At 40.4% G+C, this 44,477-nt stretch carries 42 protein-coding genes and 1 riboswitch; of the genes, 7 read left to right on the top strand and 35 right to left on the bottom strand.

Annotated features, from left to right (window positions below; all coding sequences use genetic code 11):
- The 13 genes from RWS39_RS04360 to nox all read right to left on the bottom strand — a co-directional run.
- Positions 1-270, bottom strand: a 270-nt coding sequence (locus tag RWS39_RS04360) for an ATP cone domain-containing protein (RefSeq protein ID WP_314480888.1), incomplete at its 3' end; no start/stop codon positions are given.
- 121 nt (positions 271-391) lie between these two features.
- Positions 392-1,903, bottom strand: a complete 1,512-nt coding sequence (locus tag RWS39_RS04365) for a heme transporter CcmD (RefSeq protein ID WP_390896039.1) — start codon at positions 1,901-1,903, stop codon at positions 392-394.
- A gap of 516 nt (positions 1,904-2,419) precedes the next feature.
- Complete coding sequence (locus tag RWS39_RS04370; RefSeq protein WP_314480893.1) at positions 2,420-3,685, bottom strand: nucleobase:cation symporter-2 family protein; 1,266 nt, start codon at positions 3,683-3,685, stop codon at positions 2,420-2,422.
- Between the two features lies 1 nt (position 3,686).
- Positions 3,687-4,268: a xanthine phosphoribosyltransferase gene (locus RWS39_RS04375; RefSeq protein WP_125372975.1), complete on the bottom strand. Its 582-nt coding sequence runs from the start codon at positions 4,266-4,268 to the stop codon at positions 3,687-3,689.
- A gap of 101 nt (positions 4,269-4,369) precedes the next feature.
- Positions 4,370-4,467: riboswitch (purine riboswitch) on the bottom strand.
- Entirely contained in the window at positions 4,462-5,445 is a 984-nt protein-coding gene (gene guaC, locus RWS39_RS04380; protein ID WP_314480896.1) for a GMP reductase, read from the bottom strand. Its footprint overlaps the riboswitch before it by 6 nt.
- A 170-nt stretch (positions 5,446-5,615) precedes the next feature.
- A complete protein-coding gene (locus RWS39_RS04385) occupies positions 5,616-5,801 on the bottom strand; it encodes a twin-arginine translocase TatA/TatE family subunit (RefSeq protein WP_314480899.1) in 186 nt (61 codons plus the stop codon).
- Positions 5,801-6,508, bottom strand: a complete 708-nt coding sequence (tatC, locus tag RWS39_RS04390) for a twin-arginine translocase subunit TatC (RefSeq protein ID WP_314480902.1) — start codon at positions 6,506-6,508, stop codon at positions 5,801-5,803. Before tatC ends, RWS39_RS04385 begins: the two co-directional genes overlap by 1 nt.
- A complete protein-coding gene (locus RWS39_RS04395) occupies positions 6,501-8,198 on the bottom strand; it encodes an FTR1 family iron permease (RefSeq protein WP_314480904.1) in 1,698 nt (565 codons plus the stop codon). Before RWS39_RS04395 ends, tatC begins: the two co-directional genes overlap by 8 nt.
- Positions 8,176-9,384 (bottom strand): iron uptake transporter deferrochelatase/peroxidase subunit, encoded by a 1,209-nt coding sequence (gene efeB / locus RWS39_RS04400; protein WP_314480907.1) that lies wholly within the window; start codon positions 9,382-9,384, stop codon positions 8,176-8,178. The genes RWS39_RS04395 and efeB overlap by 23 nt, the downstream gene beginning before the upstream one ends.
- Positions 9,385-9,388: 4 nt before the next feature.
- The gene (efeO, locus tag RWS39_RS04405; protein ID WP_268731858.1) at positions 9,389-10,261 is read right to left on the bottom strand and encodes an iron uptake system protein EfeO; all 873 of its coding nucleotides are present in this window, start codon (positions 10,259-10,261) and stop codon (positions 9,389-9,391) included.
- Positions 10,262-10,387: 126 nt separating this feature from the next.
- The gene (locus RWS39_RS04410) at positions 10,388-11,941 is read right to left on the bottom strand and encodes a ClC family H(+)/Cl(-) exchange transporter (protein WP_390896040.1); all 1,554 of its coding nucleotides are present in this window, start codon (positions 11,939-11,941) and stop codon (positions 10,388-10,390) included.
- A 182-nt stretch (positions 11,942-12,123) separates the two neighbouring features.
- Positions 12,124-12,942 carry a PrsW family intramembrane metalloprotease gene (locus RWS39_RS04415; RefSeq protein ID WP_314480916.1) on the bottom strand — a complete coding sequence of 273 codons (819 nt, stop codon included), beginning with the start codon at positions 12,940-12,942 and terminating at the stop codon, positions 12,124-12,126.
- 203 nt (positions 12,943-13,145) lie between these two features.
- A complete protein-coding gene (nox, locus tag RWS39_RS04420) occupies positions 13,146-14,525 on the bottom strand; it encodes a H2O-forming NADH oxidase (protein WP_000036764.1) in 1,380 nt (459 codons plus the stop codon).
- Between the two features lie 230 nt (positions 14,526-14,755).
- Between nox and RWS39_RS04425 the strand changes: the two genes are divergently transcribed.
- Genes RWS39_RS04425 through RWS39_RS04435 form a run of 3 tightly spaced genes read left to right on the top strand, consistent with a single transcriptional unit; the run spans position 14,756 to position 17,568 of the window.
- On the top strand, positions 14,756-15,685 hold the full coding sequence (locus RWS39_RS04425) for an FAD:protein FMN transferase (protein ID WP_314480979.1): 930 nt from the start codon (positions 14,756-14,758) through the stop codon (positions 15,683-15,685).
- Positions 15,686-15,704: 19 nt separating this feature from the next.
- Positions 15,705-16,313: an NADPH-dependent FMN reductase gene (locus tag RWS39_RS04430; RefSeq protein WP_148886670.1), complete on the top strand. Its 609-nt coding sequence runs from the start codon at positions 15,705-15,707 to the stop codon at positions 16,311-16,313.
- A gap of 22 nt (positions 16,314-16,335) precedes the next feature.
- Positions 16,336-17,568, top strand: a complete 1,233-nt coding sequence (locus RWS39_RS04435) for an NAD(P)H-dependent oxidoreductase (protein ID WP_314480925.1) — start codon at positions 16,336-16,338, stop codon at positions 17,566-17,568.
- A gap of 49 nt (positions 17,569-17,617) precedes the next feature.
- On the opposite strand, the gene sdbB is transcribed toward RWS39_RS04435, so the two are convergent.
- The 12 genes from sdbB to brnQ all read right to left on the bottom strand — a co-directional run bounded on the left by sdbB (position 17,618) and on the right by brnQ (position 30,532).
- Entirely contained in the window at positions 17,618-18,169 is a 552-nt protein-coding gene (gene sdbB / locus RWS39_RS04440; protein ID WP_125381703.1) for a thiol-disulfide oxidoreductase-associated lipoprotein SdbB, read from the bottom strand.
- 12 nt (positions 18,170-18,181) lie between these two features.
- On the bottom strand, positions 18,182-18,889 hold the full coding sequence (ccdA2, locus tag RWS39_RS04445; RefSeq protein WP_314480927.1) for a thiol-disulfide oxidoreductase-associated membrane protein CcdA2: 708 nt from the start codon (positions 18,887-18,889) through the stop codon (positions 18,182-18,184).
- Between the two features lie 197 nt (positions 18,890-19,086).
- A complete protein-coding gene (locus RWS39_RS04450) occupies positions 19,087-20,781 on the bottom strand; it encodes a cache domain-containing sensor histidine kinase (protein WP_314480929.1) in 1,695 nt (564 codons plus the stop codon).
- On the bottom strand, positions 20,778-21,512 hold the full coding sequence (locus tag RWS39_RS04455; protein WP_314480932.1) for a response regulator transcription factor: 735 nt from the start codon (positions 21,510-21,512) through the stop codon (positions 20,778-20,780). The genes RWS39_RS04450 and RWS39_RS04455 overlap by 4 nt, the downstream gene beginning before the upstream one ends.
- A 59-nt stretch (positions 21,513-21,571) precedes the next feature.
- Complete coding sequence (gene msrB, locus RWS39_RS04460; protein ID WP_314480935.1) at positions 21,572-22,690, bottom strand: peptide-methionine (R)-S-oxide reductase MsrB; 1,119 nt, start codon at positions 22,688-22,690, stop codon at positions 21,572-21,574.
- 15 nt (positions 22,691-22,705) lie between these two features.
- The gene (locus RWS39_RS04465) at positions 22,706-23,269 is read right to left on the bottom strand and encodes a redoxin family protein (protein ID WP_314480936.1); all 564 of its coding nucleotides are present in this window, start codon (positions 23,267-23,269) and stop codon (positions 22,706-22,708) included.
- 68 nt (positions 23,270-23,337) lie between these two features.
- Positions 23,338-23,658 (bottom strand): hypothetical protein, encoded by a 321-nt coding sequence (locus RWS39_RS04470; RefSeq protein ID WP_314044313.1) that lies wholly within the window; start codon positions 23,656-23,658, stop codon positions 23,338-23,340.
- Between the two features lie 27 nt (positions 23,659-23,685).
- Positions 23,686-24,396 carry a thiol-disulfide oxidoreductase-associated membrane protein CcdA2 gene (ccdA2, locus tag RWS39_RS04475; protein WP_314044314.1) on the bottom strand — a complete coding sequence of 237 codons (711 nt, stop codon included), beginning with the start codon at positions 24,394-24,396 and terminating at the stop codon, positions 23,686-23,688.
- Positions 24,397-24,538: 142 nt separating this feature from the next.
- Positions 24,539-25,573: a HAMP domain-containing sensor histidine kinase gene (locus tag RWS39_RS04480; RefSeq protein WP_314480939.1), complete on the bottom strand. Its 1,035-nt coding sequence runs from the start codon at positions 25,571-25,573 to the stop codon at positions 24,539-24,541.
- Positions 25,570-26,268 (bottom strand): response regulator transcription factor, encoded by a 699-nt coding sequence (locus tag RWS39_RS04485; protein ID WP_314480941.1) that lies wholly within the window; start codon positions 26,266-26,268, stop codon positions 25,570-25,572. The genes RWS39_RS04480 and RWS39_RS04485 overlap by 4 nt, the downstream gene beginning before the upstream one ends.
- An 80-nt stretch (positions 26,269-26,348) precedes the next feature.
- Positions 26,349-28,955 (bottom strand): SSURE domain-containing protein, encoded by a 2,607-nt coding sequence (locus RWS39_RS04490; RefSeq protein WP_314480951.1) that lies wholly within the window; start codon positions 28,953-28,955, stop codon positions 26,349-26,351.
- 245 nt (positions 28,956-29,200) lie between these two features.
- Positions 29,201-30,532, bottom strand: a complete 1,332-nt coding sequence (gene brnQ / locus RWS39_RS04495; RefSeq protein ID WP_314480954.1) for a branched-chain amino acid transport system II carrier protein — start codon at positions 30,530-30,532, stop codon at positions 29,201-29,203.
- A 230-nt stretch (positions 30,533-30,762) separates the two neighbouring features.
- Between brnQ and RWS39_RS04500 the strand changes: the two genes are divergently transcribed.
- A complete protein-coding gene (locus RWS39_RS04500; RefSeq protein WP_314480957.1) occupies positions 30,763-31,776 on the top strand; it encodes a YdcF family protein in 1,014 nt (337 codons plus the stop codon).
- Positions 31,777-31,831: 55 nt separating this feature from the next.
- The gene (locus tag RWS39_RS04505; RefSeq protein WP_314480960.1) at positions 31,832-32,515 is read left to right on the top strand and encodes a B3/B4 domain-containing protein; all 684 of its coding nucleotides are present in this window, start codon (positions 31,832-31,834) and stop codon (positions 32,513-32,515) included.
- 89 nt (positions 32,516-32,604) lie between these two features.
- On the opposite strand, the gene RWS39_RS04510 is transcribed toward RWS39_RS04505, so the two are convergent.
- From RWS39_RS04510 to RWS39_RS04540, 7 genes are all read right to left on the bottom strand, one after another.
- Positions 32,605-34,377: an ABC transporter ATP-binding protein gene (locus RWS39_RS04510; RefSeq protein WP_314480963.1), complete on the bottom strand. Its 1,773-nt coding sequence runs from the start codon at positions 34,375-34,377 to the stop codon at positions 32,605-32,607.
- Between the two features lie 9 nt (positions 34,378-34,386).
- A complete protein-coding gene (locus tag RWS39_RS04515) occupies positions 34,387-36,123 on the bottom strand; it encodes an ABC transporter ATP-binding protein (protein WP_314480966.1) in 1,737 nt (578 codons plus the stop codon).
- A 318-nt stretch (positions 36,124-36,441) separates the two neighbouring features.
- Entirely contained in the window at positions 36,442-37,623 is a 1,182-nt protein-coding gene (locus RWS39_RS04520) for a tyrosine-type recombinase/integrase (protein WP_125381691.1), read from the bottom strand.
- Positions 37,624-37,636: 13 nt separating this feature from the next.
- Complete coding sequence (locus RWS39_RS04525) at positions 37,637-37,873, bottom strand: DUF3173 family protein (RefSeq protein ID WP_125382010.1); 237 nt, start codon at positions 37,871-37,873, stop codon at positions 37,637-37,639.
- A gap of 53 nt (positions 37,874-37,926) precedes the next feature.
- Entirely contained in the window at positions 37,927-38,778 is an 852-nt protein-coding gene (locus RWS39_RS04530) for a rolling circle replication-associated protein (protein ID WP_125381688.1), read from the bottom strand.
- A gap of 136 nt (positions 38,779-38,914) precedes the next feature.
- Positions 38,915-39,964, bottom strand: a complete 1,050-nt coding sequence (locus tag RWS39_RS04535) for an FtsK/SpoIIIE domain-containing protein (protein ID WP_260471414.1) — start codon at positions 39,962-39,964, stop codon at positions 38,915-38,917.
- Between the two features lie 236 nt (positions 39,965-40,200).
- Entirely contained in the window at positions 40,201-40,548 is a 348-nt protein-coding gene (locus tag RWS39_RS04540; RefSeq protein WP_125381684.1) for a hypothetical protein, read from the bottom strand.
- A 189-nt stretch (positions 40,549-40,737) separates the two neighbouring features.
- Here RWS39_RS04540 and RWS39_RS04545 point away from each other — a divergent pair, with 189 nt between their 5' ends.
- Positions 40,738-42,276 carry a helix-turn-helix domain-containing protein gene (locus RWS39_RS04545; protein ID WP_005589773.1) on the top strand — a complete coding sequence of 513 codons (1,539 nt, stop codon included), beginning with the start codon at positions 40,738-40,740 and terminating at the stop codon, positions 42,274-42,276.
- 90 nt (positions 42,277-42,366) lie between these two features.
- Here the strand turns inward: RWS39_RS04545 and RWS39_RS04550 are convergent, their stop codons facing one another.
- On the bottom strand, positions 42,367-42,717 hold the full coding sequence (locus tag RWS39_RS04550; protein WP_125381682.1) for a hypothetical protein: 351 nt from the start codon (positions 42,715-42,717) through the stop codon (positions 42,367-42,369).
- A 20-nt stretch (positions 42,718-42,737) separates the two neighbouring features.
- Entirely contained in the window at positions 42,738-43,772 is a 1,035-nt protein-coding gene (locus RWS39_RS04555) for a hypothetical protein (protein ID WP_005589771.1), read from the bottom strand.
- A gap of 114 nt (positions 43,773-43,886) precedes the next feature.
- Here RWS39_RS04555 and RWS39_RS04560 point away from each other — a divergent pair, with 114 nt between their 5' ends.
- The gene (locus RWS39_RS04560; protein ID WP_005589770.1) at positions 43,887-44,096 is read left to right on the top strand and encodes a helix-turn-helix domain-containing protein; all 210 of its coding nucleotides are present in this window, start codon (positions 43,887-43,889) and stop codon (positions 44,094-44,096) included.
- Between the two features lie 220 nt (positions 44,097-44,316).
- Here RWS39_RS04560 and RWS39_RS04565 read toward each other — a convergent pair.
- Positions 44,317-44,477: ribosomal protein bL12 (locus tag RWS39_RS04565; RefSeq protein ID WP_314480984.1), on the bottom strand; the 161-nt coding region annotated here is incomplete at its 5' end.

Below are 44,477 nucleotides of genomic sequence, written 5' to 3' on the forward strand. Positions count from 1 at the left end.
TTCCTTGGCATTCAAAAGCTCATGCTCAACGATGTTCTGAATCTCATAGATTTTGGCATACTTAGCGAAGCGACTGCTGATTTCTGCCACAACACGGTCTGTGATGGTTTCGAGCTTAGCTTCCAGCATGGGCGTCATAGGACCAAGGTCCTGAGCCGCTCGTACCATAGCCTTATAGATCTTAGTCACATCAAAAGCTACTCTACGGCCGTCTCGCTTCTCAACGTAGATGGTGGGCGCTGTATCAAATTTTGCTTCTCTTAAAATCATCACAAACACTTCCTCTTCTCAATTAATCATCTACCAAACATTATATCACTCCAAAATAAAAAATCAATATGTTGTGGTAAAATTGTTATTTTTTTATTTTACACACAACATATTGATTTGATCACTTGATTTGATAAAGCTTGAAGTGATTGAGTTTTAGGTTCACTTCTTCATAATCTTGAGAAATTTTCTTTTTCACATCCGAAAAGAGTTTCACATCTTTATTGACTAAGATAAACTTTGGACTCGCTTCGTTTAAAGCATTACGCAAGAGAATGCGATTTTCCTCCGTTCCTGTATGAAGCGACGGACTCAGTAGAGAAACAGCGGATAAACGCTGCGCTTTTTTATAGAGGCTCGCTGTATTGTCCCAAGCATAAATGCTATCCTTGCTAGTGCTGTTTTCACGGACATATTGGGCAGCCAGATTTCTCTCTGCTGAAACTCCATTGGATAGAATATACTCATTTACAAACGGATAAACTACGAGATAGAGCATCGCAAGCAAAGGTAGAAAGAGTTGCTTACCCAAGTAACGATTCCAGCTAGATGTCTTGGTAGGCTTGCGGTGGCGTCTTTCATGTCCATCCCTATCTCCACCTGTATCCAGCCACAAGGCCAGTAATAACAAAGCAAAAGGCAGAGTTGTCAACAATTGATAAGCGCCCTTCTCTGGCAGGCCCAGAACACCAACAAAGCTGATAGGAAGACCTAGCAAACCAATAAAGCGCATGCCACGCGCGGCAGTTGGTTCTTCTTTGAAAGCAAAAGCCGTCATCAACGCTGTCGCAAAACCTAATCCTAGGAAAAGTAAGCCATAATAGAGCAAATGATCTAATATATAGTTGCCATTAAGACGAAAAGCCTCTAGAACATAAGTCACTTGGCTAATCGCCACACCAAAGGAACCATTCAAAACCGTATAGTAGCCCAGTGGATAAAAGACCAAAGAAAAACCTAATAGAACTGCTAGCAATTGATAAAAACCACGCGCTTTTCGCTTATCAGCGATATTGTACAAGAGCAAGAATAGCGTCGTCAATGAGTAAAAAAGCAGACTAAAAGCTGGCTCGATTAGAAAAGCCAAGGCTCCAACCATTCCAAAACGAATAAAAGACTCATCGCGGACACGCCCTTGTAAGTATTTCACGAGATGGTACAGACTCCGAAAGATAAATGGAAGAGCAAAAATAATAGAATAAGTTCCACCAAATCCCAGTGTCAGTACAAACAAATAGAACAGGATTGTAATCTGGCGAGCTAGACCACTTCTAACCGTTATTTGTGAAATTGTCTGGAAGAGATATATTCCTGCCAAGATCAAAGCCACTACTTGGAAAAGTAAAAACAATAGCTGACCCAAAAACAAATTCCCCAACCAGCTCAGCAAATAGTAGAGGAGACCGCTTGTTCCATAAATATTTGCATAGGCAACCTCTCCCTGAGTCAAGGCCCAGCCAGCATATAGATTTTGCGATTGCAAATTGGTGGCTAAGTTGGTTAGTAGAGGATTGATGACACTGGTCAAACTGACTAAGACGCTCCAAAAAAATAGTTGTAAGGAGGGAACTGGCTCGATTATTTTCTCTAATCGCCGTCTCTCACTCGTATTTTGCCAGGTTTCTGCGGACATAGATACTAAAATTTCCACGTTTTCCTGCTGATTTCTTTCATTCATAAAAGTTCTCCTTGATTTCCATACTCTATAGTATATCAAAAAGCACTCTTTCTGTCAGCCTTATCTTGGCTCCCTTTCTTTTTCTGGCTCTTCTTTGCCAAGCACTCCAAATCGCGAAATCTCAGGTAAATTGGCCGCTTTTCTGGACAAGGAAGCCGATAAATTATTTTTGCTATTTCCATCTATAATCCTCCTTTGATTCTCTATCTCCTATTTACTATTCGTAAAATAAAGGCACTAATCACAAGAAAGCAGGATGTATAGCTAATGTCTCAGCAAAAGACAGAAAAAAGAGGCTGGGACAAAAGTCCTAGCCTCTCAATTGTCTTTGGATTGTCGAGCAAGACGCAGTGGTTGAATGGGCTCTACTACGCTGATTTCATCAGCTTTTACAGCCCTACTCAACTGTGCGGAGGTGGGACGACGAAATCGAATTCTAACGAATTACCGATTTCTGTCCCACTCTCTTTCTTATTTATTTTTGCGATTTAAGATCGCGTTTAGGACAATGGCAATCAGACTGGCCATGACAATTCCGTTTGAGAAGAACATCTGAAGGCTGGTCGGTAGGCTGTTGAAAAGGCTGCTACCATTGAGTCCGACACCTGCTGAGATAGAAATAGCTGCAATGAGGAAATTATGTTCACTGTGCTCAAAGTCAACACGCGCTAAGATTTGCATCCCCTGCACGGACACAAAACCAAACATGACCAGCATGGCACCACCAAGGACTGGACTTGGAATAATCTGAGCCAAGGCTCCGAATTTTGGCAGAAGACCGAGAAGAATCAAGAAACCAGCCGCATAGTAAATCGGCAACCGCGTCTTGATACCAGATAATTTGACCAAGCCAACATTTTGAGAAAACCCTGTGTAAGGGAAGGTATTGAAGACACCACCCAGCAGCACCGCAAGTCCTTCTGCTCGGTAACCATTTCGCAAGCGGGTGCTGTCAATTTTATCTTTGGTAATGTCAGAAAGAGCTAAGTATACACCCGTTGACTCCACTAGAGAAACCGTTGCGATGATACACATCATCACGATAGAAGAAAATTCAAACTTCGGTGTTCCGAAATAGAAAGGGGTTGGCACATGGACCAGCGGAGCCTGTGCGACCGGCGTTAAATCTACCAAGCCCATGGCTCCAGCAATGCCCGTTCCGACAATCAAACCAATCAAAATAGAGATGGATTTGATAAAACCTTTGGTAAAAATGTTAATCAAAAGAATTATCAATACCGTCACAGCTGCTAGAATCAGACTTTGGGCGGTAGGCTTATCTACATTATTTCCCATATTGCCAATGGCCACTGGAATCAAGGTCAACCCAATGGTCGTAATGACCGAACCAGTAACAACTGAAGGAAATAGATTAGCGATTTTTGAGAAAATCCCAGCGATCAGAACAACATAAATCCCTGATACAATCAAGGCACCAAACATAGCGCCACTACCATGGCTCTGCCCAATGATAATCAGAGGAGCAACGGATTGAAAGGCCACGCCCAGCACGACTGGCAGACCGATACCAAAATATTTATTTAACTGGAGTTGCAAGAGAGTGGCAACACCACACATAAAAATATCAGTAGAAATCAGATAAGTCAACTGCTCAGCCGAATATCCCAAAGCCCCAGCAATCATAATTGGAACCAGAATGGATCCGGAATACATAGCCAACAAATGCTGCAAACCTAAAATGGCTGCCTGTGAATGTTTTTCTTCATTATAATTCATCTTATAGATCTGCCTCTCTAAATACAACTTTTCCATTTTCAAATCTGTCAATTCGAGCCAAAGAAAGAACTGTTTGTCCTTGAGCCTCTAGCAAGCTTCGACCATCTTGGAAGGATTTCTCAATCACAATTCCAACGGCTGCCACCTCAGCGCCTGCTTCTTCAATGATTTTAATCAAGCCCTTGGCTGCCTGACCATTTGCCAAAAAATCATCAACGACCAGGACCTTGTCACTTGACTCCAAAAACTTGCCAGCGATGGAGACAGTCGAAGTGACCTGCTTGGTAAAGGAATATACTTCCGCCGTTAAAATCCCTTCAGTCATAGTGATGTTCTTAGACTTTTTAGCAAAAATCATTGGAACACCCAAAGCTTCTGCCGTGTAGACAGCCGGTACAATCCCTGAAGCCTCAATCGTCACAACTTTTGTAATGCCTGCATTCCTGAAATGCTCAGCAAATACTTGCCCGATTTCTTTCATAAGCGAAAAATCGACCTGATGAGTCAGGAAAGAGTCAACTTTGAGAATATTTTCTCCTAAAACGTTGCCATCCCTCAAAATTCTTTCTTCTAATGTTTTCATGTATCTCCTCTTAACATATCTTGGTTCAATGATGAAAGGACCTGCCACGATAAGCAAGTCCTTTCTTTTAATGACAAATAGCCTGACACTGAAAGTACCAGAAAGTCATTAGACTCACTTATTGTTAGATGTTTGGCATCTTGTAGAGACCTTGCCCCAATCATTAGCAAGATAAATAAGTTATTCTATTTCATTAATGAGCATCGCCATTCCAGATGGAATTTTTAACGATGACATAATCCACACGAGTCAAGCTATGCAAATCACGACCGCCAGCATAGGAAATGGAGCTCTGCAAATCCTGCTCCATTTCAGTTAATGTATCTTGCAAGTGTCCCTTGGCCGGCAGCAAAATCTTCTTGCCTTCGACATTTTTATAAGCACCTTTTTGATACTCGGAGGCAGAACCATAGTATTCTTTAAACTTATCGCCGTCTACCTCGATGGTTTCACCTGGGCTTTCAATGTGGCCTGCAAAGAGCGAACCAATCATGACCATGCTGGCTCCAAAGCGGATCGATTTGGCAATATCACCATGCGTCCGAATCCCTCCATCCGCGATAATAGGCTTGCGGGCAACCTTTGAACACCAACGAAGAGCAGACAATTGCCAGCCGCCTGTACCAAAACCTGTCTTGACTTTGGTAATACAAACCTTGCCTGGGCCAATGCCGACTTTGGTCGCATCTGCGCCAGCATTTTCCAGCTCCCGCACAGCTTCTGGAGTTCCAACATTTCCAGCAATGACAAAGGTCTCTGGTAGTTCTTTCTTGATGTGCTGAATCATTCGAATCACGCTGTCTGAGTGCCCATGCGCAATATCAATGGTAATGTATTCAGGTGCATCACCTTTAAGGCTACTAACGAAGTCATACTCATAGTCTTTCACACCGACGGAGATCGATGCAATCAGGCCTTGCTCATGCATTCGCTTGACGAATGGTTTGCGCCCTTCCTCATCGAAACGGTGCATAATGTAGAAATAGCCTCCTCGAGCAAGCTCCTCAGCGACAGATTCGTCAATAATCGTCTGCATATTGGACGGAACGACTGGCATCCGAAACGTATGTTTACCAAATTTCACGCTAGTGTCAGCCTCTGAACGACTTTTCACAATACATTTCGCTGGAATTAGTTGAATATCTTCATAGTCAAAAACCTGAAAATCATTGAGCATGGAAAACTCCTTATCAATACTTAAAAATGACCTACCTATGCTCTTCAGCATCGCTACATCTATCCAGACGTTTCCAGGAAAAGTATATCACAAGGTACAGTTTTTGTAAAATATTTCAAGTGTATTATTGATAAAGTTCGGAAATTGAGAAAAACACGGTCGCCCGTGTTTTATTCTTTCTTATCTTTTTCTGAGTTGGAGTCCTCTGCTCCTCCATTGACTGCCTTTTTAAACTCTGAAAACATTTTTCCAATCGACTGCCCTAGCTCTGGCAGACGTTTTGGTCCAAAAATCAGTAAGGCACCTAGGACGATAACGATAAGCCCTGGTAGCCCGATGTCTTTTAAAATTCCCATTACGATGTTCTCCTTTTCTCAATCATTTTACTCAGTAGGATACTGACTTCATACAGCAAAATCAGCGGCACTGTCATTGACAAGTCGCTGATGAAATCAGCCGGCGTCAAGATTACTGCTAATACTAATAAAACGAAATAGGCATAGCGTCTATATTTTATCAAAAATTGCGGTTTGAGCAAACCGATTGATGTCAGAAAGGCCACAATGACAGGCAATTCAAACAAGCAAGCAATCGGAATGGTCGTGTGAAACAGAAAGGACAGGTAGTTCTGCGCTGTCATCTGAACGGCAAACAATCCATCACCTAAAGAAAGTAAAACTTGCAAAATAGCAGGACTGACAAAGTAAAAACCAAAGGCTAAGCCCAAGATAAAGCTGAAAAATGTAGCTGGTATGTAAGCAAAAATCGCCTTTGCTTCACTATTTCTAAGAGCAGGTCGGATAAATTCCCAAATCTGATAGACCATAAAAGGGAGCGTCAGTGAGAAAGCCACAAGACTAGCCAGGCTAATATAAATCCAAAGTATGTCGTCTGGTCCCAATACAATCAGCTTCTGCTCAAAGGAAGCGGTCAGCCATTTGTAAATATCCGCTGCAAAAAGCAGACTGGCCAGAAAAATCAAAGCGAACCAGATTAAAACAGCTATAAAACGCCATCTAAATTCCGTCAAATGCTCAACTATTGTCTGTTCCTTACTAGGCATCTGCTCGCTCCTTTTGCCGATTTCTAAAGGTCACATAAAGGACAACGACAAGAAAAATTGCTTGACTTAGTACTACTTCTAAGCTCGGATAAATTCCCAACCAATCAATGGTTGGAAGATGAGACAGCAAGTGACTAGGAAAAATGGCTGTTAACTGCAGGGCATGAATGCTGACACCTAACATCTTAAAGGCCAAGGCATAAATCAGCCAAGTCAGACCAAAGAAAATCCGATGAGGCCGAATCAAACTGCTGGCCTTGGTCATTAGAATTGCGAGCAAGACTAAAACCAAAATAGCAAGTCCCAGTCCTAAAAAGAAATCTAAAGCAGTAATGCGCGGTAAAATTCCTGCGTAGAACAAGATGGTTTCTGCTCCTTCACGGAAAACAGCGAGAAAGCTCAGGGCAAACATGGAAATAAAACTACCACTGGCTGTCACTGCCTGCATCTGACTTTCCATGAAGTCATTCCACTTCTTGACAGAGGACTTGCTGTGGAGCCAAATACCGACCAAAATCATCATGACAACCGCAAAAATCCCCACTGCCCCCTCAATGATTTCACGATTAGAGCCAGAGGCAACGGCTGGAAAAAGAGTTTGCAGCAAAATAGCAATGACCGCACTGGCTAGTACACCCAAACCAGCACCAGTATAAACCCATTTGAGGCCTTTTTTCATCTTGGAGGTCTTAAGCGTCGTGACAAGTGCCATCACAATCAAGAGAGCCTCAACGCCCTCGCGCAACAAAATCAGCATGGCATCAAAGAAAGTATAAGACCCGCTGGTGTCAATCTGTTCTAGCTCACTGATTAAGGACGTGAGCTGGTCTTGATACTCCTTATCCTTGCCCTTCACCATGATGACAGGTGATTGGCTCTCTACTTTGGTATAGAGGGAAGGATTTTTCGTGCTGACATCTCCTTCAACACTTGGCCAAATCGTGATAAATTTCTTCATCGCAGCCTTGCCCTGCTTTTCGTCCCCTTTTTGGAAAGCAAGCAGAGCCTTTTTCAGCAGACCAATACCATCTGCCAGCGTAAGATTTTCACTGCTAGCTGTTGCTTCTTCTCCCTTGACAAAGCTATCAATCGCTGCTCTCAGGTCATCATAGGAAGTTTGAATGGCTTCAAAATCCGTTGGCTCTGTCTCGATGGCACTCCGTAAAAAGGAAATGGCCGTCTCCACCTTACCATAATGAGCCGTGCTATGATCTCGCACCACTCCTTCATTGGCAGTCCAAGTCGAATTCATTTTTTTATAGGCTTCACGAATCTTTTCAAGATCCTTGCTCTCAATCGCTGCCTGAAGAGCTTGAAACTTTGATTCCAGTTTATTGACTAACTTGGTTTTTTCCGCCTCAAGATCAACGGGATTCTGCTCCTTTTCAAAAGCTAAAAGAGCAGCTGAAACCTTAGTCAGCTTGTCCTCTGTTACATCGCCTGAGATAGTCAATGCCTTGCTGACTTCTTTCCCTGCAGCTGAGTCATGGTTGCTTAAAGCCGCAAATTCAGTCTGGATTTCTTCCAGTAATTCTTTGGCACTAGCTTGATCGCCTTTTTGAACGGCGGTGCTAGCATCCGTAATCTTGATAAAGAGACTGCTATAAGAATCTTCAGCTGATACAGGCTGAGCTAGGAGCAAGAGCGCCAAAAGTAAAAACAAGATCTTATTCAAATAATTTCTGACCAAGATATTCTCCTTTTTTGACACCGCCGAAACAAGCAAACAAGCCACTGCCTACATGGGTGACATATTCATTCATCTTATCCTGTGCTCCAAGATTGGTCTGCACCTTGATAAAGCTATCGGGATCCTTTTGGAAAGAGATAAAAAGGAGACCTGTATCAAATTGACCGGTTGTTTCATCGATCCCATCCGAATAAGAATAGGAACGACGATAGAGAGGCTTGTCGACTTCTTTGGCCAGCCGTACATGTGCATCAACTGGAAGCAAGTCCAAGTCTACCTCGTCAAATTCATTCTTCTTACCAAAGGGCGCTCCGCTCTCCTTATAACGACCAAAGGTATTTTCCTGCTCTTGCAAATTGGTCCGATCCCAAGTCTCAAGAAACATCTGGATTCGGCGGACAGCCATATAAGAGCCACCCTTCATCCAGTCCTTGCTGTCACACCAAACTACCTTGTCAAAATCTTTCTCCTTGGTGACATTGGCCGTGCCATCTTTAAACCCGAATAGATTTCGGGGAGTAGACATACGATCGCCAATGGCAGCAAAGCCAGCCTGACTCCATTTCATGGTGACAGCATTTCGTGCTTTACGAACCAGATTGCGAACGGCATGAAAAGCCACCTGCTCGTCATCTGCGCAAGCTTGAATGACAATATCACCGCCAGTATATTTCTCTTTTAGTTGTTCCTTGGGGAAAGGAGGCAAGTCGCGAAATTCCTTGGGCTTTTTATTCTCCAAGCCCATTTTTTTCAGGAAAGAGGCAGAAACGCCAAAAGTCAAGGTCAGTCGATAAGGGTTGAGGCCGACCGTTTCTCCAGTATCCGTAGGTGGCAAGAGGGCATTAGAGCCATCTTTTTTGACTAGCTCTCCATTGACCAACTTTTCACTGTAAACTGTCCAGTCCTTGAACATCTGGATAATGGTCTCTTTATCCGTCGTATGCAAGTCCAGAATGACAAAATAGATATTCTTCTGCATAGCTGTCGTGATGCCTGCTTGATGCTCACCGTAAAAACTGATTTCTTCCTCACCGTCAGCTAATTTTTTGTCTTCCTTCGCTTGATTAGCGAAAAAAGCAGATGCACTGGAGACACCCAGTGCTAAGCCTGCGCCTCCAATCCCTGCTTTTTTAAGAAATTCCCGACGATCCATTTTTTTATTAAACCATTTTTCGTCCTTGGTCATGTTCTTACTTCCCATCTAGGATGATACCCATTTGAGAGAGAGGCTCGCCCAGTTTTGTGACAGCTTCTCCTAGCTCTTTGGTATCTTCCTTGCTCAATTCGGTATAAAGTTTATAATTCTTAGAATCCGTCATGTGCTTGTCTAGCAAACTATTAACATTCTTGAATTCAGTTTCTATACTTTTTACCAGTTTTTCATTTTTCTTCTCAATCAAAGGTTTAAAGAGTTCGAAAATCTTTTCTGCCCCTTGGATATTGGCACGGAAGTCATACAAATCCGTATGGGAGAAGATTTCTTCTTCACCGGTAATCTTGCTGGTCGCCACTTCGTTAAGGAGGTCAACTGCACCAGTCAGCATAATGTCTGGTGTAACCTCAACAGTTGCGATTTTAGCCTTTAATTCTTTGATGTCATTGACCAACTGGTCTGCATATTTCTCTGTACCAGTCGTTGTATTACTTTCCCACAGAATTTTTTCAATCCGGTGGAAGCCTGACCAGCCTTCTTCGGTCTTATTTTCATCCACATAGTCAGCTAAGCGGAAGTCAATTTTCACATCAGACTCTCCGAAACTTTCGGCAATCGGCTCTGAACGCTCGTAGCTCATGCGAATTAGCGGATACATTTTCTTGGCTTCATCAAGCTTTCCTTCTTTGAGCGTATCTCTGAATTTCTCCGTATCCGTCAATAATTGATCAATTTCTTTCTGTACAAAAGCTTTATACTCTGCTGTTGCCTTATCCAAAGCTTTCTGGTCAGAGGCCGATAGACTTGTTTTAGCTTCCGAACTGCTGGCACTTGTATTCGATTTTTGATTAGCAGCACAGCCAGTCAGTAAAATAGCTGTTGACAATAAGACAATTCCAAGTTTTTTCATCTTGACTCCTTTATTTTCCCTAAAAGGGGCGAATTCATATAAATTATAACAATTTATTTCTCATATTTCAATAAATTGTCAGATAATTATAATGAAACTTTCCTTTCTGAGTATAAAATGAGCATTTCAAAGCAAGATATCCTTAATTTTGCCAATTTCTGACTTCTTAACGACTACATAAATCATATCTCCTAGGTAGAGACGACTGGCTCCGTTGACCGTCTGAGTCTTGCCCTTATGGATATTCATCGTGATTAAAACACCATGCGGTAGCTCCAACTCATGCACCTGCCGACCTGCGATCTTTTCTGAAACAGGAATTTCAATCAAGGTTGTCTCTCCGTCATCTTCAATCCGATCTGGCAGCATTTTTTCAAGCATGGCTTCATAGACAGGCGCTCCCTTCAGCAGATCCATAGCAATATAAGCCATCAGAGTGACCAAGCCCAGTGGCATGAGGTTTCGAATATCTCCCACCATCTCCGTGACGAGAATCATAGCTGTTAGCGGAGCTTTGGAAATAGCACCAAAATACCCACTCATTCCCAAGATGATAAAGATTGGAAATTGTTCCTGCGTGATAAAGCCAGCCTCCACACAAAGGGCTCCAATTGCTGCGCCTAGTAAAGAACCCAAAGCCAGAATGGGCAGAAAAATACCACCAGGAAGTCCGCTGCCATAACTAATCATGCTCCATACAAAACGGAGTATGAAAAAGAAAATCAAGCTTCCAACTGTGTAATGAGCACTCGTCAAAGACAAAATCAGCTGGTTCCCACCGCCCAGTAAATGAGGCAGAAAATAGCCAATCGGAATGATTAAAACAAAGGCAAAAATCGGATAATAGTTTTTCGGTAGCCTAAATATTTTTCCCAGGGTTTCATAGACCAGATGAATATTAAGGACCGCTTTTTCATAGAGAAAGCCAGCCAATCCTAAAAACAGGCCCATCAAGATATAGATCCAGTACTGATTCAGCCCCATGAAAGGAATATTATCCGGCATATCCAGAACGGGAGTCAGGCCAAATATAGACAGCGAAATAAAATTTGCCACTAAACTTGCGGCCAAGGTTGAAACCCAAAAGAAGCGGGAAAAATGATGGTACACTTCCTCAACAACAAAGAGCAAACCTGCAATTGGCGCATTAAAAGCCGCAGCCAAGCCCGCAGCTGCACCACTAGCAATCAAGGTCCGCTCCTCTACCGGACTCAAGTTCAACCACTTAGATATGCCTTTTCCACTCATCGCTCCTAGCTGAATACTCGGTCCCTCACGTCCCAGCATCAAGCCACTGGAAATCGCTAAAATACCAACTAAGAATTTTTTCCAGAGAATGCTCCACCAAGAAAGTGACATCAAGCCTTTCAACTCGGCCTCAACTTGTGGAATCCCTGAACCCTTTATATCCTTGTCTGTAGCTACCAATCTAGCATTTACAAAGACAATAAAAGCATACAAGAAAAGCAAGGCTACTAGCCAAAACCACTCACTCCTGCCCCTCACATAAGCCGCCTGAATCAAGTGAAAACTTTTCTCAATCAAAAAACGAAATGCTCCCACTACTAGTCCAGCAAAAATGCCTACCAGAATCCCCCTGAACACTTGGGAAATAATAGAGCTGGATATAAAATTAAATTCTTTTTTCGTATCAGAAATTTGTTCTTTTTGTTTAATCATCATTTCTCTCCCAAAGTCCTTATAGCAACATTTTAGCACAAAATATAGGCCAGAAACAAGGCGATAGCCATGAACATTTTACTTTTGAATGTAAAACTTTTAATATCAACTTTTTCAGATGTAAAAGAATGCCCAAAATGCAGTTTGGACATCAAAAAAACGACCTTGAGGTCGTTTCGCATTTAGATTGACAACTCTTCCTGATCAATCTTGCCAGCTGTTCGATAAGCTTGGTAGAAAATGAAGACAGCCACAGCAGTCATGATGGGAACGATAACTGGGATATCCGTTTCAATAGAAGTCAATGGAGAGTTCCAGAAGAAGTGGAGAACAAAAGCTGACAAGAAATAAAATAGTCCAGCTTTAAAGTAGGCCTTTTGCGTCTTGGCAAATCGGAACATCAGGGCTAGGCCGGTAGTGGTCAAAGCAGTGTAGAGCCAGTGAGAAGCTACCCCACCAGTGATACGGCCTAAGATACCAGAGATAGTGAAGGAAAATCCTTCAGGAAGGTCGGAAAGGATATAAGAAAAGTCCTCACTAATCTGAAAACCTATGCCAGCTGTAATTCCCAATAGTAAAAAGCCTTTAAGTTTTTTGACTGGCACTAGATAGACAGCGAAAGCAACTGCCAAAAGCTTAAGCGGCTCTTCAACCAGCGGAGCTGCGAAGGCATTCTCCAGATAACTAATCACTGTATTTGGAAAGCTCGTAATAACCCACTCGTGGATATAAGTATTGGCTAAGCCAGACGTCCATCCAGAAATGAATAGCCCACCTAGCAGAGCAATCCCAAGGCTAAGTGCAGGCGTCTGCCATTTTTTACCCAAGCTGCGAATCAAAAGCAGAGCTGGGATGATATAGAGCAGGGCCAAAAGGGCTGACAGTCCGACAATTCCATAACCAGTACCTGACATACTGCCAGTAGTATAAGCTTGCGTCTCGTATTCCATGCCAATCGCGCTTAGAAGGAGAAAAGTGAAAAGAACAATATTTTTCTTCATATAACAACTTTCTAAAATTTTATTTTCATCTTAGTATAACAAAAAAATCTAAAATAGAACTAATTTTAAGACTCATTATAATGATTATTAATTATTGTACTAGTCGATAAACTTATAATATATATGCCTTGTTCTGTATTGTATTGGCCATTAAACTCGATAAAACAAGCAACAAAAAAGTCCCTCATCGGGACTTTCATTGATTATTTTTCAGCTGTAAGTGCAGCCATAGTGATGTAGTTGTATGGTTTGTTAAAGTGTGGCAAGAAGAAGAGATCTGTCAAGGCCAACTTGTCAATTGTTACATGCTCTTGGATAGCAAGTGAGAACATGTGGATTCCCATGCTAATTGCAGAGTCACGAGACACCATTTGCGCACCAAGGATTTCGCGGCTGTCTTTGTCAAAGACAATCTTGATGGCAACTTCGTGGTTGTCATGTTTGATAAATTCTGGTTTTTGAAGATCGTTAAATCCAGTTTCAGTTGCATTATAGCCAGCAGCTTTGGCTTTTTCAAGAGTCAAACCAGTTGAAACCATGTGAAGACCGTAGATAGAGATACCATTTGATCCTTGCACACCGATTCCTTCCAACTCATGACCACAAGCGTTGTAAGCACCCACGATACCAGTACGTACAGCGTTTGATGCAAGAGCGATGTAGCTTGTGTCTTTACGAGCATTGTCATAAACAGTCGCACAGTCACCAACAGCGTATACACCTGGGATAGACGTTTCTTGTTTCTTGTCTACAAGGAAGGCACCGTTGCGGAAGAGCTCGATCTTACCGTCAGCAAGCGCTGTGTTTGGACGGAAACCAACTGCAAGAACAACCATGTCCACATCAAATGTTTCTTTGTCTGTTACCAAGCGTTCAACTTTACCATCACCTTGGATTGCTTTAACTGTTTGACCAAGAGCCAAGCGGATGTTGTGGTCTTCCAAGTTCTTCGCCATCATTTGAGTGAAGTCTTTGTCGTAGTAGCCGTTCAAAACAGTATCTACGATGTCAACAAGCACCACTTCTTTTCCAAGACGCTCGAAGGCTTCGGCAAGTTCTACACCGATGTAACCACCACCAACAACGGCAATGCGTTCAAGGTGTTTGCTCTTGTCCTCAAGTTTTTCAATAACTTCTTCAGCATTTTGGTACAATTTAACGAATTGGACATTTTCAAGAGTCGCTTTAAATTCGCGGTTACCCTTAACGATTTCAACGCCTTCAATTGGAGGCAAGATTGGAGTTGAACCAGTTGCAAAGATCAATTTATCATAAGACTCTTTGTGTTCTTTTCCTTCCACTTCTGCAGTCACAACTTTGTTATCGTAGTCAATTGAAAGAACTGGTGAGTTCATGTAAACTTTAGCACCTTTTGCTTCCAATTTTTCTTTATCAGAGTAGAAGAGACCTTCTGGGCCATCAATTTGTTCCCCGATCCAAAGAGCCATTCCACAACCAAGGAATGAAATATTTGAGTTTTGGTCAAATACTACGATTTCATTCTCATGACCAAAGTTATCCAACATCGTATTAATACAAGCTGTACCAGCGTGGTTAGCACCAACTACAACGATTTTACTCATAGAATAATCCACCTTTAAATTTAATTTACCAAACTAGTATACCATGTATCTGTTAGCGTTTACAAGATATATGCTCAGAATTATTTTAAAATTTGGCAAATAACTTTGATTTTAGACAAAAAATTTCAATTTTTCTGAAAATATTATATATTTACAATTGTGAAAACGGTATCTTTCTGGTATACTAATAGAGAAGATTAAGAAATTTAATAGGGAAGGTTGTGATAAAAGTGGATCTTAACTCTAGATCCATCCATTTAATGGGATCGACTATCACTATTTCGATTCTCCATGAAAAGGCCGACAGTCTTTTAGACCAGGTATTTTCTCTCCTAAGATTGTATGAAAAGCGCTTTAGTGCGAATGATGACAGCTCTGAGCTCATGCAAATCAATCACGCCGCTGGTATACATCCCGTTTGTGTCCATCCTGATTTGTTTGAGTTGATTGAGTTGGGAAAAAAGCATAGTCTCGCTCCAGACAGTCATCTCAATATTACCTTGGGTCCCTTGGTCCAAACTTGGCGGATAGGCTTTGCGGATGCGAAAGTTCCCAGTCCCAAAGAAATCAAGCAAGCGCTGGCATTCACTGACCCTGAGTGTATCGAGTTAGATACAGCTGCCTCCAGTGTTTTTTTGACAATGGAAGGCATGAAAATCGACTTAGGCGCCCTTGCCAAAGGCTATATCGCAGATAAAATCGCTGCGTTCTTACAGGGACAAGGTGTTACTTCTGCCCTCATCAATCTTGGTGGAAATATCTTAACCATTGGTCTAAATGAAAAAAATAATCGTTGCTGGCGCATTGGCATTCAAAATCCAAGTCTGCCACGGGGAAACAACCTAGCTCTTCTGTCCATTCAGGATCAGTCTGTCGTGACCTCAGGGATATATGAAAGAAAACTGCAAGTTGACGGCAGGGTCTATCATCATATTTTTGACCGCACCACAGGTTATCCGATCGACAATCAGCTAGCTAGTCTCACGATTGTTTCATCAAAATCAGTCGATGGTGAAATATGGACGACCCGTTTATTCGGGGAGAGCCCTACTTCCATCTTAGAGAAAGTCGAGCAAGAAAATGGAATCGAAGCCTTCGTTATTACAGAAAATCATCAAATTTTTTATTCATCTGGTCTCAGCCCAGAAATCTTATCCTAAATCCAGAAAGGAACCTACTATGTTAAAATTTATCGGTCTAGTTGGTACAAACTCAAAGAAATCAACCAACCGCCAACTCCTTCAGTACATGCAAAAGCATTTCGCTGATAAAGCAGAAATCGAGTTGGTTGAAATCAAAGATATTCCTATTTTCAACAAACCATCTGATATGCAAGTTCCAGAGATCGTTAAAGAAATCGCTGCGAAAATCGAAGCTGCTGATGGTGTTATCATCGGAACGCCTGAATATGACCACTCTATTCCTGCTGTACTTATGAGTGCCTTGGCTTGGTTGTCTTACGGTATCTATCCATTACTTGGTAAACCAGTGATGATTACAGGTGCCTCTTATGGAACTCTAGGGTCATCTCGCGCCCAACTACAACTCCGTCAAATTTTGGATTCGCCAGAACTCAAGGCTTCTGTTATGCCAGGTTCTGAATTCCTACTTTCTCACTCACTTCAAGCCTTTGATAAAAATGGTGACTTGATTGACCTCGAAACCATTCAAAAATTAGACGCTCTTTTTGATGACTTCCGTTTGTTTGTTAAAATTACAGAAAAGTTATCAAGTGCCCAAGCACTTCTTCATCAAGAAGCTGAAAACTTTGACTGGGAAAAATTGTAAGAACTAGAAGGGAAAGAATCACATGAAATTTGTTGGACTTGTCGGCTCAAATGCAGACCAATCATACAACCGTAAATTACTAGAATTTATCAGAAAACAATTTAAACTGAAATTTGAATTAGAAGTTTTGGAAATTGATGAAGTTCCACTCTTTAATCAAGATGAAAAATGGGACGAATCCTTCCAACTGCGCCTTTTGTACAACCGCATCACGCGTGCTGATGGTGTCATCATTGCTACTCCTGAGCACAACCACACCATTACAGCAGCTCTCAAAAGCGTCCTTGAATGGCTCTCTTATGAAGTTCACCCATTTGAAAGCAAGCCTGTCATGATTGTGGGAGCTTCCTACTACGACCAAGGAACGTCTCGTGCCCAAGTACATTTGCGTAAGATCTTAGATGCTCCAGGTGTCAATGCTTATACTTTACCAGGAAATGAATTCCTTCTTGGTAAAGCAAAAGAAGCTTTTGATAATGAAGGCAACATCACAAACGAAGGAACTGTTAAATTCCTTGAATCTTGCTTAGATAACTTTGTTAAATATGTTGAGGTAGTCTCAAAATTGAAAAAACCTAAACCAATTGCTCCTGAAGACTTAGATGTCACGAACCCAATCGCAACTACCATCACAGAAGTTGACCCTGACGATCCAGAATGGGTAGAAAAAGCTGCAAACGCTGTCGGTGCTGTTTCTGGCGATACTTATGTCAAACTTGACCATGGTATCTTGACAGTTAACCAAATCGACATGTTCTTAAAAGCTATGCCGTTCGAGTTGACTTATGCCGATGATAACAACCAGTTCCTTTACTATAACAACGTTCATCAAGATCCAGACACTATGTTTGCTAAACGTGTACCATCCCAATCAGGTGGCCGTCTCTCAACTCTACACAACTCTCTTCCTGCTGCTCGCATGAAGAACGTGGAATGGGTAGTTGGTGTTCTTCGTAACGGTGATCAAGAGTACGTTCGTACAATCGTGCCTGGCTCACCAGCAGGTGTTATCAATACCCACAACTACCAAGCAATGTACTATCCTGATGGATCTTACGCTGGTATCAACGAAATCGTCTTCAACTTCCAACCTTGGCTAGATTGGTATCTAAAAACAACTGGTCAACGCTTGGTTGGAGGAAGTGGTCCTTTTGCTCCCGCAGCTGCAACAGCCGATGCTACTTCTGGTGCTTCAGATACTGGCGGTGGTCACGGTGGTGGAGATGCCGATGCCACTTCTGGCGCTAGTGCCTAATCGAAACAAAATGAAAAGAATGGATTTTCACATCCATTCTTTTTTTATTTTATTTCATTTCCTTAAAGGCCTTTTCTGCTTCTTCGTTGCTGATTGCTCCAAATTGAATCTTCCCAATTTTTCCTTGGCTATCAATGAGGATTTCGGTTGGAATACTGCGAACCTGATAGGCTTGGAAAATTGCACCAGACGTGTCAAATAGAACGGGCACATCCTTATATCCTTGTTCTTGATACCATTTTGGGAAGTCCTCAACAGACTTCTCTCCTTGGAGACCCGGTGCTACAATAGACAATATTTCAAAATCACGATCTTTTTTACCAGCTAATTCGACCAATTCTGGCATGCTTCGCTTACAAGGTCCGCACCAAGAAGCCCAGAACTTCAGATAGACTTTTTTTCCACGGTAATCAGAAAGCTTGACAGTTTTTCCATCCATCGACTGAAGAGTGAAGTCCGGTGCCTCCTGGCCAACTGCAACCTGCGATTGGACACTTGTACTGGACTGGCTTTGACTATCCATCCCCTTTTCATCAGATGAACAAGCTGATAGTGTCAGAAAAGCTATCGAAGCAACAACTAGCGAAAGAATTTTTTTCATCTTTTTCTCCTTTTATCCAAAAATTCCTGATAAAGCATTTAACTGCCCGAGCATGAGAAGGATTCCCATAAAAATGATTAAGGCTCCTCCAATTTTTTTCATTAACCCCATATAGGGTTTGATTCTTGAAAAATAGCGCATAACGAAGCTAGAAGCTAGTGCTAAGATGAGAAATGGCAAGGCCATTCCCAACGTATATACCAATGTTAGAAGTGCTCCCTGGATAGCTCCATTTCCTCCAGAGGCAGCTAGAGCCAGAACCGAACTAAGGACAGGTCCGATGCAAGGTGTCCAACCAAAACTGAAACTAATACCAAGCAAAAAGGCTGACAGAAAATCATTCCGACGACTGTTTTTCTTAAATTCCATATTTTTCTGGAATTGTAACTGCCTGATATTAATCAGCTCCATCTGGTGAATTCCTAGCAAAATGATGATGATCCCCATCAGATAACGGAATTTCTCATCGTAAATCACTCCACCTAGGAATCCTGCACCAAAGCCTAATAGGAAGAAAACCAAGGAAATTCCAGCAATGAAGCAAAGGGTCTTGATTAGACCAGTCCAAGCGATCTTTCTACCTAAAAACTTGACTTCTCTAGGCTCTTCTTCATCCAGCAATATCCCTATGTAAACTGGTAACAAGGGAAAGATACAGGGTGAGAAAAACGAGAGAACTCCAGCCAAAAAGACCGAAACAAAAAATAAACTAGACTCCATCCCAACCTCCTTTAAGATGTGTTTGTCAATATTATTATAACAAACGATTTAAATTTTTCCACATTTTGCTACACTATCCTCATTCTTGTATAATTTATCGGAGAAGCCGTCTATAAAAACACTATTTTGCTCCTAAACAGTAAAAAAGCCGGAAATTTTCTGGCTTTAATATTGAAAGGTTAGCGAACTTATGCATCTTAATCTAGTGGCAAATAAAGGCTAATCTGGGTAAATTTATCCGATTCGGACTGGATTTCCATATGGTAGTCGTCTCCGAACTGCAATCTTAAGCGTTGATCGACATTTTTCAGACCGACACCACCTAAGCGAGGGAGAGTCTTGTCCACTGAATTTTGGAGATCAAAGCCGCGGCCGTTATCATAGATAGACAGTATCAGTTGCCCCTCTTCTGCTGCCGCAGTCACGCGAATCATGCCTTGTCGGTCAATTTCCTTGATGCCATGGTAGATGGCATTTTCAACCAAAGGCTGAAGTACTAGCTTGGGCAGTTTATAATCAGCTATAGATCCATCCTCTTCAATCTCATATTGGAGCTTGTCACCATAGCGCTGTTTCTGGATAAAGAGATACTGACGAACGTGATCAATCTCATCTCTAAGAGAAATCTGTTCGTGCCCTTGATTAAGCGCCAAGCGGAAATACTGAGCGAGTGACTTTGTTACCTCAACAACACGCTTGCTGTCATTAAACTCAGCCATCCAGACAATCGTATCCAAGGTATTATAAAGGAAATGGGGGTTGATTTGAGCTGAGAGAGCTCGGAGCTCATAGCGACGGACATTTTGTTCTTCAGTCTTGACAGCTTCCATTAGTTGTTCAATTTGGTCCAGCATTTTATTAAACTGCTGAGCCAAGTCAATCAACTCTGGAGAACCCTTTGCTTCTGCCCGAAGGTTTGAGTCACCTGCCCCAATCTTCAGAATGACAGCTTGCAGATTCTGCAGAGGCTTAATCCACAAACGCAGGACAAACCAAATACCAGTCAAGCACAGCAGGAGTGCTAAAATGCCCATTCCTATAAAAGAATAAAGCATCTGTGACTGAAGCATCTGTAATTGCTCTAATGAAGCGACGCCAATTAAAGTCCAGTCGCTGTCCGCGATATCAATCTGGTAGACAAAAGCCTGTTTCTGGTCTGCATAACCATCCTTGACCGAGATATAGGGCTGCATAGCTTTCATTTCCTGACTGGATGAATAAACACTTTTCTTGGGATGATAGACAAATTCATGCTGGCTATTGACAATAAAGCTAAAGCCTTTCTTCCCTAACTGAAGCCGATCCAAATAGGCTTTGAGACTCTTATAACCGATATCCAGACGCAAAACCCCGAGATTCTGTCCTGCTTCATCCACTACTTCCTGAGTGACGGAAACAACCCACTTCTCCTTCTCAGATGATAGAGACTCTTTGAGAGCAGGAGTCAAGACAGGCATGGCTTTGGTATGAACAGCTTCCTGATACCATTTTTCATTCATCATATCAGAGGATGTCTGCATGCTGATTTGAGAATCTGTCGAGACCACGCGCCCGTCCTTGGTAACCAATACTGCCGACACCAAATCTGGATCTGTCTCAATGATGGTTTTCATCAAAACCTGTACTGAGGTTTCGCTGCTTTCTTGATTCTGAGCAAACTTACGAATCGTTTCTTCCTTGCTCAGTGTGGAGGTGGTCTGTTTTAATTTTTGCAAATAGGAAGTAATGAACTGCCCGCTTTGCTCCATGCTATTGCGCGTCGTCCGCTCTGTCAGCTGTCGAATAGTCTGCGAGCTAGTCTGATAGTAGAGACTCCCAACAAATCCCAAGAGTAAAAGGACCAGTAGAAAAATATAGACAATCAACTGGATAAGAAGCGGATAGCGTTTCATTTCTCCTCTCCTTTTTTAAACTGCCGAGGTGTCAGCCCGACCACCTGCTTGAAGCGCTGAGAAAAATAGTTCATATCTTCAAAACCAACCTGCTCTGCTATTTCATAAATCTTCAAATCTGTAGTCAGGAGTAAGAGCTTTGCTTTTTTCATCCGCTCTTGGATCAGATAATCTTGAAAGGGCAAGCCTAGTTCTTTTTTGATAAGAACGCTAAGATAGGACGGACTAAACCCCAATTGGAAAGCTAAACTTTTCAGACTTAATTCTGAATCAGCTAGACGCGCATGAATAGCCTCTTCCAACTCAGAATGTTGGCCTTGATCGACCAAGTTTTGAATCTGGGCTTTTTTGCGTTCCTTATCAAGCTTGGTCTGCACCTTGGCCAACATTTCCTCAACATCATCCTTGGAAAAAGGTTTTAACAGATAGTCATCTGCACCTAGCTTAATGGCCGACCGAGCATAGTCAAAGTCATCATATCCCGTCAGAAAAACGATATGACACCTAGGAGACTGCTCTCTGACTAGCTTGGCCAGTTCGAGGCCGTTCATCTGTGGCATATTGATATCGGTCAGCAGAATGTCAGCAGGATTTTCCTGAAATTTCTGCCAAGCTTCTCTTCCATTTTCAGCCTGGGCAATAACTTGCATACCAAACTGTTCATAGTCTACCAAGGACGCAATCCCCTGTCTTACCAGATACTCATCCTCTACAATCATAATTGAATACACAAGATTCAACTCCTTATTTTTACTGGATTTATTATAGCAAATTTTCAATCAAAATGCTCTTAAACATAATCCAAAAGATAACCGTAGCCCTTCTCCTCCATCTCAGCTTTTGGAATGAACTTGATTGACAAACTATTAATACAATAGCGCAAGCCACCCTTGTCCTTAGGGCCGTCAGTGAAAACATGACCCAGATGCGAATTTCCAACTCGGCTACGAACTTCTGTCCGTGTCATATTGAAACTCTTGTCTTCTTTGTAAGTCGCAACATCAGGACTGATAGGACGTGTGAAACTCGGCCAACCGCAGCCTGAGTCAAACTTATCCTTTGATGAAAAGAGAGGTTCGCCTGTCACCACATCCACGTAGATACCAGCATCGAACTTATCCCAATAGCGGTTAGAAAAGGCGCGCTCTGTGTCATTCTTTTGCGTAACTGCGTATTCTTCTGGAGAAAGCTTGGCCTTAATATCCTCGTCGCTAGGCTTAGGATAGCGATTAGCTTCGATTACAGGATAAGCAGCTTGATTAACATCGATATGGCAATACCCATTAGGATTCTTTTTTAGGTAATCCTGATGATAATCTTCTGCCTTGATAAAGTTTTTCAGAGCTTCTTTTTCGACAGCCAAAGGCTTATCATATTTCTTAGCAACCTCATCAAAGACCTGATTTATAGTCTCAAGATCCGCTTCGTCCTTATAATAGACGCCTGTCCGATACTGGGTGCCCTGATCATTTCCCTGCTTATTTTTGGAAGTTGGATCAATAATGCGGAAATAATGTAGTAAGATTTCTTTGAGAGATATCTTTTTAACGTTATAGGTAATTTTTACCGTCTCTGCATGACCAGTCTGAGAAACTAGCTCATACTTGGTCGTGTCGCTCTTACCATTTGCATAGCCAGATACTGCATCCAGTACACCTGGCACGCGAGAAAAGTACTCCTCTACTCCCCAGAAACAGCCGCCAGCCAGATAAATCTCCCGCTTGTCCTCTTCCTTGACATCTTCTTTCTTCTGTTTAGTCACTTCTGTCTTGCTCATAGAGGCTTTCTTGATTTGCTCAATATTGGCCTGAGATGGGTTAATAGACATGGAGCCCTTGATTAAGAAAAATAGACCAAAACAGGCAAGCAAGCCAACCAAAACCAGAAAAATCTTCCATTTGCCTTCCATGCTCATTACTCCTTTCTACTTGATTTCCTTTAGTGTTTTCTCAATATCTTCCTTACTCATGTAGCCCACATGAGTTTTAGCAAGTGAGCCATCACTATTGATAAAGAGAGCAGATGGGTAGGATCGAATACCGTATTCTTTCAGTAATTCTCCCTTAGTATCCATAAGAACTGGCATGTTCTTGTAATCCAAAGACTTGTACCATTCCTTGAAATCATCAGCAGACTTTTCTCCGTTAAAAGTCGGAGATACTACCGACAGGACAACATAATCTTTTCCTGATTGCTCCTTAGCCAAATCATTGGTATCTCCAAGTGTGGATAGACAGATAGAGCACCAAGAAGCCCAAAACTTTAGATAGACTTTCTTGCCTTTGAAATCAGATAGCTTGTAGGTCTTGCCGTCCACTCCTTGCAGACTAAAATCCTTGGCCATCTTTGTAGCTTGATTTGAATCTGCCTTACTAGTCATGGAACTTTTATCATTTTTAGAAGCTTCCGAATTCATTTGCTGATTTGAGCAAGCTCCCAATAAGCCGACACAAAGCAGACTGGCAGTCAAAATCGATAGTTTCTTCATCGTTTTCTTTCCTTTCAAAATGAGGAGAAAGCCGACAAAACTGACGACTTCCACCCTTATTGATAACTTTATTTTTCAGATGACATTTCAGATGAATCTTTCATCTCATCCTTCATGCTTGAGTCGCTTGATTTCATATCATCTTTCATGTCAGACTTGCTGTCGGACATCATAGAAGAGTCCTTCATGTCATCCTTTTTCATCTTATCATCAGACATGCTAGAGTCTTTCATATCCTCCTTCTTCATGTCGTCTTTTTTCATATCCTCTTTCTTCATCATACTGCTATCATCCATCTTTTTCATGTCTGAATTTGACTTTTGACTGGAGCAAGCAGCCAAGGCGAAGATACTAAGAGTAGCCATTGTAAGGGTAGCGATTTTTTTCATGATATTTCTCCTTTAATTATATAATATTTATCCAAATAGCGATGCTAAAGCGTTTAGATTTCCGAGCATAAGCAAGATTCCCATGAGGATGATGAGTGCACCGCCGATTTTCTTAAGCGTTCCCATATAAGGTTTGAGTTTGGCAAAGCGCTGCAATACCCAGCCAGAAGCCAAAGCCATAGCTAGAAATGGAAGTGCTAATCCAAGTGTATAAACCAACATAAGTAAGCCTCCCTGAAGAGCGCCATTACCGCCAGAAGCAGCAATTGCTAAAACAGAGCTCAGAACAGGTCCCACACAGGGCGTCCAACCAAAACTAAAGGTGATGCCTAAGAGAAAAGCGTTAAGAAAATCACTTCTTTTACTATTCTTTTTAAGTTGAATGCTCTTTTGCTTTTGCAGCTGCTGGATATTAATGATTCCCATCTGGTGGATTCCCAGTAGAATGACAATCCCGCCCAGAATATAGCGAAACCAAGGGGCATAGAGGACTTGCCCTAGAGCGCCAGCTCCATAGCCCAAAACCAAAAATACAGTAGATAGACCTGCTATAAAGCAGAGCGTCTTAGCCAATCCATACCAGGAAATCTCTTTTCCCATAAACCGAACCGTTTTCGGCTGATCTGAATCCAGCAGAATTCCCACATAGACTGGCATAAGCGGTAAGATACAGGGCGAGAAAAAAGATAGAATCCCCGCCAGAAAAACAGAAATAAAGAACAAAAAACTTGTTGCCATTTCAAAAACCTCTCTATCAATTTCTGACTCTAGTATAAAATAAAAATCCCCCTAAAAATAGGGAGATCGATTTGAAAAAACTTGAATTTGGTTTTATCTTTGCTAAATCAAGAATTGAAAACGTATACCAATTGCTGTGGATTTATGTTAAGTTGAGAGTAAATGTAAAAGTGCTTCCTAGGCCACATTGACTTTCGACCGTTATTTCCCCACCCAGCTGATGAGCTAACTCACGCGCAATAGCAAGACCCAGACCATGCCCGCCTGTCTTCATATTACGAGATGTTTCCACACGATAAAGGCGTTTGAAAATCTTATCCAAATCCTCAGGAGCAATACCTTGTCCTTCATCTTTTACACTTATTGTCAAGATTTGCCCAGTTAATTGAGCCACGACCTCAATTTTAGTTCCAGGGTCTGAATACTTAAAGGCATTATTTAGCAAGTTGACCAAGATACGGGAAAGTTTATCGTAATGGCTCTTAATTTTCGCTGACTCAGGAGACACTTGAATGTAGATGTCTCGCTCCTCTTGCTCAATCAATAGTTGAAATTCACTCATGACCTCAATCAATAGCTGGTCTAGAAAGACTATTTCAGCTTCTCCATCTGATTCTATTCGAGGCTGGGCATTAAGAGTCAAAACATCCAATTCTTCCACCAGTTTATTCAAACGCTCTGTCTGACGGCTAATCGTGGTCAAGTAATGAATCTGCTCCTCTTCTTCGATCACTCCATCTAAAATCCCCTCCACAGTCGCCTGAATAGAGGTAATGGGAGTTTTAATATCGTGAGAAAGCTGGGCAATCATCATTCCTTTTTCTCGTTCACTTTCATCAAGCGATTCAAACGTTTCTTGCAAATTATGCGACATATCGTTAAAAGCCTGACCTAACTCTTGAAATTCGATAGGACCCTTGGCGTCAATCTCTGTACTAAAATCCTTGCCAGCTATATTCTGTGCCTGTTTTTTAAGATGCCGAAGGGAAGAAAATACTGGCGATAAAAGAAAGAGACTGACTGCTGCTCCAATAAAACTAGCAATCAAGGTCATTCCAACTAGGAAATAAATCTCACTTTTTACAATCAACATTCGCTGGACTGCCCAGAAAACAAGCAAAATCGTTAATAGGCTAGAAATCAGATACCCCACCAGAATGTAACTTTTTAATTTCATTTTATACCTCGTGCTCCTTCCATTTTATACCCCAGACCCCAGACAGTTTTGACGGCAGGAGTGTCTGAACTGGCATACTTGGTCAATTCCTGTCTCAGAGCATGTATATGAACATTAAGGGTATTGGTATCATCTACGAAGTCTTCCTGCCACACCTTCTCGTAAAGCTCCGTCTTTGAAAAAACTCTCTCAGGATTACTAGCTAAAATCCAGAGCAGTTCATAGGACTTCACTGTTAATTCCAAAAAATGCTCCCCGATGCGAGCCTCATGAACCGCATGATTCATCACCAAATCACCGAGCTCAATTTGTTCGATCTCGCCTCCACGATGCAGTCGGCGCAAAATATTATTGACTCTTAGCACCAGCTCGCGCGGACTAAAAGGTTTGGCTATAAAATCATCTGCTCCTAAGCTCAAGCCGTAAATTTTGTCTTGATCGCTAGTCTTAGCCGTTGTAAAAAGAAAAGGCTGATCAGGTGCTATATACTGAACCTCACTGATAAAGTCATAACCGTCCATATTCGGCATCATGATGTCCGTGATGATCAGGTCAACAGATTTCTTTCTGAAAAGATCTAACCCTTCCACGCCATCTCGAGCCACTAAAACATGGTAGCCATCCTGCACAAGATAGCGCTTTTGAATATCAAGAATATCCATCTCATCATCAACGAGTAAAATTGTCTTTCCCATTTGCCAATCTCCTGATAAAAACAGTGTTATACTGGCTTTAGTATAACACTATTTTTAGTAATTTTTAAATGATTTGAACCTTAATCTTTTTGTTTTTCTTTCAAACCTAGAAGGCTAAGAATTCCTGCCAAAGCTAGTCCTAAGAAACCAATGGTAGCTGTAGCTGTTTGAGCTTCACCAGTTTTTGGTAACGTAGACTTATCATTTTTTTTCATCGTATCTGCCATCGGCTTAGAAGTTGGATATTCATTCTTCACATCCGACACACGATGATCCACTTCTTTCGTACCCTTAGCTATACTCATAGAATCTGTTACAGAAGGCTTCTTATTCACCTGCTCTTCTTGAGATGGTGTTGTAGAAGGTTTCATATTCATTTGACCTTCTTGAGATGGTATTGTAGGCATTTCTTTCCCACGAAGCTGAATCGTTACTTGACGAGTCTCGATAAGATTTGTCAAATCTGGCTTGCCGTCTTTGGCGCCATAGACCTTGACAGTAGCTTGGTAAGTGTGAGTTCCGTGAGCACGAAGTTGGTCAAGAAGGGCTTGTCCGTCTTTACCTGTCGTGTTGCCGTTCAAGTCTACTTCATAGAAGTATTGACCTTTCGCTAAGCCTTCAAGTGGCAAGAGGGCTGGATTGTTAGCTGTACCATTGTCGGACCAAGGAGCCTTGTCAGAAGATTTGAGCAAGAGACGCGTCAACATGCCGTCGCCACCGAAAGCTTCATACGGAATAACTTGATTAACACCAGCTAAGAATGGACCGGGAACGTTCGCTTTTTCTAAATAGCTGGCTGGAACGTCGATATGGTCTTTAATATTTTTAGTGACTGAATCTTTGACTGCTTCTTTTGAAGTAAGACCATTCATGTCAACCGTAACATTTTTTGTCGCAACAAGATTGCTTAAATCTGGTTTGCCGTCTTTGGCACCATAGACCTTGACAGTAGCTTGGTAAGTGCGGGTTCCGTTAGCACGAAGTTGGTCGAGAAGGGCTTGTCCATCTTTACCTGTAGTATTGCCGTTCAAATCCACTTCGTAGAAGTATTGACCTTTGGCCAAGCCTTCAAGTGGCAAGAGCGCTGGGTTTTTAGCTGTACCATTGTTGGACCAAGGAGCCTTGTCAGAAGATTTGAGCAAGAGACGCGTCAACATGCCGTCTCCACCGAAAGCTTCATACGGAATAACTTGATTAACACCAGCTAAGAATGGACCAGGAACATTTGCTTTTTCTAGGTAACTAGCTGGAACGTCGATATGGTCTTTAATATTTTTAGTGACTGAATCTTTGACTGCTTCTTTTGAAATAAGGCCATTCATGTCAACCATCACATTTTTTGTCGCAACAAGATTGCTTAAATCTGCTTTTCCATCTTTAGCACCATAGACTTTTACAGTCGCTTGGTAAGCATTTGTTCCATTAGTGCGAAGTTGGTCAAGAAGGGCTTGTCCGTCTTTACCTGTCGTGTTGCCGTTCAAGTCTACTTCATAGAAGTATTGACCTTTCGCTAAGCCTTCAAGTGGCAAGAGGGCTGGATTGTTAGCTGTACCATTGTCGGACCAAGGAGCCTTGTCAGAAGATTTGAGCAAGAGACGCGTCAACATGCCGTCGCCACCGAAAGCTTCATACGGAATAACTTGATTAACACCAGCTAAGAATGGACCGGGAACGTTCGCTTTTTCTAAATAGCTGGCTGGAACGTCGATATGGTCTTTAATATTTTTAGTGACTGAATCTTTGACTGCTTCTTTTGAAGTAAGACCATTCATGTCAACCGTAACATTTTTTGTCGCAACAAGATTGCTTAAATCTGGTTTGCCGTCTTTGGCACCATAGACCTTGACAGTAGCTTGGTAAGTGCGGGTTCCGTTAGCACGAAGTTGGTCGAGAAGGGCTTGTCCATCTTTACCTGTAGTATTGCCGTTCAAATCCACTTCATAGAAGTATTGACCTTTGGTCAAGCCTTCAAGTGGCAAGAGAGCTGGATTGTTCGCTGTTCCATTGTCGGACCAAGGTGCCTTGTCAGAAGATTTGAGTAAGAGACGCGTCAACATGCCGTCGCCACCGAAAGCTTCATACGGAATGACTTGGTTAACACCCGCCAAGAATGGACCGGGAACGTTCGCTTTTTCTAGGTAACTAGCTGGGACATCTACTGTATCTTTAGTATTCTCAGCAACACCTTTTTTAACTTCGTCTGGAGTTGTTACTGATTGAGGAGTAGTCGCTTCACGGTCTTGTTTTGAAACTGCATCAGGAGTTGCTACTGGCTTAGCTTCTTCTTTTGGTTTGTTAACTTCCGACATAACCTTTTCTTCTTTTGGTTCGTTAACTTCCAACATAGCCTCTTCTTCTTTTGGTTTTGCAACTTCTTCCTTAGGAGCTAGGCTAGACTTGTCTGAAGGATTAGTCTCATCGACCACTTCCTTTGGAGCTGACTGATTTTCAGGAAGAGCTGAATCCACTCCTTCTTTTAAAACTGTCTCTGGCAACTTATTCTTTTCTAGTGATGATGAATCTGTTTGAAGAACTTCAGTCGGAGTCGTAGTGAGAACATCTGCATGTACAGTGTTTGGTTGACCAACTAGCAAAAAGAAACCACTGGCAACTACGACGGAAGCCACACCTACGCTTAAACGACGGATTGACCAGCGGGTATATTTTTGATTTGAATTGAATTTCATAAGATTCTCCTTTAGGTTTGTTTTTTTTTTTTTGATGACTTTAGTATAATCTCCTAAGATTAAATGGGGATAAGAAAGAGTTAAAATTTTTCTTAAATCTATCTTATAAAATCCTTATATTGTCTTATTATTCATAAGAAACAACTTGAGTTTCTTCACCGAACATTCCCAGTCTTAAACTTAAATCACCTACTACAATTGACAATGAGCCAAAAAAATCCACCACACTGTGGTGAATTTTCTTCTTATGCTTCAAATTCAAATGCTTCACTTTTTTGCTTGTTTGGCAAAAGGAGAGAGAGCAAGATGCCAACTAGAGCCGGCAGCAACCAAGGTAGAGAAGCTTGAGCAAATGGCAGAGCATTAACCAGATTGAGAATGGCAGTTAGCTGGAATTGTCGTCCCCAAATGCTAGCAAAAGCAATCAGCGTCACTACTGCGATGGTCAACTGCATCCCTGGTTTAGAAAGTGGTAAAAAGCGATTAACCATGACAATCATCACAATCGTAATGGTAATAGGATAAAGAATTTCCAGAGCTGGAACTGAATACTGAATAATAGCATTCAAACCAAGATTTGCAATAGCGAAACCAACTAGCGTAAAAATGGTCGCATACACTTTATAAGATACTTTCGGGAAGGTATTGTGGAAAAATTCGCCAGTTGAGACGATAAGTCCAGCTGTTGTTGTAAAACAAGTCACCGTTACCATAATCGCTAGGAAAATTTGAGCCATCGGCCCAAAGATAGCCTGAGTTGAAGAAGACAAAACAGAGGCCCCTACATTTGCTCCTTTCGGCAAATTCGCTAGATCAAGTGGGAAGTGATTTCCAAGAAAGGCAAGGCCAATATAAAGAACGCTAAAGCCAAGTGCCACAAGAATACCCACGACCCAAATAGTAGAAATATATTCCTTTTTATTCTTGAAACCTAGCTGATTGAGTGTCGTCACGGCAACCACACTAAAGGCAACTGAAGCCAAGGCATCCAGAGTATTGTAGCCTTGAAGGAAGCCTGCGCCGAAAGCTGAAGCAGCATATTCCGCTGTTGCTCCTTGAGGGGCAGTGGAACCATATTTGGCAGCACCTAACACCACCAAAACTACAATCAATAGGGCAAAAATTGGTGTTAGATAACGACCGATACTATCAAGGATTTTTGAGGGATTGAGGGCAATCAGATAGGCCAAAGCAAAATAGATCAGCGTGAAGCCGAAAAGCCAAATAGTATGAGAACCTGCAGGCAACATGGGCTCAATCCCGACAGAAAAGGCAGTGGTCGCCGTCCGAGGAATGGCAAAGAAGGGACCAATTGAAAGATAGAGGGCTACCAAGTAAGCAACCGCAAACCAAGGGGCAATCTTTTTCGAAATTTCATCAATATAACCCTTGGGATTCAAAGTACCTATAATTAAAGTTAAAATGGCAATACCGACACCTGATAGGACAAAGCCTCCAATAGCTGGCCAGAAATTTTGGCCAGATTCCAAACCTAATTGAGGTGGAAAAATCAGGTTACCGGCTCCGAAAAACATTCCAAATAAAAGCAAACCGGTCAAGGATCCCTTTTTTATCATCGTCATCTCCAGTCTTTTTAAGATTTTTCCATTATACCGATAAACACTACTCATTGCAAGAATTTTGAAATAAAAATTGCCTTTTCTCAACCTTAAGAAAATCGCAAAACACAATACGATTTATTACGAATTATCTTTATTAAATTCCGATTTATATCATATATCCAATTTCTTTTTTATTAGATGGACTTATGCTATACTGGTTATAAGTTCATTTGCGAGGTTTTAATATGTTACTTCATCTAATCTGGCTCATCCCTGCTGCTATCTTTGCTCTTTTATTCTATCGGGAACCTAGAAGTTTATTCAATGCTTATCTGCTGACCTTCACTCTTATGATGATGGGCATTGTTTTAGCTGGGCTTACGATTGTTAGTCTTGAGCGATTTATTGGTTATAAATCAGCTATTATTAGCTTTTATATCCTCCTTTTAGCAATTCCTATTAGTATTTTCGCTTCCACTGCTTATTTGATTTTTAATGGTCGCCAAATGCTACAGCTAGAGGGGCTCAGACTAGCCAATCTCCTATCCCTTCTCTACGGCCTAGCGATCGTGGGACTTGCTTTACTGCATTTTCTCGCTCCTCGGTCGTTTCTTGCAACTTTGATTTCCCTCGCTGATTTGCTACTATTTTACGGAACCTTTCTCTATCTTTCCTATATCATCTATGCATTCTTTTTAAATATTTTTCCAGTCAAGAAAGAGCCTCAGACTATTATTATCCTCGGTGCAGGATTGTTTGGAGACAAGGTACCTCCCCTACTGGCTCAACGCTTAGATAAAGGCCTAGCAATCTATGAAAAATTTAATCGGAAGCCAGTCATCATTGTATCTGGCGGTCAGGGAGACGACGAGTGGATTTCCGAAGCAGAGGCTATGGCAGGTTATTTGATGGAAAAAGGAGTCCCAGCTGACAGTATTTTCCTCGAAAATAAATCTCGCACTACGCTTGAAAATCTCATATTCAGTAAGCAGCTTATGCTGGCCCATGGACTGGAACAAGATCGAGTTGTCCTAGTCACAAATTCTTTCCACGCGCTACGTGCTGGCATCTATATGAAACAGGTTGGTCTCAAAGGCCGCAGTATTGGTTCTCGCACGGCCTTCTATTTTCTTCCTTCTGCATGGATCCGAGAAACCGCTGGCTTAATCTGTATCTACTGGAAATGGCATGCGTTTATCATCGGAATTCTACTGCTTCCCTTCCTTTTCTCCTTATTCCACGCATATTTTTCATTGTGAAAAGCCCTTGAAAAAGGTATAATGATTGTAAGAAAAAAATGGAGGTCCGTCAAAGATGAAATTTACCATTGATAAAAGTTTAGCAGAACTTGGCATCACAAGCGTCGTCCTTGGTATTGCCAGAAACGTTGATCCCCAAGCACCTTTATCAGAGGCTTTTCTCCAGAAACAGAAAGAAGCAGAGAATTGGGCCTTGAACTGCAATTTAGCAGAAATCACTGACCATCCGACTATCCAAGGCTACTGTAATTTGCTACAGAAAGTTGGGCGCAGTGTTAAAAAGAACCCGCCAACAGTACCAGCTCTGATCCGCAATATCCAACACCGCGGCTCCATTCCACGAATTAACAGCGTTATTGATATTTATAATGTAGAATCCTTGCATTCTCTCCTAGCTATCGGCGGTCATGACCTTGATAAAATCGGTGATGAGATTGAGTTTACTGTCAGTCAGAAGGACGATATTTTCCTCCCTATCTTATCCAAGGAAAAGCATGTAGCTCCTACTGACTATGTCTACCGAGATGAAAAAGGCATCCTTGCCTGGCTTGACGTCCGTGACAGCGACCTGTATAAATTTGATGATAACACCAAAAATGCCATTTTCATTATCCAAGGAAATGCCCATACATCTGTCCAAATGCGACTAGAAGCGCTTGAACGCATTCAACAGGATTTAGCAGCAGCCATGCCAAATCTCGAATTTGAAACCCATATCGTTCAAGTAGATGATCTTTAAGCACCTTTTCACCCGACAAGCTTTTAAGGTAAAAAACCATCAATTATAAATCAAAAAGGAAACTCAAGCGAGCTTCCTTTTTTGTATGTCTAGGCTTCTTTCTTGTCTGAAAATTGGCTCATATACAAGTCATGATAGAAGCCCTTGTCGGCCAGCAGCGACTCGTGATTGCCCTGCTCAATGATTTGTCCATCCTTAAGCACCAAAATCTTGTCTGCTTCTTGGATAGTGGACAAGCGGTGAGCAATGACAAAGCTCGTCCGCCCCTGCATCAGAGTTTTCATGGCTTTCTGAATCAAGAGCTCCAAACGGGTATCCACAGAGGATGTCGCCTCGTCCAAAATCAGGATCTTAGGATCCGCTAAGAGAGCCCGTGCAATCGTCAGGAGCTGCTTTTGTCCCAGCGAAATATTGCTAGATTCCTGATTCATTTCCATATTATAGCCACCCGGCAAGGTACGGATAAAGTGGTCCACGTTGGCTGATTTGGCTGCTTCCACAATCTCCTCATCGGTGGCATCAAGGTTACCAAAGCGAAGATTTTCCTTGATAGTCCCTTCATAAAGCCAAGCATCCTGCAGAACCATACCAAATTGCTTGCGGTAGTCTTGACGGGATAGCTGGCGAATATCGTGGCCATCTACGCTGATAGAGCCTTTGGTCACATCGTAGAAACGCATGAGCAGGTTGATCAGGGTCGTCTTACCAGCTCCAGTCGGCCCGACAATAGCCACCATTTCACCAGGCTGAACTTCCAGATTAAAGTTGCGAATCAGCGGCTTGTCTGCCACATATTGGAAGTCTACATCTTTGAAGCTGACTTGACCAGTCAAGTCCTTATCTAGCTGGACGGTATTATCCATCACTTCATCTGGCTCATCCAAAATCCGGAAAATCCGATCCAGCGAAGACTTGGCACTTTGGAGCTGACCAGCCAGTTGGGTAAGGTTTTGGATGGGTTGATTGACCTGCCAGACGTACTGGACAAAGGCCTGCATATTCCCGATGGTCAGCTGACCAGCAATAACCTGCAAACCGCCTACCAGAGCCACGATAAGATAGGTTAAATCCGAAATCGCATTAAGGACGGGCATCATGAGCCCCGAGATAAAGCTAGCTTTAAAGCCGACTTCCTGTAGATTTTGAGTAATGGCTCGAAAATCCTCAGCCGAGGTCTCTTCCCGACCGTAAAGTTTGAGCACATTGAAGCCTGACAGATTTTCTTGAACAAAGCCATTCATAGCACCCAAAACATCCGCCTGCTGCTTAAAGTAGGGCTGGGATTTTTTGAGGATGAATCTAGCTCCCAAATAGGTCAGAGGAATGCTGACGATAACGATCAAGGCCAGATGGATATTCAGATAAAGAACCATCCCGATGACCAAAATAAGGGTCATAACGGCATTGACCACCTGCAAAAAGCTTTGTTGGAGAGCATTTGAGACAGTCTCCACGTCACTAGTGAAGCGCCCAATCAAATCACCGAACTGGTGCTTGTCAAAATACGAAACAGGAATTTGATTGATTTTACGACTGAGCTCATTTCGCATGTCGCGAACGGTGCTCTGCACTGCATTGGTCATGAAATAGTTAGAGAAATAGGCACCAATCTCATAAAAGAGGGCACGAATAAAGTAAAGAAGCATGATCCAAGCCACATAGCTGCTATTGATGGCTGCACCGGGTACTCCCTTGGCCATATCCAGCAAATTTTGCGTCAGCTCAGTGATGGCAAGCCCTAGGACAAAAGGCTCTAGGACACTCATGACCACGCTGACAATCTTGAGGAAGACTGCAAGAAGCACGGCTGCTTTATAGACTTTTAGATAGCCCCATAAGCGGACAAAACTATTTTCTTTCATCTCTTCCTCCTATTCTTCTGTTAATGATTGGCTATTGAGCTGGGAATTAGCAATTTCACGATAGATGGCATTATTTTCCATCAGCTCCTCATGCCGGCCACGACCCACGATTTCACCCTTGTCTAAGACAATGATTTGATCCGCATCCATAATGGTTCCGACCCGCTGAGCCACGATGAGAACCGTTGCATCCTGCGTCACTTCCTTAAGTCGACGGCGCAAAGTCGCATCCGTCTTGTAGTCCAGAGCCGAGAAGGAATCGTCAAAGATATAAATGTCTGGTTCCTTGACAACCGCACGCGCAATGGACAGACGCTGCTTTTGACCACCAGATAAATTGCTGCCGCCTTCAGCCAAATGCGTCTCGTAGCGTTCTTCTCTGCTTTCGATAAAGTCGCGAGCCTGAGCCACATCCGCTGCTTGATTGAGCTCCTCAGAGCTAGCATCTTCCTTACCATAGCGGATATTTTCAGCGATCGTCCCGGTAAATAGCAGAGCTTTCTGCGGGATAAAGCCAATCTTCTGACGGAGGGCCTTGAGATTATAAGCGCGGACATCCACACCATCCACCAAAATCTTGCCCAAGGTCACATCATAGAAACGCGGAATCAGCTGCACCAAGGAAGACTTACCAGAGCCTGTTGAGCCGATAAAGGCGATCGTTTCCCCCGGCTTGGCCTTAAAAGAGATATTATGCAGGACAGGATTTTCCGTCTCACCTGGATAGGCAAAGGTTACATTGTCAAATTCCAGATAGCCACGAGTCGTAGTTTCCGTGATCCCACTCTCATTTGGATCGATGGAAATCGGCATATCCATGACTTCCTTCAACCGCTCGCTAGAGACTGCCGTCCGTGGATACATGGTAAAGAGACTGGACAGGAGCAGGAAGGACAGAAGGGCATGGAAACTGTACTCGATAAAGGCAACCAAATCCCCGATTTTCAACTCGCCGCTCCCCAGTGGCTTAAGAGCAAACCAGACAATGGCCACAATCATGGCAATGATAATCTGCACAAAGAGAGGCTCCGTCAAACCTGTCAATTTAAAGAGACGGTTGGAATTCTCCGCATAGATTTCATTTTCATTAGCGAAGCGCTCTTCCTGAAATTCCTCACGGGCAAAGGCTCGAATGACCCGCAGACCAGTCAGATTTTCCCGAGCATACTGATTGATCTTGTCCAGCGTCTTCTGCTGCTTTTCAGACAGGGAACGCGTCTTGACCGCCACATACCAGACTACGATTGCCAAAAAAGGCACTGAAATCGCTACAATCCAAGCCATGGACGGACTAGTCAGGAAAATCATGAGGATGGACGACAGCATCATGATAGGCGTGATAGCTCCCATCTTGAGCGTTTGCTCAGCAAACTGCATGAGGACAAAGGCATCACTGGTAATCCGTGTCACCAGCGAAGAAACACCAATCTGCTCGTACTCATGATGGGAATACTCCTGCAGCTTGTCATAGAGATCATTCCGCATATCTCGCACCATACTGGTCGTTAATTTTCCAGCGGCGTAGGAAAGGACAATCCGCCCCAAAATCCCAAGGATAATAACCAGCAGCATGATAAAGCCCCAGAAATACAGGCGTTCCTGATCGCCCTGGTTAATCCCTTCGTCAATCATGCGCGCCAAAACCGTTGGCAGCCCTAGATTGACCACTACAAAAAAGATGGCCGAAACAAAATCCAGCACCAACCACTTGGGGTAGCGTTTCAAATAAGACCAAATGTAAAGCATAATCCCTCCAATTTCTATAATAATAAAAAAGCACTGAAGAGTACTTTTAGACAGAAAAGAGCGCGCAAATGCACGCTTTATTAAGAATATTATAGCAGAAATGCGAAAAATCGTAAAGACTTACACTGATATCTTTTCTTTCGAGTTTGTACTATATTTTAAGAATACGTTATTTAATACAAATTGTTACAAATTGAATAATTACAAAAAAACCAAGTCGAAAGACTTGGTTTTTTAAATTGGATACCTTATTATTTAAGAGTAACAGTTACACAATGCCTATAAACGCTGATATAATCAGTTTTTTCTTATCCTTAGTTAGTTTAGTGGGGTCTTGGTGGGATTTGACGATACCCCAAATTTATAAAGGGCTTGAGTTATCTCTCTTCCACCAGTCGCTTTTTGACTATCATACAAATGGGAATAGGTGTTAAGTGTTGTCGCCTTATCAACTCGTCCAGAGCGTTGCGACACATAAAGAACATCTTTCCCTAATACATTTATCAAAAAACTATCGTGGGAGTGTCGCAATCCTTTTCCAGTAATTACTTCAACTCCTGCCTTTTTCGCTTGTCTTTTTAGAATACGACTTAGTGTGCATTTGCTTAACGGTTTGCCAAATCGTGCAAGAATATAACTGTTATCACCATTTTCTACTTGCACCTTTCTCCACCGTTGTAACACTTCAACTGTTTCATCATCAAGCTCAATCCACCTGAAACCCGCTTCTGTCTTCGTTTGATTTTTACGAGTATAAACACCTTCACCTTCATACTCTAGTGTACTCTGAACATGGAGCAATTTTCTATCAAAATCAATATCAGACCATATCAAACTTAGCCCCTCAGATACTCGAAGACCCGTGAAGAAGTAAAGCCAAATCGCTGTAAATCTATGCAGTTCTTCGTAATCTGTTAAGTCAAAGGTTGCAATAACTTTTCTAAAGTCGTCCAATGTCCAAAATTTTGTATCTGGTCTTGAACCTTTAGGATTATCTAACATCTTACACGGAAATTCTTCAATGATTTGCAGGCGTTCAGCATAACCCAAACATTGCTTAAAGCGAATCCACACACCTTTAGCATAATTGGGGGAGTATGTATCAATCAAATGTACTCTGAATTGCTCACAATCCCTAACGGTTATAGCTGATAACCTCTTTTGTCCGAAAACTTCAATAAACATTTTATGATGAGTTAGAGCCGTTTTGTAAGTCACCGATTGGACTGTTTGCCTGTAATAAGGAAGATAAATTTCTTCCATATAATCAGCAAAGGTCATATAATCTCCGTTTCTATTTTGAGACATTTGAAATTCTGCTCTTACTCGACACAATTCATCATAAGCTTGCTTTTCACTCTTAAACGGATTTCCAAACTGGTCTTTATAGCTTTTCTTGCGTTGTCGCTTGCCAGTTAAGTCGTTAGCTTTAAACTCTGTTTGATAGTAAATTCTTCCTTGTTTATCACGAGATACACCACGATATTTTTTACTTGCCATTTTCAGTTCCTTTCTATTTATCAAAAGGTAACTGAAAACCTAGCAAATCTTCTACGATATAAGTCGGAGCAAGGTCAAGTCTTGAATTATCAAAGGGCGATTTTCTTAATTCTACCAAATTATCTGAAGAATTTCTAGCATTTTCAAATTTTGCTACTGCTATCGCCTTAGCCTTTCTTATAATATCCCTTGCTGTGTGTTTTGGAAAACCAAGTTCCATAATATCCTTATGATTAACTGTCTTCATAATCTTAACCTTTCTATGATATAATGGAATTACCAAAAGGTATTCCATATCTTTTGTTATTCATTTGGCTTGTCGGTTGCTCCGCTAAAAGTATCTGACAAGCTTTTTACTTTGTCGTAAAACTCTGTAGTATATTCTTTTATTCCATAGGGTGTTTCATGTGTTGTTGTCTTAGAAAAATTGGGTGGCCTATAAATTTTAAAAGCTTTCAGCAATTCTCCTTTGGTTGCTGTTATTTCTAAGGGTTTCTCTATTCCTCTACTAGTTCGATAGATTCTAATCCCTTTAGGATACATGTATAATCTTGCACCTTTAACAATTGCCTTGCTATTTGAATCATCATTTCCCAGTTGAAGATTTGATAAGTATGATATTAGATAATTTCCAATCTTATCCGCACTTTTCAATCTCTTCGTATTAGTAAAACCTCTTCCCCACAAGTCTGCAAGAATAGCATTCGGAATCATCAAAATTGAATCATTCTTCATCAATACATGTAAATGCCATCGCCCACTTGCTTGTGGTTCAATTACTGCAATATAATCAATGCGACCATACTTTTTACGAACTCGCCTAATGAAAGCTTTAAAGTCTTTATAAACCTTTTCTGCTTCAGTAACATGCTTTCCATAAGTCAGTGTCACCCAAAGTTGGTTCATACCTCCTTTAAAATTATGAGCCACCAGTCTTCTTAATTTCTTCATCGTTTGTTGAACAGATTTCAAATTATCAGACCGTGTACTATTTGAAGTCTGCATGTCATGAATCTCTCCAGTTTCAAGATTTACATAGCGCCGGCCACTGATAACTTTTATTTTTTGTTTTTGTTGACCATTTGCGGTAGTAATTTCAACTGTATCTCCATAGATATAAGATTTTACAATTTTTGCATTGCTTATTTCAGTCATACAATCCTTATCTTTCTCTAATGTTTGACGCTTATCAAGTTAATAGCAAGCAGAAGCAAGCTTCTGCTTGCGCACATCTTATCAAGCGAAGAAAGACGAACACTCCGTTTGCTTTAGCTCTCCGAGCCAAGCATCTCTATTCTTCGCTTTCAAAGATGTTACCCGTATAATAGTCTTCTAGCTCGGCTATAAAATCAAAATCATCATCAAAAAAAGGTGTTTCAAAATAGATAGGCTCAGTTGTTTGACCTGTAATTGAAATGTAGCCACTACCAACACTGACTGAATCATAGTAATTAAAATCAGCAGTATCAAAAATCATTCTATAGCCATCTTTTGACATCTTCCCAAGCGCTACACGGCACCCTAATTGGTCTCGGATTGCCCCATCTAAAATTTCAGCATCTGCCCTTTGCATACTTAACTCAATAAAACAACCTGCTTGACGTCCTTTCATAATGAGAGCGTATAGATATTCCTTAGCTTCTGTAAGTACCTTTTTATCAGCGGTTTTCATAAATGCTGTTACTTCATCAAAAAATATGACAATTGGGGGTAAATCAAAATCAACAAATTTTTTTCCAAAGGCAGTTTTATCTGAAAAATATTGTTCATATCTCTGCTCCATTTGTTCATTCACTAATCGCAATATTTTACAAATTTGAGCATGTGATATACCAATATGAGAATTGGGAAACCCTTCAACATATTGAATCAAACTTAAATCAGCATTTTTAGGGTCACAAATAAATATGTCAGCTTTCATCTTAGCATAAGCTAAGATTTTTGAATTAATAAACATAGTCTTACCAGAACCAGTTGAACCAACAGTCAATCCATGACTTACTTTTGAAATATCATACCTGATTTTTTCTGTCAATTGGACTACCGTATCATTAATGTATTCCTGTCTCTGTGAGTTTGAAAAAATTAGACGGTTATCAGAGCTAAGTTCAAAGACATAATCAGTCTGAAAAGCTTCGTCCTTTGTTCTAATTAGTTTCAATTTAAAAAATGCTTGAAGACCCTCGCCGATTTCAGTGACTAAACTGTCTATTGAATCACCATTTTTATAAGCTCTTATTACTATGCAGTCTTTTTTATCTATCCAATCTAGTTCTAGAGAATCTGTTATCACTTCTTTACCATTGAATGTTTTTTCTGTTTCATATAAATGATTTTTCAAAATGAATTCCTTTAACTTTTTTCGGTTTATATAGACTTTATGTCTATATAAACCGAAAATGTGAAGTAAGCTCAAGATTACTACGATACTGTAGAAATAGAGATTATAAGTATTTCCGAAAAACGTAATTAAAATAGGGTTAATATACTTATAAATTAGAAATAATATGATAGATGAACAAATCATAAATGAAAAACTTGCCCAAAAGGGGTAGTTCCAGCTTGCGCTTACCCTTCTCATTTCTTACCTCCTTCAGCATTTGCAGCTATTACATCAGCGTGAATTGATAGTTGATTTTGATATTCTCCAAAAACTGTCGCTTTGACAACATGTACTATCTTACATTCAGTACGCAACGATTCAAAATTTTCAAAATAGGCTATAGATTTGTTTGCTACAGTTATAACAATTTGCTCTCCTAGATTATTATTAGAATTTTTATAATCTGTTTTATCTTCTAAAATTAACAGTGTTACTTTTACAGCTCCACCTTCAATTTCTTTTGCATTTAAGAAGAATAATTTCTTCTTTTCAAAAAAATCTTGATGTTTAAAAACTAGAAAACTACGTAAATTTTTTAGCATATTATTTTACCTTTCAAAATCGAAGTAAGAAACAGCAATTTCTTACTTTATAGATTTAGAATGATTTGCAACTCATTCTGACAACCATTGAAATTTTGCTGAACTTCAATTCATAAATAGTTTATCAAAGAAAAAATTCATCAATTCTATATTCTTAAAGATTTTGGGATTTTTTGATATAATTAATATATGAAAAATATTTTTGAAGAAAAATTAAGCTCACTACTAAAGATAATTAAATGTGAGGTGGGTATAACTGCAAAACAGATTACAACTGAACTAGGATTTTCTAAAAACACCCTAACAAATTGGAAAAATGGGACAATACCTAAAAAATCTAAACTGATTAAATTTCTTTCATATGTTGAAAGTTTACAAGATAGAATAGGAGATAATGAGGAATTAGAGGATTTTTTGATTTTATTTACACCAGATGATGAGATAGAACAACAGAAGAAATATAATAAAACGAATATACAAAAAAATAAGGAAACTTTTAAATCAAACTTTAATAACTTAATAGACTTTCTTAATAGTGGTCTAAATTTTCACTCATCTATCTATAATATAACTGATTTACAAAAGCAAGAATTAGAATCAAATTTACCAAATAAATATGAAATAGACTCTATCCAAAAATGGTTAGCATCTGAATTGAAAGTTAGTGAATCTCAAATTTCTAATTGGAAAAATGGAAAGACCTTTCCGACTTTAAAGAATCTACAAAAAATTCATAATTTCTGCAACCTGCAAAGTGATACTACCTTTATTTTAGTTGATATTCCCAAAAAAGACTTTCGCCCTCTATTTTTAAAAAGTCTAGAATACGAAAGACACTTAACAGAATTTAAACAGAATTATTTAAAGTTTATAAAAGAACTTATTATAAAATCGCAGCATATTGGTGATTTCAGCTCTGCCATTGAACAAAATCACTGTTTACTAACTAATAAATATAAAGCTCTGGATAATATTCGAGATGAAATTTTTGCTAAAAATATAATTTTTCTAAACAAGGCTTTTAATAAATGTTTAACAAATAATTCTATTTCTTTTATAGAATGGTTATTCCAAAAAATTGCTAAATATAGAAAATTTGATTCACTTTTAAATGAAGAATTTGAAGATGTTAAGGATTTAAAGGACATTGCAGATAAAATTGAGTATGCTTTTAAAATACTAGATAATAATAGAACATCAGAGTTAGAAAAATGGCTAGAATTCTCTTCTTTCCTAAAATTAGTTGTTAAGTACTTAAAACAAGAAGAATTATGCAGTGAAGAAGAAGAAAAAGAAGAAATTAAAAAATATGTAAATGACCATCTAAATATAGAGCATGATAATCTAAACAATTTATTCATTGAGTTACATTTTGAAAATGATTATTATGCTTTTGAACAATTCTTTAAAGAATTCAGGGACTTATTGTTATATAGGGATTATTCTCCTAAATATCTTGAAAATTTAATTCCCACATCCCTATCCCTGGAAACAGACGTTATATCTCAACAATTACAAGCCAATTTTCAACTATTGTCAGATTTTATTGAAAATTACATCATTGGTAATGAAGTCGAATTAAGCTATCTAAATTTAGCAACCCCTTTATTTAAAAAACTACTAAATATAGATAATATTCAAAATTGGAATATTATGCTAAAAACCAAACTAGATTTTTCATTATTAGATGAGTATCAGAAACTGTATGCTGAAATACTTGAATTGTAACGAACAATAAATGTATGAATGAAAATATCACAAAAACAGCTCTATAAATTTATAGAGCTGTTTTAGTAAGTCTTTAATTAGTATAGATAGTTATTTTTTCTGTAAGGTCACTGAACCAAATCCACCACCCCGAACTGTTAACGAATTTCCCGAAACAGAGTAGTATAATTGTGAATCTTCTTTACCTGCAAAATTAAATGTCTTACTTTCCCTATCAATAGTAAATTCTATATTATTTAAAGCAAGATTTAGTGCAGCGTTATCATCGCCAGCCTGAATTTTCACACGCCCCTTGTTCCCGTTAATTGTAATCATCATACTTGCTCCGTCTTCTTTGTAGGTATAAGTCCCATCTAAATCGCTTTTAGATGAGCAGGCAACTAAAAAAATCGCCATCAGCATTGTTACCACAAATACTACTATTTTCTTGAAATTATTCATTCTCTACAGCCACCTTTATTTTATTCTTTATTATCTGAATGTCCTACTTGATAAAAGCTAACATTTTTTGGTTTTTTAACATACGTATCTACCGTTAATTCCATATTATTTTCTGGTTGCTTAGTCACAAAAGATAGAGAAGCAGTACCTACAAATCCCATGAAATTAGTATTACCTACCTTTTTTGTAGCAAGCGGTATTTGATTTGTAGTTAAGTTAAATCTGTCTTCTTTTATCATAAAGTCATCATAAACTTTATTTTCATAAATTAGATTATAAGTTTTAAACTGTAAAACTTCATACTCTGTCTTCTCAAAATCTTCATCAGTGTAAGATTCTAACAAATATTCGTCACCTTTTTTATTGACAAGTCTCTCCTCTAACTGACTTAATTTTTTTAACGCATGAGTTTTATCAGAACCATCTGTTAAAGTCTGCATCTCTAAATTAATTTTAGCTCTTAAAATTGTATAATGTATCTTTGCACTCTCTATTTTTTTCGCTAGATTAATAATCTCTGAATCTGAGGATTTTGCGACTTCAGCAAGTGTCAAAGCATTTATTGATGGCACTTGAATAACACCATCTTGATTTCCATCTTCTGTATCGTATTTCTTTATAACATCTATTAAATTATCCATCGTAATTTTAGTGATGGTATCAGTCTCATTGAAATCATCTAATAAACCTTGCGCGATATTTCCTGAAGAATAAAGATTCCTTCCTAGATAATCTTTTTCATAGTCCTTCGCAGATATTGATGAGAGACTAGTCTCTGTAGACGTATTGTAATAAGTTGTCTTTCTATCTTGTACTAAAAACAATTCCTTCACTTTCCCGTCTTGAGAAACACTATCTACTGCATACCAGATTTGTGCTTCTTTATCACTTTGGTTCAGATATTCACCCAGACCTACTTCTTTCTTTTCTACAACCTTCTTTTCAGTGTTTTCAGTAGTTTTACTTTCTGATTTTTCTTTACTATTTGAACATGCTCCCAACAGCAGAGAAACCGAGAGTAGGGCTAGACTTGCGGTTACTATTTTGTTTTTCATAAAAACTCCTTTTTAAAATCTTTTTCATAATTATACTCAATAAATTGAGTATAGTCAATAGATTGGTTGTGATATTGTCTTTATATAATAAAATTATTATATGCGAGAGTAACTATGGCAATTTCTTACAAACCTTTTTATCAAACATTACTACGAAAAGATGTGAGTGAGTATTATCTCATTAAAATAGAAAAAATATCTGCTAACACACTTTATAGAATGAAGCATGGAGAATCTATTACGACAAAAACCATTGATAGATTATGTGAAATATTGGAGTGCGATGTTGAAGATATAATTGAATACATTAATACTGAGGAATAAAAAAAGAGGAAGTCAACAAAACACTGATTTCCTCTTTTCATTGTTGCAAATTGGTTTACTCCGCAATCTAACCTTTGATGGTTATAAATAAACCCCACCAAGAATAAATCTTAGTGGGGTTTTGGTGGGGAATGAAACTATTTCCCCACTATTTTAATCGCCCTAAGCGACTTGAAAACCTTGATTTACTAGGCTTTCGCAATCAAATTGCGTACCCTTATTATTTAAGAGTAACTGAAGCCCCAGCTTCTTCCAATTTAGCTTTGATTTCTTCAGCTTCTGCAGTTGGAACGCCTTCTTTGATGACACCTGGTGCACCATCAACAAGTTCTTTAGCTTCTTTAAGGCCAAGACCAGTGATTTCACGTACAACTTTGATAA

The organism is Streptococcus cristatus (assembly GCF_963529205.1).
Classification (GTDB): Bacteria; Bacillota; Bacilli; order Lactobacillales; family Streptococcaceae; genus Streptococcus; species Streptococcus cristatus_O.

Bases quoted from the DNA above. Each gene is read 5' to 3' on its own strand.
- RWS39_RS04365 (WP_390896039.1), bottom strand. From the start codon at position 1,903: ATGTCCGCAGAAACCTGGCAAAATACGAGTGAGAGACGGCGATTAGAG.
- RWS39_RS04370 (WP_314480893.1), bottom strand. From the start codon at position 3,685: ATGAATTATAATGAAGAAAAACATTCACAGGCAGCCATTTTAGGTTTG.
- RWS39_RS04375 (WP_125372975.1), bottom strand. From the start codon at position 4,268: ATGAAAACATTAGAAGAAAGAATTTTGAGGGATGGCAACGTTTTAGGA.
- guaC (WP_314480896.1), bottom strand. From the start codon at position 5,445: ATGCTCAATGATTTTCAGGTTTTTGACTATGAAGATATTCAACTAATT.
- RWS39_RS04385 (WP_314480899.1), bottom strand. From the start codon at position 5,801: ATGGGAATTTTAAAAGACATCGGGCTACCAGGGCTTATCGTTATCGTC.
- tatC (WP_314480902.1), bottom strand. From the start codon at position 6,508: ATGCCTAGTAAGGAACAGACAATAGTTGAGCATTTGACGGAATTTAGA.
- efeB (WP_314480907.1), bottom strand. From the start codon at position 9,384: ATGACCAAGGACGAAAAATGGTTTAATAAAAAAATGGATCGTCGGGAA.
- efeO (WP_268731858.1), bottom strand. From the start codon at position 10,261: ATGAAAAAACTTGGAATTGTCTTATTGTCAACAGCTATTTTACTGACT.
- RWS39_RS04410 (WP_390896040.1), bottom strand. From the start codon at position 11,941: ATGATTAAACAAAAAGAACAAATTTCTGATACGAAAAAAGAATTTAAT.
- RWS39_RS04415 (WP_314480916.1), bottom strand. From the start codon at position 12,942: ATGAAGAAAAATATTGTTCTTTTCACTTTTCTCCTTCTAAGCGCGATT.
- nox (WP_000036764.1), bottom strand. From the start codon at position 14,525: ATGAGTAAAATCGTTGTAGTTGGTGCTAACCACGCTGGTACAGCTTGT.
- RWS39_RS04430 (WP_148886670.1), top strand. From the start codon at position 15,705: ATGTTAAAATTTATCGGTCTAGTTGGTACAAACTCAAAGAAATCAACC.
- RWS39_RS04435 (WP_314480925.1), top strand. From the start codon at position 16,336: ATGAAATTTGTTGGACTTGTCGGCTCAAATGCAGACCAATCATACAAC.
- sdbB (WP_125381703.1), bottom strand. From the start codon at position 18,169: ATGAAAAAAATTCTTTCGCTAGTTGTTGCTTCGATAGCTTTTCTGACA.
- ccdA2 (WP_314480927.1), bottom strand. From the start codon at position 18,889: ATGGAGTCTAGTTTATTTTTTGTTTCGGTCTTTTTGGCTGGAGTTCTC.
- RWS39_RS04450 (WP_314480929.1), bottom strand. From the start codon at position 20,781: ATGAAACGCTATCCGCTTCTTATCCAGTTGATTGTCTATATTTTTCTA.
- msrB (WP_314480935.1), bottom strand. From the start codon at position 22,690: ATGGAAGGCAAATGGAAGATTTTTCTGGTTTTGGTTGGCTTGCTTGCC.
- RWS39_RS04465 (WP_314480936.1), bottom strand. From the start codon at position 23,269: ATGAAGAAACTATCGATTTTGACTGCCAGTCTGCTTTGTGTCGGCTTA.
- RWS39_RS04470 (WP_314044313.1), bottom strand. From the start codon at position 23,658: ATGAAAAAAATCGCTACCCTTACAATGGCTACTCTTAGTATCTTCGCC.
- ccdA2 (WP_314044314.1), bottom strand. From the start codon at position 24,396: ATGGCAACAAGTTTTTTGTTCTTTATTTCTGTTTTTCTGGCGGGGATT.
- RWS39_RS04480 (WP_314480939.1), bottom strand. From the start codon at position 25,573: ATGAAATTAAAAAGTTACATTCTGGTGGGGTATCTGATTTCTAGCCTA.
- RWS39_RS04485 (WP_314480941.1), bottom strand. From the start codon at position 26,268: ATGGGAAAGACAATTTTACTCGTTGATGATGAGATGGATATTCTTGAT.
- RWS39_RS04490 (WP_314480951.1), bottom strand. From the start codon at position 28,955: ATGAAATTCAATTCAAATCAAAAATATACCCGCTGGTCAATCCGTCGT.
- brnQ (WP_314480954.1), bottom strand. From the start codon at position 30,532: ATGATAAAAAAGGGATCCTTGACCGGTTTGCTTTTATTTGGAATGTTT.
- RWS39_RS04500 (WP_314480957.1), top strand. From the start codon at position 30,763: ATGTTACTTCATCTAATCTGGCTCATCCCTGCTGCTATCTTTGCTCTT.
- RWS39_RS04505 (WP_314480960.1), top strand. From the start codon at position 31,832: ATGAAATTTACCATTGATAAAAGTTTAGCAGAACTTGGCATCACAAGC.
- RWS39_RS04510 (WP_314480963.1), bottom strand. From the start codon at position 34,377: ATGAAAGAAAATAGTTTTGTCCGCTTATGGGGCTATCTAAAAGTCTAT.
- RWS39_RS04515 (WP_314480966.1), bottom strand. From the start codon at position 36,123: ATGCTTTACATTTGGTCTTATTTGAAACGCTACCCCAAGTGGTTGGTG.
- RWS39_RS04520 (WP_125381691.1), bottom strand. From the start codon at position 37,623: ATGGCAAGTAAAAAATATCGTGGTGTATCTCGTGATAAACAAGGAAGA.
- RWS39_RS04530 (WP_125381688.1), bottom strand. From the start codon at position 38,778: ATGACTGAAATAAGCAATGCAAAAATTGTAAAATCTTATATCTATGGA.
- RWS39_RS04540 (WP_125381684.1), bottom strand. From the start codon at position 40,548: ATGCTAAAAAATTTACGTAGTTTTCTAGTTTTTAAACATCAAGATTTT.
- RWS39_RS04545 (WP_005589773.1), top strand. From the start codon at position 40,738: ATGAAAAATATTTTTGAAGAAAAATTAAGCTCACTACTAAAGATAATT.
- RWS39_RS04550 (WP_125381682.1), bottom strand. From the start codon at position 42,717: ATGAATAATTTCAAGAAAATAGTAGTATTTGTGGTAACAATGCTGATG.
- RWS39_RS04555 (WP_005589771.1), bottom strand. From the start codon at position 43,772: ATGAAAAACAAAATAGTAACCGCAAGTCTAGCCCTACTCTCGGTTTCT.
- RWS39_RS04560 (WP_005589770.1), top strand. From the start codon at position 43,887: ATGGCAATTTCTTACAAACCTTTTTATCAAACATTACTACGAAAAGAT.